Source organism: Rhizobium giardinii bv. giardinii H152 (genome assembly GCF_000379605.1).
Lineage (GTDB): Bacteria > Pseudomonadota > Alphaproteobacteria > Rhizobiales > Rhizobiaceae > Pararhizobium > Pararhizobium giardinii.
This window is the reverse complement of sequence record NZ_KB902688.1, coordinates 1-43,201: the sequence shown is the minus strand read 5'-3', so window position 1 is coordinate 43,201 and position 43,201 is coordinate 1. Positions and strand designations below refer to the sequence as shown.

Here is a 43,201-nt window from a genome sequence, read left to right as displayed (position 1 = left end):
TGAGATTTTACAGGCTGAACGTGATGTCGTTGTCGCCGAGCGCGATACCGTCGTCGCCGAGCGGGACATTGCGGTGGCGCAAGCCGCCAATGCGCAGGCCATGCTGTCGGACAGCGAGGCCTTGATTGCCCGTCTGGAGCTGGCGATCGAAAAGCTGAAGCGCGAACTGCGCGGCCGGCGATCCGAGCGCACGGCGCGCCTGATCGACCAGATGGAATTGCAGCTCGAAGAACTGGTGATGGCGGCGACGGAGGATGAAGCCGCAGCGCAGGCGGCTGCCGCCAAGACCTCGAGCGTGCGTTCGTTCACGCGCAAACGGCCGGTCCGAAAGCCGTGGCCGGAGGATATCGAGCGCGAGCGCGTGGTGATCGACCCGCCAGTCACCTGTGCATGCTGCGGCGGGTCGCGCCTGTCGAAACTGGGCGAGGACGTCACCGAGACGCTGGAGGAAATCCCGCGCCGGTTCAAAGTGATCGAGACGGTGCGGGAGAAATTTACCTGCCGAGACTGCGAGGCGATCAGCCAGCCGCCGGCGCCGTTCCATGCCACGCCGCGCGGCTTCATCGGTCCTCATCTGCTGGCGACGATCCTGTTTGACAAGTTCGGCATGCATAGCCCTCTCAACCGCCAGAGCACCCGGTTCAAATGTGAGGGTATCGAGCTTTCGACCTCGACGCTGGCCGACCAAGTCGGGTATGGAACAGCCGCTCTCCTGCCGATCTTTGATCTGATCGAGGCGCATGTCTTCGCGGCCGAGCGTCTTTTTGGCGACGACACCACCATTCCCATCCAGGCCAAAGACAAATGCACGACCGGGCGAATATGGACCTACGTGCGCGATGACCGGTCCTACGGCGGAGCGGCAGCGCCGGCGGCCATATACTATGCTTCGAGCGACCGGCGCGGCGAGCACCCGCAGAAGCACCTGGCCGGGTATGGCGGCATTCTGCAGAGTGATTGTTACAACGGCTTCGAGCCGCTCAGTGTCGCCGAAAAGAAAGCGGTACCGATCACCTTTGCCTTTTGTCATGCGCACGCGCGGCGCAAATTCTTTGAACTGGCCGACATCCAGAAAAGTGCCCGGAACCACAAACGCAAAGGCAAGCCGATCTCGCCGATCGCCCTGGAGGCCGTCCAACGGTACGATGCGCTGTTCGAGATCGAACGCGAGATCAATGGATTGAGCGCCGCAGAACGGTTGGCCGCGCGGCAGGAAAAGAGCAGGCCGCTGTTCGATGACATGCACGAGTGGCTAAAACGGGAGCGCGCCACGCTCAGCAAATCGTCCGAGGTGATCGAGCCAATCGATTACATGCTGAAGCGATGGGATGGTTTTGCCCGTTTCCTCGAAGATGGCCGGATTTGCCTCACGAACAATACGGCCGAGCGCGCGCTGAGAGGAATTGCACTCGGGCGTCGAAACTGGACCTTCGCCGGTTCCCAGCGTGGGGCCGATCGTGCCGCCATCATGCTCTCCGTCATCACGACTTGCCGTCTCAACGACGTCGACCCAAAGGCCTGGCTCGCCGATGTGTTCGCCCGCATCGCCGATCTTCCCGTCTCCCGCCTGCACGAACTGCTGCCTTGGCAATGGAAGTCACACAAAGGGACGGCTATTGCGGCGGTCGCGTAAACAGCTTCCGGAACAATGCTTCCGAACGCTCCAGGCCTTCATCTGTCAGGATCAATGACTTCGACTTGTTGACTGGGTCGCCGATCATGCCCTTCTTGTGAAGCCGATCCGTCGTTGCCCAGTCGAAGCCCTTCCAGGCACAGCGCTCGTTATGCAGCGTCAGCCATAACAGCGCCAAAACGGCATCGTCGATCTTGTCCTCATCGATCTCCATCAACCGACGTTACCACGCGCGGCGCCCGAAATCCCGCGGCCCTGCTCGGATGGATACTCTTCACCGACCAGCCCTGCACATGGAAGGCCCGTCGAACACGCGCAATCGTATCCACTCGCTTCAACTCCCGCTCCATCCGCCGCTAAAAGCCGGATGGTCAGATGAAATCTGAGGGGGGTCAAAATTGGACGCCGATTACCCCGCCAAGGGGGTCAAATTTGCATGCCTAAACACAGGCAGGGCCATCGGCCGGATCAGCAAACGCATACTCGAGGCCGCATGCCTCGCACTTCGGTTTTAGAGTCAAGAAGCCTTCAAAAAGATGCCCTTGTCCGCAGCGGGGGCAAAGGCCGCGCATGCCGGTTCGGGCAGGGAGGAGTGGTGGATATTCAGCTGTCATGGCGGAGCTCTTCTTATCTATTGAATGCATACATAACACATACAATAGTGCATTCAATAGATCGAGGTGAGTTATTGTCGCATCCTTTTCGGGTAAAAGGCCACACGCCGGAAGTGCGTCATAGGTTGCCAATGGCGCGCCGTCATTTTGTCGACCCACAACAATCCCCGAACAAGCACGAAAGGGAGGGGTTGGTGTGTCTCCATGGTCAGGCCCCCAAGGTAGAACTGTGAGATTTGCGAGAACAATGGGCGCAAACACGCAAAGTTCATGAGCGGTTCTACATGACAAAAATAGCCTGGTTCGGGGAAGCCCAACTGCTCAGATGTAACCTGAACGTTCGATATGTTGAACAATAGCTTCTGCTTGGTTTCCTCGATCTGGCGGCCTTGCGATGAGGCAGCACAAAGCTCTTATCAAAGCTCTCGCCTCAGGTCTTCCAACCGAGCGCGTCCGCACGTAACATCGTGTCGTCGCCGCTTCCCTGGAGGATGACGGCGTCAGTTCGTGCAGCGACACACGCATGGTCTCCCTTCTACGATCGCCAGGGCCCGCGTTCCCACAGTGCTGCTGTCGGAACAGGCTGAGTTCGAACCCGACCGCTCACTTCCGAATAACAGAGGAGAGCGCGAATGCGGTGAGCGTATCCCTCACGCCGGGCAGTTCCGATATTGATTGCCAAATCTGGCGAATGCGATCGGCTTGAGGAGCTTCAACCCGCACCAGCAGATCAAAATCGCCGGTCATCACGTCACAGGCAACGACCTCCGGGATTGTCCGCAAAGCCTGAATGACTTCGCCACCCCTCATGCGATCATGGCGGTAGACGAACATCAATGCGGTGGTAAGCTGACCCGGGTCGGCGCCGTCGCCGGTAACGATTGTGTAGCCCTTGATGAAGCCTTCGCGTTCAAGCCGTTCTATCCGAACCCGAACAGCATTCCGCGACAGATTGACCTTACCTGACAGCTCGGCGTGAGAAGCCCGCGCGTTAGCTTTAAGAGCGCAGAGGATTTGTTCATCGACGCGGTCGAGAAGGTATTTCATGCCGGACGGCACTCCGCCTGCCGCGCCGCTGCTGCAAATGTCGTTGATTCAAAGGCGCGAACTTTAGCCTGAAGCAGGCGAGTCTTGTCCTTCTCACCGGCATAGCACTGTTCGTGCAATTCACCCTTCGGAAGGTCTGCCCAGCTGACGAGAACACCGGCGATTTCGGAAAACAGGACGTCATCGTGCCGAAGCCGGAAGTTGGCGACGCCACTCCTGTCGCCGTCGGCGATACCAGTCATCGATGATAACGAAGTCATCCCGTAGGCAGCGGCAACCGAGTTTCGGTCCTCGTCGGATATTTCGGTGAAAATGGCCATCTTCCCCTCCGCTCAACCGCACGCATTGTTTGAGACATCCGCAAACTCGGCGGCGTCTTCAAAAATCTGCTTATTTTGAGCTTCAGTCAGAACATTTTTCCTCTTCGACGACGTCTCGGAAGTTGCTCTTCTCCACCAGCGCCTTTTTGGAAAGATTGGATGCTTTGCTGTATCCGACGAGCGACGCCAACGGCATGGCGAGAACAACGGATTGGTCGAGCAAAGTCCGATCCACGCCGACTTCGATACCATCGATGCAGCGTTTCTTCAAGGTCACCATGCCCCTTGTCAGCGTGCGCATTCGACTGCAGGATACTCAAAACGATGACCGGTTCCATCGCATTCAGCCGCAACTGACCGGCACTTGCGGCGTGCGCCACTGTGAGATCATTCCCGATTGGACTTTCCCCCGTCGTTCCGCAGGGAACCAGACCGAAGGAACCTTCCTCGATCTGCCATTCGATGAGATCGCGCAGCGCGAGCTCATCGATTCGACCATCAGCAAAAGGCGTGACAGGCGCAGCAATGGAACCCTTGAACATTGTTTTACTCCGGAGTTGCTGATGGCATATCGTGTCGAACAGGTCGTCAAGGCTTCAGGCGGTTGATGCAAACCACCTTCGGCTGGGTCATGTCCTCATAGGCAAACCGGACCCCCTCGCGGCCCATGCTTCCATACTTGAAGCCGCCAAACGGCATTGCATCGAACCGGTAGTCGGAGGAGTCGTTGATCATGACGCCACCCGCCTCGATCTTGCTTGCAGCTTCGAGCGCCCCTTCCAGGTCATTGGTAAAAATGCCGGCGTGAAGGCTGTATTCAGGGCTGTTTGCCAGATCGATGGCATCCGCAAGTCCATCGAAGGGCTGAAGAATGACGATCGGCGCGAACACCTCCTCGCCCCAGACGTCACACGATGTTGGGACATTCTCCAGGACCGTCGGCGGATAGAGATTGCCGGTCGGCTTGTGGCCGCAAAGCAATGTCGCGCCGGCGGCGAGCGCCCGATCGACCATGACGACCGCCCGGACGACCGCCTTTTCGCAGATCATCGGGCCGACATCGGTGTCTCCATCCAAGGGGTTGCCGGTCTTGAGCGTCCTGGTTTCTGCGACGAACTTAGTCTTGAATTGCTCATAGATCGGCCGCTGGATCAGAATTCGCTGCGTACCAATGCAGTTTTGGCCGGCTGCCCAGTAGGCCCCGGATACACAAGCCTCGACAGCTACATCGAAGTTGCAGTTTTCCATGACGATGACCGGCGCATTGCCGCCAAGGTCCATGGCAAGTTTCTTGAGGCCCGCGGTTTTGGCAATCGCCTCACCAGTGGCAAATCCACCAGTAAAGGAGATCATGCGAACGTCTTTCGCCGCAACGAGAGCCTTTCCAAGCTCAGCGCCGCCGATCGCAACCGTTATGATTTCCTCGGGCAGACCGCTTTCGACCAGGACCTCGACGAGCTTGATGGCAGAGAGAGGGGTGAGCTCGGACGGCTTCAAAAGCACTGCATTGCCCCCGGCGATTGCCGGGCCAAGTTTGTGGGCAACAAGGTTGAGCGGATCGTTGTAGGGCGTGATGGCGGCAATGATGCCGAGCGGTTCTCTTGTGTACCACCCCTGGCGAGACTCCGAGCCTGCGTAAGCATCGAACGGGATGACTTCGCCGGCATTGCGTTTGGCCTCTTCGGCGGAGAGCTTCAGCGTATTGACGCACCGGGTTGTCTCTTTGCGGGCCTGCGTAATCGTCTTGCCCGCCTCTTTGACGATGAGGAGCGCGAAGTCCTCGCGGCCGGCTTCTATGGCTGCGGCGGCCTTTTCAAGGGTCGCCGCCCGCTTGTGACGCGGCAGCGCCCTGGCAATCTGCGCCCCGCGTCTTGCCCGCTCCAGCAGCACGTTCACGCCGGTGGCACAGGTTTCCACGACCGTTCCAACCAGCGTACCGTCGAACGGGCTTCTAACGGCAATTCCGTCAGGGGCCTCCGTTTGGGTGAGTGCAAGATTGTACATCATGCAGCCTCCTTAGCGATGGCCGAGGCACCGGCCGAATGAATGGCAACAATATCGGAAAGAAGAGCATAGGCGGTTTCGATGCGGCCGGCGCCAGGTCCGGTGATTGTCACGGCGCCCAGAAGTTCGGTGTCGAGCGACACTGCATTGGTGGCGCCGTTGACGCCTGCGAGGGGATGATCGAGGCCAAGCCGCCTCGGTGCAACACTGCCGGTCACGCTGCCATCGTCATTGCGGACAGACGATCCAACGAGCTTCCAGCGGCTACCTGCCTTGGCGGCTTGCTCGATGTCAGAGGCTGATAGACCGGAAATGCCCTTGCAGGTAACGTCCTCAGGCTTAAGATTTGCGCCAAGCAGTTCGTTTGCAAGGATAACGACCTTCAAACGAACGTCGAAACCTTCCACATCCGCAGTCGGGTCGGCCTCGGCGTAGCCGAGCTCTTGGGCTTCCTTCACGGCGGAGGCGAAGTCCAGACCGCTTTCCATGCGACCGAGGACGAAGTTGGATGTGCCGTTGAGGATCCCTTCGAAACCCTTCAACTCGGCGCCGGCAAGCGTATTCTCGGCCATGCGAATAACAGGAGTGCCGCTCATCACTGCGCCCTCGTACTCGAAGCGCACGCCGTTGGCTGTCGCGAGTGCCTTAAGTGCTTGTGCAGCGATGGCGACGGGGCCTTTGTTGGTGGTGACAACGTGCTTGCCTGTCTCAAGCGCCCAGCGGCAATGCGAGACGGCGGGTTCGCCGTCCTTGGGATTGGTGAAGGTTGCTTCGACGATAATGTCCGCAGGTGCCATCTTGATGATGGTTTCGTTGTCGGTTTCAGCATTTCCGCCGGAAAGCTGTCCAAAGCCACCTTTTTCGAACTTCGCCTCTATAAGGGTCATGGCATCAAGCCCGTTCGGCGAAATCACCGAGCCAAGATAGAGGTCGCTCACTGCGACGATATTCAGGCGGAAGCCGAGATCGCGCTCCCAGAGCTGGTTCTTGGCGGCAATGAGTTCTGCCAGGGCACGATTGACGCCGCCAAATCCGATGAGAGCGATATTGTAAACGGTCATAACGATCCTCCAGTGAAGTCCATGAGGCTAAGCATGGGATGCGGATTGCTCTGCAGGAACCATGCAGATAGACCAAAGAGCAGTGCAGTTTGCTCAATCTCCTGCCCGAGGCAGATCAGGTACTGGCGAGCTTCATCATGAGGATCCCCGACAAGATCAAGGCACCTGCCGCCTGACGCATGGGTGACGCCGGCTCTCCAAGGATCGCCATTCCGAGCAAGAACGAGCCGACGGCACGAATCCCGGTCCAGACCGTAGAGGCGGTCCCGTGCGGCAGAACTTTCATCGAGATTGACAGCAGCACGCCGTCGGCAATCATCGCAATTACGGTGATTGCCGACGGCATGAGCAATGTGAATCCCGCTGAGCGCTTCATGTATAATGCCCAGACGTCTCGAGCAGACCGGCGACAAACAGGATAAACCAGTACATAGTGTCCTTCCCGGCGGACCTTCGGTCAGCCGAGCATCAGGCGCGAAGGCGAAGTGATTTGCTCGTGAAGGCGCAATCCACTTCGGCCTCATTCATGTTCCTTTCAGTTCGCTCCGAAGGTCTCGTCCAGCGCATTGGTGATGTCGGCGATGAGATCCTCGGCATCTTCCAGACCGATCGAAAGCCGCAGATGTCCGAATATCTGGAAGTTCGGCGGGTAACGATCGGAGCCGCCGCGGTCACTGCCCCCCACATGGACGACCAGGCTTTCGTCATGACCAAGCGAAGCCGCTGAGGTGATAATCTTGAGATTGCGACAAACCTGTTCTGCGTGTCGGGATCGCCGTCGACGGCAAAAGCCATGACCGCGCCATAGCCCTGCCAGCAAACTGGTCCTTGCAATGGTCTCGGCGGGGATCAGCTTGGTGTTCGGGCGGACTGCCGCTCTGACGGCATCCATGTCGCCCATATCGACGAAGGTGGCTATGTTGTAGCGCTGTGGCAGAGCTCCGAAAACAGCAGACCGCCTTGTAGGTCACGTCGCCGACAATCACATGGTCGCCGCTCTTTAAGAAGGTGAAGAATACCGCGTAAAGCGCCGCAACGCCGGTTGCGAAAACAGCCGCATCCTCGCCGCCCTAGCGGATGCTCTGTCAGGATTGAGGGTGCCCTGCGGCCGCGAACTCGATTTGCTGAGCTTTGCCCGCTATCAAGAACCGTGGTGTTAAGAGCGCGCCGGATCATCAGGGCGCCACACGCCCCGTTAGCAACTCGCCCTGGCAGCAGTCAAGAAACGGTCATGATCGCGTAAAGCATTAGGACCGAGTAAATTACAAAGGCCGCTACCGCGATGACGCTGACAATCATCATCACCTTGTCCGGGCCAACGACGATTTTTCGCGTTTTGTCGGGCAGCTCTGCTAGAAGCCCAAAGCGCGAGGGAGCTTTGTCGGTGTCCATTGGTGTCACCTCCCATTTGGCTGTGCGCTAACTGGCGACCCGCAGAAATGTTCCTCTTCCTTCGTCGGGACGCTGTGAAACAGTTGCGATGTCCATTCCGCTCGTTCAGGTGCAACCGCAAAAATTCTCTTGCGGCAGCATTCCCCATTCATCAGATGACCAACAGCCAAGCCTAGGGTTCGTAATGGTTGCGAGGGGCGTGGCGTGAGAAGGGCCCTGTCCACAGGCAGATCACAGCCACAAGCAAAGGCAAATTTCGCCTCACATGTCGACGCTATGTGGACCCATGTGGTCCTGGGCCTGCTGGTCGCAGCAATATCGGCGTGGGCTCTTTGGGATGAACGGCAGAATCCTCACGCCCGGCTTGATCGCCAGGGATGCCCGCCGCGACGCGTACGGGCATCCCAAGTTTATGAACTTATCGAAAAGCTTTCCTTCGATATCTCGCTTGCGCTGTTCGTACGAGCACACGTTTCTGGTTGATGAATTCTCGGGCGCCAGGCCTGCTGCCTCGTAAAAGCCACCCGATCGTCAGTGCTTGCCACTAATGGCATGTGACCCTTACGTTTTTCCGGAACAATAAGCCGAAAAGTCGGTTGGTTTGAAACAATCGGATCGAAGGAGAGTCGACGTTTGGAAACGGCGAGTGCCCGGCCGCCCCTTAACAAGGAAGAGCATGCAACGGCCGAACCAGCGTTAAAATTTCTGACGCTGTTGGAATTGAAACCCAATTCATGCCGGTGGCCAGTCAACAGCCCCGCGCCGCGCAAGTTCTATTTGTTTTGTGGTTCGCGGGCCGATGGACCAAAGCCGTACTGCAAGCTGCATTGCGAAATCGCTTACAGGCCAAATGTCAGAAGAGACAGATCGCCACGAGGGTAGAAAGATGTTGGAATGGCGAAATGGCGGCTGTCAACCGCGGCGTCGATGATCAGCCAAATAGCGGTCATCTCAACGCCGAGCTGTGGCGTTGCGCGGGGTCAGCCGTTGCGCTGGCCGGCCGCACCTTTGGTGTCAGCATGACGTGCTGTCGTTACAGTCAAGTTGAACGAAGACAACAGAAGACGCTCCGTTGACGCCACGTCGTGAGGCGACGTTCACTATTCTGCCTGGCCTTTCACGGGTCATAAGGGCGGCCGTGGCGTCGCGGAACAATAAACGGCGCGGAGTTTCAGGTCGACGGGTCCGCCCGTCAGCTTCGCGCCATTGACGTGGTCAGCGAGCTCGAAGCGCCGGAAAAAGGGTTCCCAGTGCCAGCACAATGAAGATACTGGCCGCTGCCTTCTCTCCGGCGCTCATCGAGGCGGATCACGCGAAAAATGCGCACAGGCGTGCCCAGATTCCTGCCGTCCGATCAATATGTTTTGCCCTGATATAGCGCGCCGTCCTTGCCGCGCTTACCGTCGTGCCGAAATGGCAGAAGCAGACGATGTCGTGCAACTGGCCGTCGGAAAGTTGGAAAAACCGCTTCGCTTCCCCGTAAGTGTCGTTCTCCAAACCGGTCGCCCGAAGCAGAGGATCGTCGAAGGCGACCGAAAGGGCCGAATTGTCGCAACGTAGTGCCGATCGTGCCCTGGCCGGCTGATATTCTGTCTCATGCAACGTCGAGAGGACCCGGTGTGGATCAACTTCAAGAAGGTCTACCCAACGTTGGAGACGCTTATCGCGCGACAGGAGCTGAGGGAAATCCTGGCCAATCTTGGCAAGGGTCAGCAGTTGGTCAAGTTCATGGTGCTTCATATCGTCCTCCCGACGAGTGACGCTGGCTATCATTGGGACCAAACCCGGAGACGGGTTGATCTACGGCTATAATTTTAGAGGTATGGCATATAGCGCCAATATCAAGAAGCACGTCGTCGGTATCGCACACTTGACCTGCCGTAATTGCTGTTCAAGTAGGCCACGCGTTCGGGATCCCGCACGAAGCCACGCGGGAGAAGCTGGGGAACGGGTGTGCAGCCAATGGACCCAGGAATGCAATTGCGAGACAAAAATATGCCGCTTCTCTGCCTGGCGCGCTTCGCGCCCGGCACGAACCCGCTTCGCGGGAGGGTACTCGCCGCGAGGCTGGTGTGATCATCTGAGGTCCCCGAAGGATCAGCATCGCCGCGCCCGCGAATCCTGAACGCTGCCCGCAGCCTGCTAACAACGCAGCGACCAGATCGACATACGCCCGCCATGCCCATGCTGCGGCGGAGTCCTGACATCGATCAGCGGTATGTTTTGGGTGCTCGATGAAACGTTCCACGGGCCTCTGTTGCATCTGCCGAATGACGAGGCGGTTCTCACACGGCCGGTGCAAGGATAGCGCCGGGGCGCTGGTGCCAATTTGCTGCCGAGCAAACAATCGTCGGAAATGCGGACAATTTCATTGACCTCGCTCAAAGACCGGCAGGCGGCCGTCTTTTAGATTTGTGGCACGATGAACAGCAAAGAGAGCCCGATGTCCCAGGCAATCATGGAAAAATACGGCGAGGCGCGTCTGCCTCGTTACACCAGCTATCCGACCGCGCCGCACTTTGCCGCGATGCCCGACAAGACGATCTATGCCGACTGGATCGCATCCATTCCCTCCGGCGAGCGCACGTCACTCTATCTTCATATTCCGTTTTGCCGCTCGATGTGCTGGTACTGCGGCTGCCACACGACAATCACTCAACGCGATCGGCCGATCATGGATTATCTCGAAGTTCTGCATCGTGAGATCGAGCTGGTTGCACAGCTACGCAACCAGAGCCTCTCGGTCGGAGAAATCCATTTTGGCGGCGGCACGCCGACGATTATTCAACCCGTCGAATTCATCGCGCTGATGGACGCCATCCGAAGCAGGCTCGGATGTGCGCCGGCACTCAATACGGCGGTTGAAATCGACCCGCGAACCTTGTCTGGCGAGATGGCCGCTGCTCTTGGCCAGGCAGGTGTCACGCGCGCAAGCCTTGGCGTGCAGAGCTTCGACCCGGTCGTCCAGAAAGCGATCAACCGCATCCAAAGCGTCGAGGTTACCGCGCTGGCAGTGGAGCATCTGAGAAAAGCAGGTGTTACGCGTCTGAATTTCGACCTGATTTACGGGCTGCCTCATCAAACGGTTGAATCCTGCGTCGCAACGGTCGAGGCGGCGGTTGCCATGCGTCCGGACCGGTTTGCCGTGTTCGGCTATGCCCATATCCCGGCTTTCAAGAAACATCAGCGGATGATCGACGAAGCCGCGTTGCCAGATGCGCATTTGCGGGCTGAGCAGGCGGAAGCAATCGCAAAGGCCCTCGTTACCGCCGGATACGCAAGGATAGGACTGGATCACTTCGCCTTGCCGGATGACGAACTTTCTGTGGCGCAGATGAGCGGCCGGCTCCATCGTAATTTCCAGGGTTACACCACGGATGATTGCAAGACGCTCATCGGCCTTGGTGCCTCGGCGATCGGAAAATTTGCTCAAGGCTGTGCCCAGAACGAAGTACCGCCGGGCCTCTACGCCGATCGCGTCGCCGCTGGTGAGCTTGCCATCGCCAAGGGATATCATCTGACACCTGAGGACCGGTTCCGGGCAGAACTGATCGAGCGGGTCATGTGTGATTTCACCGTCGATGTCGCGGCCATCGCCGGAAGGCATGGGTTCGATCCCGAGCTTGTCCTCGAAAACAACCCGAAGCTGGACGAACTGCTTGGCGACGGTCTTGTTCTTGTGGCCGGAGGTGCAGTTCTCGTGAACGAGCAATATCGCTTCATCGTCCGGTCCGTCGCTGCAGCTTTCGACGCCTATCTCGGCAAGGAAGGACGAACCTTCAGCAAGGTTGCCTGAAGCCGTTCCTGTAAGGGAAAAGGCCCATCCGCGGATGCCGAGCCTCTCGGCGGATGCATTTCCTTCTACGCTGTTAGACCGCCTCTGGGCATCCAGCACATCATGCTGGGGATCGACCATCTTCTATTCGTTCTCCCCATGCTGCTCCTGATCTGCAAGCCGAAGGCACTTGTGCTCACCGTGACCTCGTTCACGGTGGCGCATTCGATTACGCTCGTCTTCGCAGCCCTGGGCATCGCGTCCGCGCCGCAGCCGCCCGTCGAAGCGCTGGTCGCGCTCAGCATCATGTTCGTAGCGTCCGAGATCATCCGAACCGCCCGAGGGCACGTCGATCTTTCGAGCCGCTATCCCTGGCTTATCAGCTTTCCGTTCGGCTTGTTGCATGGGTTCGGATTTGGCGGTGCCCTGCGCGAAATCGGATTATCCCAGGGAGACGTTCCGCTCGCGTTCAACCTCGGTATCGAAGCAGGACAGCTTGTGTTCGTCGCTGTCGCGCTTGCGGCGATTGCCAGCTTTAGACTGCTGCTCGTTCTCGACTTCTCACGTTTGCGGTTCTGGTTCGCATATCTGATCGGAACGCTTTCGGCTTTCTGGTTCGTGCAGCGAGTCGCGGGATTTGGCTGAGCATGCAGCGTGCATTACTTATGACCGCTGTTGGGATGAAGGGCGACTGCGGCCGCGGTTACATTCGTCGGTCTTGCGAGAGATCTCTCAAACGCCTCGGTGTATAACGCATAGAACTGTATTGCGTCCGCTTCGCTGCAACAATCGTCGCCTTGCTCGACGGCCTGCGCGGCGAGCGTTGGTCGTTCTGCATGGTTGGACACAGAGCACACAGCCCGGGACCGTCAGATCTGAACGGGCTTGACGGTGTCGACGCTGATGTTCCCCTTAAGCACCCCACGTCTGAGATCTCGTCGGGAATGCTCCACCTCAATGACGGTGTAGAGCTTTTCCGACCTGAACGCGCTCGCATTTCTTGTAGTCACATCCTCGGCGGGAGCTGAATCAATTTCCATGAAATCGAGCTCACGTTCGGCGGCAACGATGCGCGCATCGCCTGGTGTTCGCGCGGCAACCACCACTTCACCCTGACACGGCGAGTTGTCCCACCGGGGATCGTCGGCTTGCGCTATGGGAACGAGGCGATAGATATTCAGAAGTTCAGGCCCACTGCCCGCGGCGGTCGTCGAGTCGAGGATTTGGGCGCGGCTCTCGACAGACCGGCCGAATTCTGTCGGGCTAGTTCCAGCGGAAGGGCCAACATGCTTCTCTTCGTTTGTGGCGTTCGACATCGGAGGGCTCCTCATGAGGTAAGATTGTCGCAAGGGGATCAATTAGCGTGATGCCCGGCAGGAACTTAGACTCCGTCGCGCTCGGCGCCCTGCAAGCCTTTGATCTCGTGACGCCAGAAGTCCTCCGCCCCTACAGGCGCGATCGTCGTTGAGGACTGCGCGGCGCTTACCACTAAGCCCGATTCCGCGGCCACATCTTTCGGTCGATTGCCTGTGGCGCTCATCGTGTAACCCCGTACAAAAAGCCCAGAAAGCCCGCAGCTACCGCGGCCATGATCGGCTTCGCCTGTGCCTTGCGGCGGAACTCTTTTATCGCCAGACGCCCAGCTCCCGAGGCCGCTTCGCGGAGCGAATCCTGCAGCCGCGCGACTTCTGATCGCAACGCGCTGAGCTCCTCCTGATTGTGCGCTTTCCGGTCTGTCGCTGCTAGCGCTTCATCAACGAGCGGTGTTGCCTCTTCGAGCCGGTTGTCCGTTGCAATCTCGTCATCTGTCATGTCCAACTCCTGTACGAGGGCGTCTACTATGTCTACTCAGTCCCGCCGGGGCCGTGCCGGCGTAGCCTCCACCACCTTCTGCGCCTCCGCGCTCGAAACCGTATCGCCGCGTCCGTAACCACTGGCGCGCATGAATGTTCCGCCCATCGTCAATATCCAGCGGAATGCGACACGATCTCCGATGTCGTCGAGAAGATAGTCGGCAGAAACGCCTCTGCAGATGGTGCGAAGACAGCGAGGCAAGTGCGTGTTCGATGCGGGAAATGGCGCCGAGCGGCGTTGCCGTCACAGATAAATCTCGTAGCGTGCAAGTACGCTGAAGCAGGATGGCGTAGCGACAGCAGTCACTCTTATCGGAGCGCTTGCCGTGATGGACGACGTTTGACTGCCGTAAAGAGCAAATACGGAGCTACAGGCAGAGGTAACTACTTTGGGAGTATGGTGAACGGTTTAAGATATGCAGTTTCGCCCTCTTTTGCCGATCTTAACAGGGCATCGATCAGCAAGTGAGCAGCTAATGCATCAATACCTTGGACGCGCGGTTCTCTATCCTTTTCCAGTGCCATGAGGAAGTCTTCGTGCAAGGCGCGGTGATTGTGATGCGAGAACGCCATCGGGTCGGCGCCGCTGCCGCGATCGGCGGTATCGTCTGTCAATAAGAAGGTTCGGCCGTCCATCAGGGCGATGACGCCACCATCGCCCTCCAGTCTGGCGGAACCTTTGGTTCCAAGGATTTCAATGCTGTCAGGAAAGCCGGGATAGGCCGCAGTCGTCGCACTCAAGACGCCGATGGCACCATTGCCGAAACGCAAGGTGGCATGAACCAGATCTTCGGTTTCCATGCGATGAATCGGGCTGGTCAGGGCAAGGCAACTGACCTCTACCGGGAGGCCGGTGAGCGCGATCAATTGGTCGATCGTGTGAATTGCCTGCGTCAGCAGTACGCCGCCGCCATCGCGGGCAAGCGTTCCGCGACCCGGCTCGTCATAATAGCTTTGCGGACGCCAGTTNGCGAGCCGTATCGAAGCGGAGACGATCCCTCCCAGTTCTCCTTCGGCAATCCGCCGCGCCGCCTCGACGAATGTCGTGCGGAAACGGCGCTGGAAAGTGATGCCTAGCCTGATCGATGCCTGTCTGGCGGTTTCGACAACCTGCCGTGAGCGCTCCAGAGTGACATCCAGCGGCTTTTCGAGGAGAACATGCTTGCCCGCCTGCGCGGCCCGCTGCACCAGTTCCAGATGTGTGTTTGGCGGCGTCAGGATGACAACATAATCGATGGAGCGATCCTCGAAGATCGCATCGACATTTTCTACCGTCGGGAGGCCGAAGCGCGCATGGAAGTCGCTTCTGCGCGCCGCGCTTGGGCTGAAGGCGCCGACGACATCCAAGCGGTCCGTCAGGTCGAGAAGGCTCAACACGTGCGGCGGCGAAGCCATGCCGAGACCGATGATGCCGACGCGGAATTTGCCGGAGGCAGCCATTGGCTCCGTCTCCTACAGCCAGTCCGGAATGCCGGTTAGCGACAAGGTGGTCTGGATGCCGCGCAGTTCTGCGAGCCCCTTCAGCCGCCCGATGCAGGAGTAGCCGGGATTCACCTTCTTGCCGATATCGTCGATGATCGCATGGCCGTGGTCGGGGCGCATGGGGATCTGCCAGTTTTCCCGGCCCTCGCTTTTCCGGCGGGCTTCTTCCCGCATCAGCGCGGCGACGACGCGCACCATGTCGGTATCGCCGGCCAGATGCTCGGCCTCATGGAAGGAGCCGTCCGGCTCCCTGGTGACGTTGCGCAGATGCGCGAAGTAGATTTTCGGACCGAAGGCCTTGGCCATCTGAGGCAGATCGTTGACGGCGTTCGATCCGTAGGAGCCTGTGCATAGCGTAATCCCGTTTGCGGGGGAATCCACGGCATCGAGCAGCGCCTTCGCATCCTCGGCCGTGGAGACGACCCTCGGCAAACCGAAGATCGGAAAGGCGGGATCGTCCGGATGGATCGCCATGCGCACGCCGACTTCCTCGGCCACGGGTACGATCTCGCGCAGGAAGGAAAAAAGATTTTCACGCAGGCCATCAACCGTCAAGTCGTCATAAACGGCGAGCGCCCTGCGGAAACTGTCGCGATCGAAAACGAATTCACGCGCCGGAACCCAGCCGATCAGGTTGCTTTCCAGCCGGGCAAGGTCACTCTCGCTCATGGCGGCAAGGCGGGTTTTCGCCTCGGTGATGCGCTCTGCCGGGTGGTCGGCATCTGCGCCTTTCCGCTTCAGCACAAGCAAGTCGTAGGCGCAGAAATCGACGATGTCGAACCGAAGCGCGTCGCCGCCATGCGGCATAGGGGCGTGCAGATCGGTGCGCGTCCAGTCGGTAATCGCCATGAAGTTGTAGCAGAGCGTCTTGACGCCCGCGGCGGCAATCGCCCGGACCGATTGCTTGTAGTTGTCGATATAGTCCGTGTAGCGGCCGGTGCGCGTCTTGATATCCTCGTGCACGATGATGCTTTCGACCACATCCCAGGTCAGGCCGGCGCCCTCGATTTCGGCCTTGCGCCTTGCGATCTCGTCGGCCGGCCAGGCGCGGCCGTCGTTCAGGTGATGCAGTGCGCTGACGATGCCCGACGCGCCCGCCTGATGGACATGGGCGAGCTTTACCGTGTCGTCAGGACCGAACCAGCGCCACGTCTCCTTCATGCCAGCAACTCCTTCAATGTAGCCTCGGCCCCGTTTCGCCGGAGGGCATTCAGATGGCTGGCCGTCAGATCAACGAGTTCTTCCCTGTATGGCGAGCCGGCGGCAAATCCCGCAGCTTCAAAGGCCGCGCGCGCGGTTTGCCCAGCGTTGGCATTTTTCGCGAAGATTTCGGCAAGTACAGGGTCCAGCGGGTCGGTGAAATGGCTGGCCGGCAGAGTCCGGCCGCGTGCCTGCGCGGCGGCAAGCCATGCTGCTGGAGCCAGCATGAGGTGTCTGGCCGAACCGCCGGCTGCAAGCCGCGCCAGCGCGACGGCGATGATCCGCTGGGGCAGTTTCTGGCTGCCGTCATTGGCGATCTGCGCGGTACGGTGCTTGAGGGCGGGATTGTCGTAACGTCTTTCAAGTTCGGCCGTGTAGGCCTGCGGATTGAGGCCGGCATCAGCCGGCAGGGACGGGATGGCTTCCGCCCAAAGCCGCGAGACAAACCGGCGGATCAACGGATCGGAAAAGGCGTCCGAAACGGTCGGCTTGCCCATCAGCAGGCCGAGATAGGCGATCGAGGAATGCGAGCCGTTGAGCAGCCTCAGCTTCATTTCCTCGAATGGCGCCACATCCCTGACCATTTCAACGCCGAACCGTTCCCATTGCGGGCGGCCTGCGGGAAAATTGTCCTCCACCACCCATTGCAGGAACGGCTCCGTCGTTACCGGCCAGGCATCACTCACGCCAAGCCTTGCGGCGATGCGGGCGCGATCCTCGTCGGTAGTGGCCGGCACGATGCGGTCGACCATGCTGGAAGGGAAGGCGATGTCGCTGTCGACGAAAGCGCCAAGCGCTTCGTCGCGCGCCGTTGCAAAGGCGACGAGCAGACGTTTCAGCGTCGCGCCATTGGCGGGGAGGTTGTCGCAGGAGAGAATAGTGAAGGGGACGGTTCCCGCCGCGCGCCGCCGTGAAATCGCTTCCGCCAGAAAGCCGTGGATGGTCGTTGGTTGCCTGGGGTTGGCAAGGTCCCAGACGATGTCAGGATGAGCGAGATCGAGATCGCCCGCGGCTGACCGCATATAGGCCTTTTCGGTGACCGTCAGGGTAATGATCCTGACACCGGGATCGGTCATCGCCTGCAAGAGGGCGTCCGGGTCTTCCGGCGCGACAAGAGACCGAAGAAGGCAACCGATAACCCGCAGGCGCTCGCCGCCGCCATCAACGACGGAAAGGGTGTAAAGCCCGTCCTGGGGGGCCAGCGCGTCGCGGGTGTCGGAGCTGCGCAGCGACGCCCCGATGATGCCCCATCCTGTCTCTGCGTCATTCAGGCAGTCATCGACGAAAACCGCCTGATGGGCTCGGTGGAAGGCGCCGAGCCCCAGATGGACGATACCGGGCATCGTCTGCGAGCGCGCATAAGCTGGCCGAGCGATATCGGCGGGCAGGGTTTCCAGGGTGCTGCTGTCAAGGCGCGCAGCGGGCGCCTCAAGATGATCCGTCATGGCTCCTCCCACTGGACGTAGCGGCATCAGTGCCCGAGCGCTCAAAAGTCGTCAAGCCGAAAGTGATTATACAACTGATGTTTTTTGGTATGTTGACATGATCTCTGTTTCGCCATACCACATCGAGCAGCCGAAGGAGGAGCGGTTCAAGCGATGGCTCTGGTTGCACAAGATTTGCTGTTTCCCGCTGACCCCGCTTCGCGGAGCGTGGCCCGTGATCTCTACGCTGGGATCAAGGACCTGCCGATCGTCAGTCCGCACGGGCATACCGATCCGAGCTGGTATGCCGAAAACAAGCCGTTTCCCGACCCCGCGCAACTGCTGATCGTGCCGGACCATTACATTTTCCGCATGCTGTTCAGCCAGGGCGTAACGCTCGAGGAACTCGGCGTGCCGACGCTCGACGGAGCGCCGGTCGAGACCGATGGCCGGCGGATCTGGCGCCGCTTTGCAGAGAATTATCACCTATTTCGCGGGACGCCGACGCGGCTGTGGCTGGATTATACCTTCGCCAATCTGTTTGACCTCAGCGATCCTTTGACCGTCGACAATGCGGACAATTATTACGACGCGATCGCAGCCCAGCTGGCGACGGAAGCCTTCCGCCCCCGTGCGCTGTTCGAGCGGTTCAACATCGAGGTCATCTCGACAACGGACAGCGCGCTCGACGAACTGAAGTGGCACGCAATGATCAGGGACAGCGGCTGGAGCGGACGCGTCTTACCCGCCTATCGTCCGGATGCCGTCATCGACCCGGATTTTGAGGGCTTTAGGGAAAACGTCGACAGGCTCGGCGCTGTCAGCGGCTGCGACACCGGGCGCTGGCAGGGTTATCTGGATGCGCACAGGAACCGCCGAGACTACTTCAAGTCGTTTGGCGCGACGGCGACCGACCACGGCGTCCTCTCGGCGCAGACCGCTAATCTGGCGGCGGGGGAGGCGGAGGTGCTCTTCGACAGGGTTCGGCACGGCACGGCCGATGCGTCCGAGCGGGCCTTGTTTCGTGCGCAGATGCTCACCGAAATGGCAAAAATGAGTGCCGATGACGGCCTTGTCATGCAGATCCATCCGGGCTCATGGCGCAATCATTCGCCGGCGGTTTTCCGCAAGTTCGGCCGCGACAAGGGTTTCGATATCCCCACGCAAACCGATTATGTTGGTTCGCTCAAGCCCTTGCTCGATGCGGTTGGTACGGACCCGCGCGTTTCGATCATTCTTTTCACGCTCGATGAAACCAGCTATGCGCGCGAGCTTGCCCCGCTGGCCGGCGTCTATCCGGCTCTGAAGCTGGGGCCGGCCTGGTGGTTCCACGACAGCCCGGAAGGCATGCGCCGTTTCCGCGAGATGACGACGGAAACAGCCGGCTTCTACAACACCGTCGGGTTTAACGACGACACCCGGGCTTTTCCATCCATTCCGGCGCGGCACGATGTTGCCCGCCGGGTCGACTGCGCTTTCCTGGGGCGGCTCGTTGCCGAGCATCGTCTCCGGGAGGAAGAGGCGCACGAGCTGGCGCACGAGCTCACGTATGGTCTCGTCAAGAGGGCATACAACCTTTGACTTTATGGCTGCAACAGCGGGCAGGGCCCGCCAACTGGGAGGAGAAAATGTTGCATATTACCAAACTCTGGACGAGCGTTGCGCTCGCCTCGATGCTCATGCTGGGCGTAGCGTCGGCAGAGACGGTGCTGAAATCGTCCGACACCCATCCGGACGGCTATCCGACCGTCGAGGGCGTCAAATATTTCGGCGAACTCGTCAAGGAAAGGACTGGCGGACGCTATGCAGTGGAGGTCTATCACTCCGCCCAACTCGGCGAGGAAAAGGACACGATCGAGCAGGTTCGCTCCGGCGTCATCGAGCTCAACCGCGTTTCCATGGCTCCCTTCAACGGCACCGTGAAGGAAACCATCGTTCCGGCGCTACCCTACATCTTCCGCTCCGAAGACCATATGCACAAGGTCATGGACGGACCGATCGGCGACCAGATCAAGGCAGCGTTCGAGCCGGCCGGGCTGGTGGCGCTTGCCTTTTATGATGCCGGTTCGCGTTCCTTCTACAACTCCAAGAAGCCGATCAAGACCGTTGAAGACATGAAGGGGCTGAAGTTCCGCGTCATCCAGTCCGATATCTTCGTCGACATGGTTGCCGCCCTCGGCGCCAATGCGACCCCGATGCCCTACGGCGAGGTCTATTCCTCGATCGAGACCGGCGTCATCGACGGCGCGGAGAACAACTTCCCCAGCTACGACACCGCCAAGCACTTCGAAGTCGCCAAGTATTACTCGCTGGATGAACATACGATTCTTCCGGAAGCGTTCGTGATGAACAAGGCCGCCTTCGACAAGCTGACGCCCGAAGATCAGGCGATCTTCAAGCAGGCGGCGAAGGACAGCGTTGCCAAGCAGCGCGAGCTGTGGGCGGCCAAGACGCAGGAATCGCGCGGGACTGTCGAAAAGGCCGGCGCCCAGATCAACGAGGTCGAGAAGCAAGGCTTCATCGATGCGATGAAGCCCGTCTACGACAAGCACATCACGGATGAAGTCCTGAAGAAGCTCGTCGCCGACGTCCAGGCTGTGCAGTAAAGCTCGTTCGGCCGCCCCTCCCGTTGGAAGGGCGGCCGGTTTCGAAGACCTGTCCGGGCCGGGCGGGTCCGCTCCTTTCCGCAGGCCGGAAAGGTCAGGAGACAATAGAAGCCATGTCCATCGATATCAGATCAGGCGTGCCCTTGCTGGCGAAGCTGAACACCGCGGCGCTCTATGTCGCCGGCGCAGGGCTGGTCGTCATGACGGCCATCGTCGCATGGCAGGTTTTCTGCCGCTATGTCCTCAACGATTCACCGAGTTGGACCGAGCCCGGCGCGGTGATCCTCATGAGCTGGTTCATTTTTCTCGGCGCTGCCGTGGGCGTGCGTGAAAACAACCATATGGGCTTTGATGTGCTGCTCTACGTCCTGCCGCCCGCCGGCAAGAAGTGGCTGCGCATGATTTCCGATATCGTCATCTTCGCCTTCGGGCTCGGGATGATCTGGTATGGCGGCAATCTCGTCGCACTGACCTGGGGCACCACGCTCCCGGCACTCGGCATATCGGGTGCATGGGACTATGCGCCGCTGATCGGTGGCGGCGCACTCATCACGCTGTTTTCGCTTGAGCGCATCGTCATGCGCGTTACCGGCGCCCCGATCGACGAAGCCCTCGATGAAATGGCCCCGACCGAAATCGCCGTCGAGCTCGAGAATATCAGTGACGTCCGCAGGGACGCCGCCGAGGCCGCATCCAAGGACACGCCCGTCGTGGCGCAGAGGAATTGAGAAGATGGAACTCTGGATACTGTTCGGCACGTTCACGCTACTGATGCTGATCGGCACGCCCATTGCCTTTTGCCTCGGCGTGTCCAGCCTGGCGACGGTGATCTACATGGGCTTGCCGCCGCTGGTCGTCTTCCAGCGCATGAATTCGGGCATGAGCGTCTTTTCGATGCTCGCCATTCCCTTCTTCATCTATTCCGGCGACCTGATGGTGCGCGGCGGCATTGCCGGCCGCATTGTTGCCTTCGCCGCGTCAATTGTCGGGCATTTGCGCGGCGGGTTGGGCCAGGTCAACATCCTGACCTCGACGCTCTTCGGCGGCATTTCCGGTTCGGCCGTGGCCGAGGCGGCAGCCGTCGGCGGCCTGATGATCCCGCAGATGAAGGCACGCGGTTACGGTGCTGACTATGCAGTCAACGTCACATCGATGGCGGCGCTCATAGCACTGCTCCTGCCGCCCTCGCACAACATGATCATCTATTCCATTTCGGCAGGAGGCAAGATTTCCATTGCCGACCTCTTCACGGCAGGTGTTGTTCCCGGTCTGCTCTTTGCCGCCGTGTTGATGGTGACGGCGTATATTGTCGCGCGCAGGCGCGGCTATCCGACGGAGCGGTTCCCCGGCGTAGTGGCCGCCTTGCACCTGCTGGCCGTGGCTCTGCCCGGCCTTCTGCTGATCGCCATCATATTCGGCGGCGTACGGTCCGGCATCTTCACGGCGACGGAGAGTTCCTGCATTGCGGTTATCTATGCCCTGCTCGTCACGCTGCTCATCTATCGGCAGTTGAGCTGGGGGGACTTCGTTCATGCGACGATGGGCGCGGTGCGCACCACTGCCATGGTTCTGCTGATCATCGGTTGCGCGGCGGCGTTCTCCTGGCTTATGGCATTCCTGAGGGTTCCGTCCACGCTCGTCGCCTGGATGCAGACCCTTTCGGACAACCCGATCATGATCCTGCTGCTGCTCAATGTACTGATGCTGGTGCTCGGCACTTTCATGGACATGGGCCCGACGATCATCATCACCACGCCAATTTTCCTGCCGATCGCGACTGCCTATGGTATCGACCCCGTGCATTTCGGGGTGATCATGATCTTGAACTACGGCATCGGACTCAATACGCCACCGGTCGGCGGCGTGCAGTTCGTTGCCTGTGCCGTCGGCAAGATATCGGTGTGGGAAGCCATGCGTTCGATCTGGCCTTTTTATGGCGCGGGTATCGTTGTGCTGCTGCTGGTCACATATATTCCGGCACTCTCGCTTTGGCTGCCGAGCGTTTTTAAGTAGGAAATCCAGATGAGCGGAAATCCATCTGATATGAGGGTCGAGCGCAAGCCGAAGCTCTTCGAGAATGTCGCGCAAGCCTTGCGGGCGCAAATTCTCGCCGGCGATTTCGAAGTTGGCGAACGGTTGCCGACAGAGCTCCGTATGACGGAAATATTTGGCGTCAGCCGGACGGTTGTTCGCGAGGCCGTTGCGGCTCTCGCGGCCGACAATCTCGTGGAAGCCAGACACGGCGCAGGGGTCTTCGTGCTGGATCATCCAACGCGCAAGATCAGCGCCATCACCGCGGATATGGGTAACCGCATCAGCCAGGCGGTCAATGTGCTTGAGGTCCGCATGGGCATCGAGATCGAGAGCGCGGGCCTGGCTGCCCAGCGGCGCAGCCCCTCGCAAGAGGCCCGTATCCAGGAGGCATTCTTCGAGTTCGAACATCTGCTGAAGCTGGGCGAGCCGACAGGCAAAGCTGATTTCGCCTTTCATCGGGAGATCGCTTCAGCAACCAACAACCCGTTTTACGTCGAGATTCTGGACGCCCTGGGTGACCGCACCATTCCATGCGATCGGAATTCCCCCTGGTATTCCGTCGAGGTTCTTTCCCAAGAGTATCTCGGCGGCCTGCAACGCGAACATCTGCGGATTCTGCAGGCAATATCTGCTGGTGATCCGGATGGCGCGCGTGATGCCATGCGCGCGCACCTGGCTGCCGCGCAGGAACGCTACCGCAAGCGCCTTTCGGGCCAGCAGGCAGACTATACCCTACAGGTTTCGCCACCCGCCCGCATCCGAACATTTTGAACGATGGAAGAAGAGTGACATGACAGTTGAATATACCACCCGTTTCGCGATCGACCCCTTCGCCACCGGTGCAATGGGTACGGATGAACTACGCCACAATTTCCACATCGGCAATCTCTTCGAACCGGGACGGATAAATCTCACCTACACGCACTACGATCGCATGATCCTCGGCGGTGCTGTTCCCACCGACGGCCCGCTGAAGCTGGAGGCTATCAAGCCGGTCGGCACGAAATCCTTCCTTGAGCGCCGGGAGCTTGTGGTCGTCAATATCGGCGGCCCGGGTGAGGTCGTCGTAGGCGATGGCGCCCATGCGCTCGACACGCGCGATATGCTCTACGTCGGCCTGGGCGAGGAGGTGGCGTTCACCTCCAAGAGCGCGGCAACGCCCGCGAAATTCTACATCCTGTCGGCGCCCGCCCATTGCAAGTACCCGACTCGGCTGATCACGCTCGGCAACGCCAAGCGTCTCGATCTGGGAAGCCAGGAGACGTCGAACGAGCGCTCCATATTCCAGTTCACCTCCACGATCGAAACCTGCCAGATCGTCGTCGGCATGACGCAGCTTGCAAAGGGGTCGGTGTGGAACACCATGCCCGCGCATGTGCATGACCGCCGCATGGAGGCCTATCTCTACTTCGACGTCGCAGACAACGCCCGCGTCTTCCACTTCATGGGCGAACCGTCGGAGACGCGGCATATCGTGATGGCGAACGAGGAGGCGGTCCTGTCGCCGGTCTGGTCGATCCATTCGGGTTGCGGCACTTCCAACTATGCCTTCATCTGGGCCATGGCAGGCGATAATGTCGACTATACCGACGTCGATGCCGTTGCGATCGGAGACATGCGATGAGCGATCTTTCCGCCTTCAGCCTTGACGGGAAGCGCATCGCCGTGACCGGGGCCAATACGGGCATCGGGCAAGGTATCGCCGCTGCCATCGCTCGCGCCGGCGGCACCGTGATCGGCATTGGCCGTTCGGCCATGGACGAGACGGCACGGCTTGTCGAGGCGGAGGGCGCGAGCTTCCTGTCGGCAAAGGCGGACATCGCCGATTCGGGGGCTGCGGTTTCTCTGCTGAATGAACTGATGGCGTTCGCTCCGCTCGATGGACTGGTCAATAATGCCGGGATCATCCGCCGCGCCGATGCGATCGATTTTACCGAAGATGACTGGGATGACGTCATGGACGTCAATCTGCGGTCCATGTTCTTTCTCTGCCAAGCCTATGGCCGCAAGTGCATCGAGATGAAACGCCCCGGCCGCATCGTCAATATTGCCTCACTTCTGTCTTTCCAGGGCGGTATCCGGGTAGCGTCCTACACCGCGTCGAAGCACGGCGTGCTCGGAATTACGCGCCTGCTTGCCAACGAGTGGGCAGCCAGTGGCATCAACGTGAATGCCATTGCCCCGGGCTATATCGAAACCAACAACACCGAAGCGCTCCGCAACGATCCGGGCAGGAGCAAGGCCATCCTCGAGCGTATTCCTGCCGGGCGCTGGGGCGTGTCTGACGACATCGGCGACGCGGCAGTCTTTCTGCTCGCCCGGGCATCGAACTACATGCATGGTGTTATCCTTCCGGTAGACGGCGGATGGCTGGCGAGGTGATCATGGTTCAAAGTGCCGATATTTTCGTGCGGGCCTCCGAGGGCGTCTGGGACAAGACGCCTGACGGAAATCTGCGCCGCATTCTATGCTACACGGATGAACTGATGATGGTCGAGTTCGCCTTTGAAAAGGGCGGAGAAGGCTGGATGCATTCCCACCCACATGTGCAATCGAGCTATGTCGCCGAAGGCCTCTTCGAGGTGACGATCGACGGGCGCACGGAAATACTGAAGGCCGGTGACAGCTTCATCGTTCAGTCCGGTCTCAGGCACGGCGTCAAGGCGCTGGAGAAGGGAAGGCTGGTTGACTGTTTCACTCCGCATCGGGCTGATTTTTTATCGACTTAGGCTATCCTTGCCCGGCCGCACTGACGCGCTGTCAATCGGAAACCGAGGGGATTGTCCCGGTAGACCTCTGTTAGGCCACGCGGTCGTCTCAGGATCGATGTGCGAGGCCGGATCGGGAGATAGGTTATTGTGCGGCGCTGCCGGAGTTCCTCACCCGTCACCCCGACTCGACATCGAACTGCGCGTCACCGATCGGGCGGTTTAACGTCGAGGAGAGCGTCGACTGCGTGCTTCGGGTCGGACCGCTACGCGATTCCGGTCTGATCGCCCGCAAAGGACGCTGCCGCGCATCTTGCCCGGCGATATCGGCGTCGGGTCGCGGAGCCTCAAGCGCGTTTGGCGACAGGGAATAAACCGGGATGCCCGCGCGTCCAACGACAAACGGTCAGGCAACTTTCTATTCGAGGATGCCTATCATGAAATCTCGTAGAGTTCCGCTCCTAATGGGTGTCTTTTTCGCAGCTGTCACAGCCGGTTGTGTCAGTACCTCAACACAGAGAACTGCAACGACGGCGACAAGCGGGGGCTATGGCTCCGATCCGGTGCTGCCGAAACCGAAACCTACGCTGTTCCCGACCATCAACATCGCTGAAGCAACGGGATGGCCCGGCGGGGCGACCCCGAAACCAGCAAAGGGCCTGAAAGTGAACGCTTTTGCCCGCGACCTCGACCACCCGCGCTGGATGCATCTTCTGCCGAATGGCGACATACTCGTCGCCGAGACGAATGCGCCCGCCAAGAAGGACAGCGGCTTCAGCCTGCGCAAGGTCTTCATGGCTCAAGCCATGAAGCGAGCGGGCGCGGCGACCAAGAGTGCCAACCGTATCACGCTGCTCCGGGATACGGACGGCGATGGGGTCGCCGATCTGCGCACCCCCTTCATCGAGGGCCTCAATTCGCCGTTCGGCATGGCGCTCTTCCATGGAAAGCTCTATGTCGCGAACACCGATGCCATCGTCGCCTATCCCTATTCCACCGGTCAAACAAGGATAACGGCGCGGCCGCAAAGGATCGTCGGTCTGCCGGCGGGCTCCATCAACCACCACTGGACCAAGGACCTGATCGCCGGCCGTGGAAATGGCAAACTCTATGCCACCGTCGGCTCCAACAGCAATGTGGGCGAGAATGGCATGGCGGCAGAGAAGGACCGTGCCGCGGTACTAGAGATCGACCTTGCCAGCCGCAGGACACGGGTTTTTGCTTCCGGCTTACGAAACCCCAATGGGCTTGCCTGGAATCCCCAAAGCGGCAAGCTCTGGGTGACCGTCAACGAGCGCGACGAGATCGGCGACGATCTGGTGCCGGACTATATGACTTCCCTGCGCGAGGGGGGCTTCTACGGCTGGCCTTACAGCTATTTCGGCCAGAATGTCGACGTTCGGGCCAAGCCGCGCAGGCCGGACCTTGTCGCCAGTGCCATCAAGCCCGACTATGCTCTGGGCGCCCACACCGCGTCACTGGGGCTCACCTTCGATCAGGGCTCTTCGCTTCGGCAGCCATACCGCGGCGGCGCCTTCGTTGGCCAGCACGGCTCGTGGAACCGAAGGGTACACAGCGGCTATAAAGTGATCTTCGTGCCGTTCCGCGACGGGAAGCCGGCTGGCGGGCCGAAAGACATCCTCACCGGCTTCATCGGCGCCGGCGACAAGGCGATGGGCCGCCCGGTCGGCGTCACGTTCGACAAAACGGGTGCGCTGCTGGTCGCCGACGACGTTGGCAACGTCATTTGGCGGGTGACGCCGGTCAAGCGCGGCAAATGACCTGACCTTCTCGCTTGGTAGAGAGGCGGCCGGATCCTTCGTCAGGGTTTGGAGCCGTGTTGCTCGGGCAACTCCCCCGGCCGAATGACAGGTGTCTTACCTACGTCCGGTGTCGGCTCGACAAGTTCACTATCGCCGACCCGAGGCGGCTTTAGGACTCCGTTGCATGCATCGAGCTTGTCGCCGAACGATTTCGGATTGCCCTCGACACCTGGATCGACGCCGCAGCGATCATTGTCAACGGCGGGGGCGGTCCCTTCAGCCTTTACTGGCGAGGCATGGAAAACTGAGAATGCCAGCACCAACGCCGCAACAGATTTTCCCGCTAGTGTGTGTTTCATCCTCCTCGTCCTTCGATCTAAACTCCGGCCGGAGGGGACGGAGCCAACCACAAGGCAAACGCGACCTCGCCGGGTTGGTTCCGTCAACATCGACGGGGGAGTAGGCAAACTCGCGAGAGCTTGGGAGTCGGACGGGATGCGAATTTCGTGCGCCCCTGGACAGGCTGTTTTAGGATCTGACATTGATGCGCTGTCCAGTAGCGAAATCGGTTAACGGAGTTATTGGCGGGGTGTCTTGCGGTCGACTGCCTCTCTGGCCGGAGCGCTCCAATTGCAAAGCGCCGACAACGACAGCGCCGGGCCGGAAATTCGCACACCGCCATGCGGGAACAATACGCGACCACCGTTGGTTCTCTCTCTCGGGCGCTCTGGAGTTCTTCCCCTGCGAGCATGTAGCCACAGGGGTCAAAACAGGGAGGCTTAGATGTCGCTGACACTTGTAAGTTCCGCTTTCCCCGATGGCGGCAAGATTCCAAGGAAATTTTCAAGGCTGGGCGAGAATCTTTTTCCGCCGCTGACTTGGACTGGTGCCCCAGACGGGGTGCAGAGTTATGCGTTGATCGTCGAAGACCCTGACGCGCCCAGCGGCACATTCAGACACTGCGGCATTTTCAATATTCCGGCCGAAGTAAACGAGTTGCCGGAGAGCGCGGATACGGCACCCGGTGGCGGCCCTCGGTTTTCGGAAAATGATTTCGGCAACGCTCGCTACGACGGGCCGCAGCCGCCAAAGGGTCATGGCGTGCATCACTACCACTTCCGGCTCGCGGCGCTCGACGTTCCAAACCTCTCCGTGCCGTCGTCGGCCGGGATTGCGGCGATGTGGCGCGAGGCCAGGAAGCATATCCTCGCCCAAGCGGACTTAACCGGAACGTTCGAGGTTCCATGAGCCGACCCGGTCATGGACGTTGAAACGCTCGGACCGGGCGCTGCAAAGGCTTCGCCATGCCCAAAGAGACAAATCATCCAACCGTTCTTATCGCGGGCTCGACAGGCTTTCTTGGCTCTTGTGGCCCCACCTTAAGACTGCTTCAGGGTGCCTATGCGTCGAATGTTCAGGTAGTTGAGGCAATCGACCATGTCGTCGACTTCATCGAAGTCCAGACAGTCGAGCTGGATGTTCTTATAAAAGGTCGGCTGTCCGGTGAAGATATCGATCACGGACCAATACTCGTCTCTGTCATTTTTCCTTGCGCTATACCGGAGGTTACGCATCGGTCATCCTAACATGAGCCTGAAGGTGATGCGGTTCGGGCGCCGATTCTGGCGCCGTCCCGGTGCCCCTGCTGTCGCTCAGAAACGTGAGAATGGCCTAATTTGTTCCTTTGAGCCGGATCGTTCAGTTTCACGGGTCGGATAGCCCATCCCAGTAGTCTGCAGCCGCAACTGCAGGGGGCCCGTTGATCGTGAGCTCCGCGCGGGCGAGGCAATGCTTGACGAAGGTATCGGCGTCGCGTTGGCCCTCGGTCGTCTGTTCATCGCCAACCCGGACCTGTCCAACGCATCACCCCACTCGCTCCGGACGACCCGCCAACATGGAGAGCCGAAGCGCACGAACGCAATGTGCCGCGCAGCCCTCAGAAGCTGCGCGACTTTGGTTTCAGTTCTTCTTAGAGGTTGCGATCGAGAAAGTCGTGAATGAGCGGCGCCATCACGTCAAGCTTGTCCTCCAGCGCGAAATGGCCGGTATCGAGAAGATGCAGTTCGGCATCGGGGAGATCACGAAGATAGGGATGCGCGCCCTCGGCAGGGAAGATCTTGTCGTTTTTGCCCCACACGATCAGCGTCGGCGGCTTGCGATCACGGAAAAAGGCCTGGAATTGCGGATACAGCGGCACATTGGTGCGGTAGTCATAGAAGAGATCCAGCTGAATGTCCTTGTTGCCGGGACGGTCGAGCAGCGCCTGATCATGAATCCAGTTATCGGGACTGATGCGGCTCAGGTCGCTCATGCCGTCAGTGTACTGGAATTTCGTGGTCTCCAGGGTCACCAGGCCAGAGAGCCCGTCGCGGCTTTCCTTCGAGGCGTCGGTCCAGTATTTTTTGATCGGGTCCCAGAATTCGCGAAGACCCTCATCATAGGCATTGCCGTTCTGTACGATAAGAGCCGTGACGCGATCCGGATGCTTCAAGGCGAGACGATAACCGACGGGCGCACCATAATCCATGACGTACATGGCGTATTTTTTTGCACCAAGGTGACCCAGCAAACTGTCGACGAGGTCGGCATAGTGACCAAAGGTATAGGCGAATTTGGTATGGTCCGGAGCGTCACTCTGACCAAAGCCCGGATAGTCCGGCGCGATGACTCGATAGCGGTCGGCGAGAAGCGGCATCAGATTGCGGAACATATGCGAAGACGTCGGGAACCCATGCAGCAGAACGACTACGGGGCCGTCTTTTGGACCGGCTTCGCGGTAGAAGATGTTCACACCATCGATCGGTGCGACCCGGTAGTGGACGGTAACGGGAGCCTGCTGGGTGATGGCTTCTTGGTCGAGCGTGGACGACGCTGCAAAGGACATGGGGGTAAAGCTGACGGTAGCCAGCATCAGGCTCATGATCAGGCGGTTCATGGCGGTCTCCTTAGGGTTTGAGGCGCCGACTGCGGCTGCCTTGGAAACCAACATATCTTTCCACTGAAAAACGATAATCTGTTCAATGTGGAAGTGATAATTACAACACATGAAATAATGACCAAACGTCACGACTTGAGCGGTAATCCGCCCCTCAACGACGGGATCTAGTTCAACAACCGGTTTTCCCGCAGGCGCGCTGCTGCCATGTCAACGAATGCCCGAACCTTGGCAGGCGCGTGTCGCCCTTCCGGATGAAGGATGTGTATCGGCATTGGCGGCTCTTCATAGTCGCTAAGTACGATCTGCAGCTCCCCCGCTAGAAGAGCCGGGCCGATCTGGTAGTGCAGGACGCGGGTGAGCCCCCAGCCTGACCGGGCGGCTGTGATCACGGCGTCGTTGGTGTTGCATTGCAGAAGGGGGTCGATCGTCACCCGCTGATCATTCGCGAAACGCCATTCCGGCGATGCCCAGGCGCTTGTGGACGCGGCGATGCGATGGTTCTTGAGGTCGGCCGGCGTGGTTGGAAGGCCGTGACTCTCGAAGTAGCTCGGGGACCCGCAGATGACATGGCGAACAGTTCCGACCTTTATGGCGGAGAAACCTGAGTCCCGGAGATGGCCGATTCGGATGGCCACGTCCACCCCTTCTTCGATGATGTTGACGGGACGATCGATGAACAGGGTCCTTGCATGCATGGTTGGGAAGGTGTTCAGGAACTCGGTCACGATAGGCAGCACATACATCTGCCCGAACAATACTGAAGCCGTGATGGCTAGCGTACCGGTTGGAGTCGCGTAGGAACCACCCGCGGCAGCCTCCGCTTCGGTGATATCCGCCAATATGCGGCGGCAATCTTCGAAATACCGTGTGCCTGCCTCCGTCATCTTGACGGAGCGCGTCGTGCGCACGAAAAGGCGGGCGCCAATCAGATCTTCAAGCGCTGCGACAGCGCGGGTGACAGCCGGCGCACTCATATGCATGTGGCGCGCGGCATCCGCGAAACTTCCGGTCTCCGCAACTTTCGCGAAAATCCGCATTGACTGCCATCGGTCCATTCGCCCCTCAAAGATTGCTCGTGTCGATCAACGTGACCGTCGCCCAGAAATGTATCAATCCCGAAACAGATCGAGCAAGACAGTTTCGAGATTGATACCAATGACATGGCTGGAGATGTCATGAAAGGTCGTCGATTGCCTGTGCTGATCGCAACAGGGATCGGCTGGTGCAGGAAGCCGCCAATCTTTCCATGTCGGCGCGGGCTTGTGCGTCGATACCGGCTTTCATGACGCACTCGCGGTGCTCGGCGTCGGGTTTGCAGGCCAGGCCTATCGGCATGGAAAGCTGGAAATCGAAGCTCGAGCCCTTGCGGGCCATATCGACTTCAGCCCCCGTAACGCCGAGCGCCTTCGCATCCATTTCTGCTGTCGGGCAAAATGGGATCACCGCGTCCAGCGGCAAGCGCCAGCTCGATCGACAGCCGTGCCCGCGCAACGAGCTTGAAACCTGCCGTGGTGGCGACCTCCCGCTCCGGACCTGGCGTTAAAAGCCGAAGTCGCTCAAGCCCGGGTGATCGTCAGGCCGGCGACCGAGCGGCCAGCGGAACTTGCGCTCCGCCTCCGTGATCGGGTGCTCGTTGATGCTGGCATGCCGCGCCAGCATCAGCCCGTCCTCGGCGAATTCCCAGTTCTCGTTGCCATAGGCACGAAACCACTGACCGCTGTCGTCGTGATATTCGTAGGCATAGCGAACGGCGATGCGGTTGCCCTGGAAAGCCCAAAGCTCCTTGATCAGCCGGTAGTCGAGCTCGCGGTTCCATTTGCGCCTGAGGAAAGCTTCAGCCTCGGCACGATTGGTCGCGAATTCGACGCGGTTGCGCCAACGTGTATCGAGTGTATAGGCGAGCGCCACCTTGGCTGCATCGCGGCTGTTCCAGCCATCTTCTGCAAGGCGGACCTTTTCGATGGCGCTCTGTTCATTGAAAGGGGGAAGTGGCGGACGAGACATGGTTCGATTCCTTATAGGTTGGAAATGGATAGTGTGGGGTGGCCGCTGCCCAGGCGACTACCGACGGTTAGTCTTGCTGCAAGCCGATGCGGGGGCATCGATTTCGGGAACGGCCGTCAGGCCGTTGAGAGCGGTGCGCCGAATGCATCAGAGGGAAGCGTCAGATTTCGAGCTGGATCCGGTTTTCCTCACCACCCTCCTGTGCGGCGGGAACCGAGCAGCACAGCAGCACTTCACCTTCGGCAATCGCCGCCGTCGGTTCCTTGATGTAGGTCACCGCGCCCTTGGTGAGCTTGGTGCGGCATGTGCCGCAACTACCTTCCCGGCAACTGAATTCGGGGCTGAGGCCGCGCGCCTCCGCCAGCTCCAGCAATGTGCCGGCCTCGGGTGTCCAGCGGGCTTCCTTCAGCGATCCCATGAAGGCGACCGATACAGGTTTTGTGGATGGTGGTCGACGAGGGGGCGGCCTCACCCAGGCATCGGGCGTTCGCTTCAGGGATGACGGGCCGAAAGCCTCCGCGTGAATGCGGCCATCAGCAATATTATAGCCGCGCAACCCATCGTATAGTGACTGGGTGAACTGCGGCGGCCCGCAGAGGTAGAAGTCATAATCGTTGAACGGCAGGTGGCGGGACAGGAGCGACATGTCGATGCGCCCGATGGCGTCATAGTCAGCGCCTTCTTCAGCGCCACTGGCGTCGCTCAAGACCCGGATCAGCCTCACCGCGCCTCGCGCTGCGTTGACGAGCTCGGCGATTTCCCGGTCGAACGGACGCTCCTGCCTGGATCGCGCCGCTTGAAAAAGAAAGATCGGCCGGATGCGCTGCTTGCGCAGCCCCTCGTAGACAACGTGGCGCAATATGGCAAGCAGGGGCGTGATCCCCACTCCGCCGGCAAGCAGTACCGCCGGACGGGTAGCGCGGGCGTCGATGGCAAAACTGCCGGCCGGCGCGCGCGCCTCGATCGTGTCGCCGACGCGGATATGATCGTGGAGGTGCTGCGATGCCGCGCCGTCGCGCTTGACACTGATGCGGTAAAGGCCGTCCGAGGGTGCCACCGACAGCGTATAGGTTCGGACGACAGGTCTGTCGACGCCTGGCACGCTGATGCGGATCGGCAGATGCTGGCCGGCAACATGCGGTAGCAAACCCGCCCCATCGCTCGGCTGGAGGTGAAATGAACGGATGGAAGCGCTTTCTTCCACAGTCCTGGTCACGGTCAGGACGCGCCACCGTGTGGCGAGCTCCGCAGCGCGCAGCCGGTCGGCCGCCTGCGCCCAATCGCCGGTCATCAGCGAATTGGCGGACCAGCCGTCGTCCCGCAAGGACCAGCGCAGTGCCAATGCGTTCCGCCCACGGATGATCCGACGTGCCTTGAACGTCCACAGTCGTTCGGCGCCCTGAAACGCCGCGATCTCCGGTGAATCGAGGATAAGCTTGGCGTCACCGGTCATCTGCAGCATGTCGCCGCTGGTATAGTCGACGAAGACAAGCCCGGCCTTGCCGTTCAACAGCATGTTGCCGAGCGTCGCAAAGAAGAGGTTGCCGTCGAAGTCCGGAATGGTGAGCGTGCCGTCGTCTGCAACGCGAACGAAGCCGGCCTTGCCGCCGCGATGCGACACGTCGACCTGGCGTCGATCTTCGCGGTCGGCATAAGAGGCGACAAAAAACGCATCCGCGGCCGTGATCATGGCGCGTGCAGCACCATCGAGCTCGGGCAGGTCTTCGACGACGCCGGAAAAATCTCCGCCGGGGTCACGGACGAATTCGAAATCCCGCAGCTGGATGTAACGCGGGCAGTTTCCGAAGCTCTGGTCGACATCCACGCGGAACCCGTTGGGTGAATTGGAGACGAAGCCGTTCATGCGGTTGCGCCGCCTTGTGTGCATCTCCATGCCAAGCAGGCCGATTGGCCGGCCCTCGACCAAACCCTTGCTTGCGGGGTCGCTGGGATCTCTTCTGGCCGCGATATTCAAGGTGGTCGACGATGGAGAGGAGATGAAGCCCGGGCGCCCTTCAAGCAAGGTTGCCCAGGCGTCACCGCGGTCGTCGACGCTGCCCAGCACGATAAACGGCAGTTGCGCGTAGAAGTCGCGATGCTGGTCTGGCATGAAATCCCGGATGACACGCTGGCCGACGGCCGCCATGCGTTCGGCGACGCCGACCGTCTGTTGCAGATAGGTCTCGCCTTCGTGCCAGCCCGGCAGGGACTTCAAGGTCTCGTTCATGTCCTGTCTCCCCGACAATGAAGATCGGGCGCACGCAAGCCGCCCGCCCGTGCATCAAGCGGCAAGGCCGACGGGCGTTTGAACGAAGGGGACGAAGCCCGGCAACGCTTCGACACGACGAAGGAACGCGTCGACGGCAGGGTAGGTCGAGAGGTCGACGTTGCCTTCCGGCGCACGGGCCACATAGCTGTAGATCGCAACGTCCGCGATCGTCGGCCCGTCGCCGACGAGCCAGTGGTGATCGGTAAGTCGGCCTTCGAGCTTGCTGAGCAGCGCATGGGCGCGGCCGATGACCTCTTCGGGATTATACTTGGCGCCGAAGACGGTGATCAGCCGCGCCGCGGCCGGACCATAAGCCACTTCACCGGCGGCAACCGACAGCCAGCGCTGGACGGCGGCGGCGCCCTTGGCGTCTTCGGGCAGCCAATCCGTACGGGCGGCTTTCTTTGCCAGATAGACCAGGATGGCGTTCGAATCGGCGATCACGACGTCATTATCCTCGAGCACCGGCACCTGGCCGAACGGGTTCAGCTTCAGAAATTCCGTCTTCTTGTGAGCGCCGGTCTTCAGGTCGACCTCGACCAGTTCGTGGGGCAGGCCAAGCAGCGAGAGGAACAGACCTGCCCGGTGCGAATGACCCGACAGCGGATGGTGATAGAGTTTCATCGTGCGCTCCTGCGAACATTTCTGGCCGGGTCCATTCCCGATCTGCATGCCGAAGGTGCGACAAGTGGCCGCCAATGAAAATGGCCGCGTTGCACAGTTCACAATTACAGTTGACGCAATAATTCCAAGGGTGATGACCAAGATCAACGCGACCGGGCGAAGAGGCGCGGCCCGAGATGTGCCATTTCGATCACGAATGGAAGGATTTCTTGCCGAGACAATGGCTTCAACATTAAGACGCTTCTCGGATTCTGCCGCCTAGACATGAAAGAAATGCACAACAACATCATGATAGCTGAATGGATTGGGGCTGCTCACGGCGCAGGGCAGGCGCTCGTCCGGTAATGATCTGGCGGAGCACCGCCTGGGACCGGACTGGACCTCTAGGGAGCGGTTTCTGACCGAAAGCGATCATTTTGACCGCTTGCGAAGCACGTATGAGCAACTGCTCGCGCACTAAAGCATCCAGCCGGAGCTCGGTCACAACAGCCCGGTGAGGGCAACCCATTGAAAATATACGTAGTTGGAAAGCCATGGGCCCCGTCGCGGCGCGGGCGGCCAGGGCCGAATCCACCATCGGCGGGAAAATGCCCCTCGGTTCCAAATACTACCTGCGGCCGAGATCCACCTGCGCCACCAGGCCTTGGGCGGAAACCACGATTCGCCCGCGCTGCGCCGTCTCAGCATTCAACAGTATTTATTAGTGCACAGGCCTGCATGACAATGAATATCAACACTGTTATGAGAACAGCTGTGAGAAAAGGAGAATAGAATTATACCCTAATAAAGTAGAAGGCGATGGAATGGAGCCCAGCAAAATGTCAGATATCGATCGGCCACCGCATGATGCGCCCTCCGACATCGACAGAAATCTCATCGATGAACTGGTTTCGTTTTACAACGGCGCGCTTCAGCTCATCAATTGTTCCGCCCTCTTCGAGGAAAAGTATAAAGCCGTCTTTGAGACACACCCGACTATATGGCGCGCATATCCGGAACTTTTGGTCCCCGAGGGCAAATCAACTGTGGAGTCCGTGCTTGCCGTTGGCTTTCCCCGAAGCGTGGACATCATATCTGCCCCATCCGGGTCGGTTCGCACACTGCTAATCTTTCGCACGGAAAGTGGGCTGGGCGTGATCGAGACAAGAGGGGGCACAGCTCTTTCGGAAACGCACGTTTCTGCTGATTCTGAGCGCGCCCTTCTATTCCACCAGGCAAGGCACGACGCGTTGACTGGCTTGCCAAATCGGCGACACTTCAGTGACCAGTTGCAGACGAGTCTACAGTTGCTTGGCAGCGGGCGACTTGCGCTGATCCAAATCGATCTCGATGAATTCAAGCCGGTCAACGACACACTCGGTCACGCGGCCGGCGATATCGTGCTCAAGATGACGGCCGATCGAATTCAGTCTGCGCTGCGCCAAGGGGAAGTCGCCTATAGGCTCGCCGGAGATGAATTTGTGGTCCTTCAATGCTGCGACGACCAGCCGGCCAAGGCGGAGCGTCTCGCCGCATCCCTCGTGAGCGCACTACGAGAACCTTTCATGATAGATGGGATCAACGTGTTTGTCGGCGCCAGCATCGGAATCGCCATTGCACCGGACGACGGGCACGACGGCGAGCAGTTGATGAAGGCCGCCGACATTGCGCTCTATGCTGCGAAGAACGATGGACGTGGCCGGGCCAGAACGTTCAACCGGTCGATGCTCGTTATGCTTGAGCAGCGCGAGATGCTGAGGCGAAGCTTACGCGTAGCGCTCCAGGAAAAGCAGTTTTTCATTGAATACCAACCGCTCGTCGGGTTGTCGCGGGGGATCGTCGGTTTTGAGGCTCTGCTGCGGTGGCACCACCCGTACGCCGGAGTAATACCGCCGGCCCTGTTCATTCCCATGGCGGAGGCTGACGGTCTAATGGGGAAGATCGGGGAGTGGGTGCTTGAACAGGCATGCCGCGAAGCAACAACCTGGCCTCCGCATTTGATCGTTGCTGTCAATCTCAGCCCAGTCGAGTTTCTGCGGAATGGCCTCACCGATCGTATCGCCGGCATTCTAGATGCTGTCGGACTTCCAGCCGATCGACTCGAACTGGAGATAACCGAATCGGTCTTGCTTGAGCGCACGACCGACAACCTCGATGTGCTCAACACCCTCGAGGTCTTGGGCATTCGGATCGCGCTGGATGACTTTGGCACCCACTACTCCTCACTGACCTATTTGAAGAATTTTCCATTCGACACGATCAAGATCGACAAGTATTTCATCAAGGACATCCAGACCAATCGCAAGTGCCAGATCATCGTGCAATTTATTATCGAGCTTGCTCACGGATTGGGGATGTTTGTGACGGCAGAAGGTGTTGAGAATGCTGGCGAGGCCTCATGGCTCGAAAGGAAGAAGTGCGATCGATTGCAGGGATATCTGTTGGGGGCGCCGATGCCTGCTGAGGCGATAAGAGATTTCCTTCGGCAGTCATCGTTTGTGCTGCAGGCCTGAATGCACTATGGGCGGTCTTCAGCCATCTAGAAATGCCACATGTCCACTTGCACTGAGGCACGCCCCCGACCGGATCGGTTGGGAAGAATGACGATATCGCCGTCAGCAACTGCGGGCTGGGGCCTTTGCATTTCGGACGAGCTATGGAGGTGTGGAATTCGTTGTAAAGGCTGTTTCCAGCGCCTAAGATATATCGGCGTCAAAGAGCAAAGATAGCGCATTGGCGTTCTTTGATCCAAAGGATTTGCTGGTGGCCGCTTCTCTGAAATTTCCCATCGTCGGTATCGGCGCTTCCGCCGGCGGCATTTCCGCGATGGAAGGCTTCTTCAGGGGACTCCCGGACAACTGCGGCATGGCATTCGCTGTCGTCACGCACCTCAGCCCCGAACGCGAAAGCCTGCTGCACGAGGTGATCGGACGATATACCCACATGCCTGTCAAGGTCGCGGAAGACGACATGCGCATCGAGCCTGACGCCGTTTATGTCATGCCGCAAAATGCCATTCTGACAATCGACGATACCCGGCTGCGTCTCCACACGTCCAACGTCCAAAATCGGGAACGAAAGCCAATTGACGTCTTCTTCAGCACCCTCGCGAAGGACCAGGGTGAACGTTCGGTGGGCATCATTCTCTCTGGCGCCGACTCCGATGGTACGTTGGGCTTAAAAGCCATCAAGGAAAATGGCGGCCTCACGATGGCGCAGCTCCCGAATGGATCAGGCCCCCACAATCCCGATATGCCACAGAGCGCGATCGCCAGCGGCGTTGTGGACATCGCCATCTCCGCTGAAGAAATGGGCCAGAAGCTGGTTTCGTTGGCAGGCGGCCTAAATTTGAAGGGCAGTCTGGACGGCAGCGAGTGGAAGGAAGAAGACAAGAAACTCGTCGGCGCGCGCGACGCGATCTGTGCCGAGCTGCGCGGTCAATCGGGCCATGATTTTTCCGGCTATAAGACGAAGACGTTCTTCCGCCGGGTGAGGCGGCGCATGCAGCTTGCCCAAGTCACGTCTATCGAGGCCTACGTCGAACGGCTGGGGACGGATCCTGGCGAGGCGCAAAGCCTTTTTCGCGACCTCCTGATTAATGTCACGAATTTCTTCCGCGACGCCGACGCGTTCAAGGCGCTTGGCGAGGTCGTCGTGCCTCGTCTGTTCGAAGGACGCACCGCCTCAGACACGGTGCGAATCTGGATACCAGGCTGCGCGACCGGCGAGGAGGTCTATTCAGTTGGGATTCTTTTACGCGAGCACATGGAAACTCTTACCAAAATTCCGCGCGTTCAGATATTCGCGACCGACATTGACGAACCTGCCATCGCGGTGGCACGTGCGGGACGCTATCCCGAACCGTTGCTTGAGGCGGTTTCAAATGAGCGTCGACGGCGCTTCTTTGATAGGGACGGCGCGAGCTATGTGCTGAGGAAGGATGTCAGGGAACTTTGTATCTTCTCCCCGCACAGCGTGATCCGCGATCCTCCCTTCTCGCGGATGGACCTGATATCATGCCGCAACCTGCTCATCTATTTCGGCCGGGATGTTCAGGCGCGCGTCATACCGACCTTCCACTATGCGTTGAAACCCGGTGGCTATCTCTTTCTGGGATCGTCGGAAAGCATCAGCGAGCACGGCAACCTATTCGCCACAATAGATAAGAAACATCGCCTGTTCCGGGCACGACCGCATGCTCAAACCGCACCGCGTGTGCCGCTGACAATTGCCAACAGCCTATCGAGCGGCGCGCATTTTCACACAGGCGAACGGTTCGCGACGGTACGTTTTCCGTTGCGCCAAGCGGTGGAGGCTCAGGTGCTTGAGCGGTTTTCACCGGCACATGTCGTGGTGAACGCCGAAGGCGACGTGGTGTATTACTCGGCGAAAACTGGTAGATACCTCGAGGCTGTTCAAGGGGCGCCGACGCGACAGCTGCTGACGCTCGCGCGCCGTGGCCTGCGCCTCGACTTGCGATCGGCCCTGCGCGAGGCGATTGATACACGCTGCACGATTGTACGCGACAACGTCGCCGTCGACGAGGACGAAGACCGTGTTCAATTCGTGACGCTCACCATCGAACCCCTTTCTGATCGTGGTCACGGCGAAGCGCTGTTCCTCGTGCTGTTCGAGCCGGTCGGCGCGGCTCGCAATCGGACCGAACTGGTGCAGCAGGAGCAAAGCGCCGACGGCACGGCCGACCTGGAGCACGAACTGCGCGAGACGCGCGAGCGCCTGCAATCGACCATCGAAGAATACGAGACAGTGCTGGAGGAGCTGAAATCCTCCAACGAGGAGCTGGTCTCGGTCAATGAGGAATCGCAGTCGGCCAATGAAGAACTCGAAGCCTCTCGGGAAGAGATGCAATCGCTCAACGAAGAGCTCAATACGATCAATGCTGAGCTCAGCGGCAAACTGGAGGAACTCGACCGGGCCAACAGTGACCTGAAAAACCTTTTCGAGGCCACGCAGATCGCCACGGTTTTCCTTGATCGCAATCTAGTTATCCGCAACTTCACGCCGGCTGCCTCGACATTCTTCAATCTGCGCCCCGCTGATGTTGGTCGCCCGTTGACCGATCTTGCCTCGCAGCTCGAATATCCCGAATTGAAGACGAACATCGCCGAGGTATTCGGGACGGGGAACATGATCGAGCATCAGCTTGCTCGTAACGAGGAGGGTGCGCACTATCTTGCGAAATTGATCCCATATCGTGACGGCGACGGTCGGATCGAAGGCGTAGTTGCGACGTTCATCGACGTCACGCGGCTGGCGGAGTCCGAGGAGCACCAACGTCTGCTGATCTCGGAATTGAACCACCGCGTAAAGAATATGTTGTCGGTGGTGATCAGCATTGCCAACCATACGCTGAAAAACGCCTCGTCACCGCAGGAGTTCAACGAGGCGCTGGTCGGGCGACTGCACTCGATGGCGCGCGCCCATGCCCTGTTATCACGCGAGAACTGGGCGGAGGCGTCGGTCGATGAGCTCGTTCGACAGGAGATAGAGCCTTATGGTCTCGGCCGGTTTGAGACGTCCGGACCGGCGTTGCGACTGAAGCCGCAGCATGGGCTTTCCCTCGGTATGGTTATCCACGAACTGGCGACCAACGCCGCCAAATATGGGGCGCTGTCGGTTCCCGAAGGCAGCGTCGCTCTGCAGTGGACGAGCGACGGCATGACGATGGCTCTCACGTGGCAAGAGCGCGATGGGCCGCAGATCGGTGAGCCAGAGCGGACGGGTTTTGGCTTCGCCCTGCTAAAGGGTGAAATCGCTTATCGGCTCGGCGGCACAGTGGGAACTTTCTTCAAGTCAGGGGGTTTGGAGGTGCAACTCTCGTTTCCGCTGCAATAAGGCAAACTTCCATGGCTGGGCAGCCGCGCGTGCTGATTGTCGAGGACGAGTGGCTGGTCGCCGAGGACTATTCGTCGACGCTCCGAGCGGCAGGATATGGAATAGTCGGTCCGACCCCATCGGTCGAAAAAGCACTCGCCTTGATCGCCGACACTGAGATACGGGTGGCACTGCTCGACATAAATTTGAACAGGGAAACGTCCTATCCGGTCGCTGAACGACTCGCTGAATGCAACATACCTTTTGCATTTATGACCGGATACGCGACATATGACTTGCCGACATCACTGTCCGGTCGGGTGGTCGTTAGCAAGCCGATATCCGAAGCTGCTTTACTTGCGACCGTGAGGCAGCTTCTAGTCGAGGCAAAATGACCGCTCTCTTGACATTTAAGCGGACCGCCATGCGTTGACTTGGAATGAGAATGGACGGCCGTCGCGGATCGCCTCAATTGTCGCGAACTTTCACACTTCAGCGTGCACTCGTCTCATCAAGGCGATCGTCAGTTGCCGTTTTTATCTTCGGCCCTTGCGAGCCTCTGTGCCTTCAGTGCTTCACTCTTCTTGCGCGTCGCCGCTCGCTCTTCCTCTGCGATCGTTTTGGCTGTCGCTTTTGAAGATTCGAAGTCGCCGTAGGGCGAAGGGCCTCTCGTGCGGCGTTTTCTTTTTTTGACCTCCCACATATCGCCTCCGCGCAATGATGCTCGAAGTATGTCAAAACAACAGCGTATAACGCACAAGACGGATTTTGGTTGCGAGACCCAATGGGATTTTATTGCCGTTGAGAAAGTGCCCGACTTTTTCGGAGGGTCAGCAGCCAGCTTGGCGGCACAGTGGGAACTTTCTTCAAGTCAAGGCTTTGGAGGTGCAACTCTCGTTTCCGCTGCAAGAAGGCAGACTTCGATGGCCGGGTAGCCGCGCGTGCGATTGTCTTGGATCAGTGGCTGATCGCCCGGACTATTCGTGGACGCTGCGAGCGGCGCTGTATGCAATCGTCTGAGCCGTTCGAGGGAGCACTGGCATTGAGCGGCGACACTGAGGTATGGGTGGCACTCGAAAACCCGCACGGTGGTCGGGCCCGGTTCCCTGGCCCGCAGTCCTCGCTACGAATCTAACATCGTCCAGGCCAGCGACCATTCGTCCTTGCCGCCAGCATTGTGGGTATAACGTCCGTGGCCGGCGGCATCGCCAGACCCCGTATTCGTCAAAATCCACGCGGGTGGAACTCCACCCGGTAGTTTCAGTTTCGTGAGCGCATCCTGCATCTCGTCAAGCGTCGTGACCCGTTGAAGATAGTGCACGCCCGGCGCTCGTAACGTCCACACGTACTGCGTCATCGGATACCGTGACCTTGGCTTCGCGACGAAGTTACTTGTGCCGGCGGTGGCTTGTCCGAGCCAGGTGGTTTTCGCTTTGGAGACGTGCGGGATTGATCGCGATCCTCTTGATGGGCCAGGGCATGGTCACAGACGACCTTGGTCAGCGCCTTGAGCGTTTCCCACNTGTCCCATCCAGCGGCGGTGAATTCATCGATCAGGTCGACGATCGAGTAGTTCAGGGCCTTTTGCAGCTCNGAGCGGTAGCCAGGATCGCCGATCGGAAGGCGTTTCGAATGGGGGGTTTCCATGGCGATCTCCTTTAATAAGGAAAACATAAAATAGACGCGTTTGTTCCAAGGGTCGGTAAGGAAACAAACGCGTCTTAGCCCCGCCAACGTCNTAGTNTGGCGGGGATCTCGTCCGCCTTCGAACTCCGTCCTATCCGATCACTTGCCCGGCGCGAGCGGCGATCCGTCCAGAGATGTCTCGAACCGGCTCGCGCATCTGAAAGGCACGGCGGACCCCGCGGGGCAGAAGCGCCTTCAGGTGCTCGCGGCCCGAATCGACACTGACGATGGGTGCGCAAGGCGTCATCGAACGATGGTGATCGCCGGGATAGAGGCGCGTGAATTCAGCGAAGTTCGCAAAGCCTTCGATGTTGCTGGCCGTGAGAAGGAACGTCTCGGCCGGGACACCNTCGGCCAGGATCACNTCATGGCTGTCGAGCATGATCTGGTAATACTCGATCGTCTCTCGGTGCGGAGCNGGTGCAATCGANGTGCCGTTGACCAGGTCCTTCACCCTGATCAGTACGCCATCGATCAACAGCGCGTGGCCGGGAGAAAGATAGAGATCCCGATGAGGCGTGCTGTGGCCAAGCGCGTGCCGCCAAATACGGATCGGCACGACGGCATCGTTCCAGGATGAACCGTTCCGCCTGTAGGCGTGGCGACCGATCCATTTGACCGCCCGGGCTTTGCCGTCCGCCGTTTCGACGCGATCGCCGATGTGAAGATCCTCGATGAAGACCTCGCCTGTCGGGGTCATGATGGAGGTGCCCCGCAGAAAGCACATCGGGCTGCCGCCGGACTGGCCGTGCCCGCCCGACTGGCCGTGGCCCCCCGACTGGCCATGCCCCCCGGACGGCCCATGGCCCTGGCCAGGGGAACCGCCGCCTGTTTTCCACCACGCCTTTCCCTTGGCGTGGGCAGTCGAAGGAGACAAAGCTGCGGCTAAGAGCGCGATTTTTGCTGTCGCCGCAGTCGCCAGTCCGAGGAAGTGGCGCCGCGCGCGATTG

General features: G+C 59.6%; 42 protein-coding genes and 4 pseudogenes. 18 read left to right on the top strand and 28 right to left on the bottom strand.

The window, feature by feature from the left end:
• Positions 1-4 precede the first annotated feature (4 nt).
• Positions 5-1,633 carry an IS66 family transposase gene (tnpC, locus tag A3AY_RS35755; protein ID WP_083926012.1) on the top strand — a complete coding sequence of 543 codons (1,629 nt, stop codon included), beginning with the start codon at positions 5-7 and terminating at the stop codon, positions 1,631-1,633.
• Here tnpC and A3AY_RS0121100 read toward each other — a convergent pair.
• The 11 genes and pseudogenes from A3AY_RS0121100 to A3AY_RS39315 form a co-directional block, all read right to left on the bottom strand.
• Complete coding sequence (locus A3AY_RS0121100; RefSeq protein ID WP_018327668.1) at positions 1,614-1,847, bottom strand: DUF6429 family protein; 234 nt, start codon at positions 1,845-1,847, stop codon at positions 1,614-1,616. The genes tnpC and A3AY_RS0121100 overlap by 20 nt on opposite strands.
• Positions 1,848-2,082: 235 nt before the next feature.
• Positions 2,083-2,247 (bottom strand): annotated as a pseudogene (locus A3AY_RS38055) (DUF983 domain-containing protein); the annotation flags it as partial.
• A 603-nt stretch (positions 2,248-2,850) separates the two neighbouring features.
• Entirely contained in the window at positions 2,851-3,294 is a 444-nt protein-coding gene (locus A3AY_RS0121090; RefSeq protein ID WP_018327666.1) for an Lrp/AsnC family transcriptional regulator, read from the bottom strand.
• Entirely contained in the window at positions 3,291-3,614 is a 324-nt protein-coding gene (locus A3AY_RS0121085; protein WP_018327665.1) for a hypothetical protein, read from the bottom strand. The genes A3AY_RS0121090 and A3AY_RS0121085 overlap by 4 nt, the downstream gene beginning before the upstream one ends.
• Positions 3,615-3,644: 30 nt before the next feature.
• Positions 3,645-4,012, bottom strand: a pseudogene (aspA, locus tag A3AY_RS35750) (aspartate ammonia-lyase); the annotation flags it as partial.
• Positions 4,013-4,156 (bottom strand): annotated as a pseudogene (locus tag A3AY_RS40655) (dihydrodipicolinate synthase family protein); the annotation flags it as partial.
• A gap of 46 nt (positions 4,157-4,202) precedes the next feature.
• On the bottom strand, positions 4,203-5,621 hold the full coding sequence (locus A3AY_RS0121070; protein ID WP_040669073.1) for an aldehyde dehydrogenase family protein: 1,419 nt from the start codon (positions 5,619-5,621) through the stop codon (positions 4,203-4,205).
• Positions 5,618-6,679, bottom strand: coding sequence for a homoserine dehydrogenase (locus A3AY_RS0121065; RefSeq protein ID WP_018327661.1), 1,062 nt, complete (start codon positions 6,677-6,679; stop codon positions 5,618-5,620). Before A3AY_RS0121065 ends, A3AY_RS0121070 begins: the two co-directional genes overlap by 4 nt.
• A 115-nt stretch (positions 6,680-6,794) precedes the next feature.
• Positions 6,795-7,055 carry an SMR family transporter gene (locus A3AY_RS35745; protein WP_018327660.1) on the bottom strand — a complete coding sequence of 87 codons (261 nt, stop codon included), beginning with the start codon at positions 7,053-7,055 and terminating at the stop codon, positions 6,795-6,797.
• 159 nt (positions 7,056-7,214) lie between these two features.
• Positions 7,215-7,571 (bottom strand): PLP-dependent transferase, encoded by a 357-nt coding sequence (locus A3AY_RS38050; RefSeq protein ID WP_234913082.1) that lies wholly within the window; start codon positions 7,569-7,571, stop codon positions 7,215-7,217.
• Positions 7,572-7,897: 326 nt separating this feature from the next.
• Entirely contained in the window at positions 7,898-8,071 is a 174-nt protein-coding gene (locus tag A3AY_RS39315) for a hypothetical protein (RefSeq protein WP_018327658.1), read from the bottom strand.
• Between the two features lie 633 nt (positions 8,072-8,704).
• On the opposite strand from A3AY_RS39315, the gene A3AY_RS41535 reads away from it, so the two are divergent.
• Positions 8,705-8,953: a GcrA family cell cycle regulator gene (locus tag A3AY_RS41535; protein WP_162709214.1), complete on the top strand. Its 249-nt coding sequence runs from the start codon at positions 8,705-8,707 to the stop codon at positions 8,951-8,953.
• A gap of 426 nt (positions 8,954-9,379) precedes the next feature.
• On the opposite strand, the gene A3AY_RS0121045 is transcribed toward A3AY_RS41535, so the two are convergent.
• Complete coding sequence (locus A3AY_RS0121045; RefSeq protein WP_018327656.1) at positions 9,380-9,811, bottom strand: hypothetical protein; 432 nt, start codon at positions 9,809-9,811, stop codon at positions 9,380-9,382.
• Between the two features lie 703 nt (positions 9,812-10,514).
• Here A3AY_RS0121045 and hemN point away from each other — a divergent pair.
• The gene (gene hemN / locus A3AY_RS0121040) at positions 10,515-11,867 is read left to right on the top strand and encodes an oxygen-independent coproporphyrinogen III oxidase (protein ID WP_026203675.1); all 1,353 of its coding nucleotides are present in this window, start codon (positions 10,515-10,517) and stop codon (positions 11,865-11,867) included.
• A gap of 57 nt (positions 11,868-11,924) precedes the next feature.
• On the top strand, positions 11,925-12,491 hold the full coding sequence (locus A3AY_RS35740) for a HupE/UreJ family protein (RefSeq protein WP_338053476.1): 567 nt from the start codon (positions 11,925-11,927) through the stop codon (positions 12,489-12,491).
• Between the two features lie 224 nt (positions 12,492-12,715).
• Here the strand turns inward: A3AY_RS35740 and A3AY_RS0121030 are convergent, their stop codons facing one another.
• The 5 genes from A3AY_RS0121030 to A3AY_RS0121010 all read right to left on the bottom strand — a co-directional run bounded on the left by A3AY_RS0121030 (position 12,716) and on the right by A3AY_RS0121010 (position 17,826).
• The gene (locus tag A3AY_RS0121030; RefSeq protein WP_018327653.1) at positions 12,716-13,162 is read right to left on the bottom strand and encodes a hypothetical protein; all 447 of its coding nucleotides are present in this window, start codon (positions 13,160-13,162) and stop codon (positions 12,716-12,718) included.
• A 220-nt stretch (positions 13,163-13,382) separates the two neighbouring features.
• Entirely contained in the window at positions 13,383-13,658 is a 276-nt protein-coding gene (locus tag A3AY_RS0121025; RefSeq protein WP_018327652.1) for a hypothetical protein, read from the bottom strand.
• A 425-nt stretch (positions 13,659-14,083) separates the two neighbouring features.
• Complete coding sequence (locus A3AY_RS35735; RefSeq protein WP_018327651.1) at positions 14,084-15,139, bottom strand: Gfo/Idh/MocA family protein; 1,056 nt, start codon at positions 15,137-15,139, stop codon at positions 14,084-14,086.
• A 12-nt stretch (positions 15,140-15,151) separates the two neighbouring features.
• Positions 15,152-16,342 carry a mannonate dehydratase gene (uxuA, locus tag A3AY_RS0121015; protein WP_018327650.1) on the bottom strand — a complete coding sequence of 397 codons (1,191 nt, stop codon included), beginning with the start codon at positions 16,340-16,342 and terminating at the stop codon, positions 15,152-15,154.
• A complete protein-coding gene (locus A3AY_RS0121010) occupies positions 16,339-17,826 on the bottom strand; it encodes a mannitol dehydrogenase family protein (RefSeq protein ID WP_018327649.1) in 1,488 nt (495 codons plus the stop codon). The genes uxuA and A3AY_RS0121010 overlap by 4 nt, the downstream gene beginning before the upstream one ends.
• 153 nt (positions 17,827-17,979) lie before the next feature.
• On the opposite strand from A3AY_RS0121010, the gene uxaC reads away from it, so the two are divergent.
• The 10 genes and pseudogenes from uxaC to A3AY_RS0120965 all read left to right on the top strand — a co-directional run bounded on the left by uxaC (position 17,980) and on the right by A3AY_RS0120965 (position 26,934).
• Positions 17,980-19,386, top strand: coding sequence for a glucuronate isomerase (gene uxaC / locus A3AY_RS0121005; RefSeq protein WP_018327648.1), 1,407 nt, complete (start codon positions 17,980-17,982; stop codon positions 19,384-19,386).
• A gap of 92 nt (positions 19,387-19,478) precedes the next feature.
• Positions 19,479-20,411 (top strand): TRAP transporter substrate-binding protein, encoded by a 933-nt coding sequence (locus A3AY_RS0121000; RefSeq protein ID WP_234913091.1) that lies wholly within the window; start codon positions 19,479-19,481, stop codon positions 20,409-20,411.
• 113 nt (positions 20,412-20,524) lie between these two features.
• Entirely contained in the window at positions 20,525-21,139 is a 615-nt protein-coding gene (locus A3AY_RS35730; RefSeq protein WP_018327646.1) for a TRAP transporter small permease, read from the top strand.
• 4 nt (positions 21,140-21,143) lie between these two features.
• Positions 21,144-22,424: a TRAP transporter large permease gene (locus tag A3AY_RS0120990; RefSeq protein WP_018327645.1), complete on the top strand. Its 1,281-nt coding sequence runs from the start codon at positions 21,144-21,146 to the stop codon at positions 22,422-22,424.
• Between the two features lie 9 nt (positions 22,425-22,433).
• On the top strand, positions 22,434-23,216 hold the full coding sequence (locus A3AY_RS0120985) for a FadR/GntR family transcriptional regulator (protein WP_040669070.1): 783 nt from the start codon (positions 22,434-22,436) through the stop codon (positions 23,214-23,216).
• A 19-nt stretch (positions 23,217-23,235) separates the two neighbouring features.
• The gene (kduI, locus tag A3AY_RS0120980) at positions 23,236-24,069 is read left to right on the top strand and encodes a 5-dehydro-4-deoxy-D-glucuronate isomerase (RefSeq protein WP_018327643.1); all 834 of its coding nucleotides are present in this window, start codon (positions 23,236-23,238) and stop codon (positions 24,067-24,069) included.
• Complete coding sequence (gene kduD, locus A3AY_RS0120975) at positions 24,066-24,827, top strand: 2-dehydro-3-deoxy-D-gluconate 5-dehydrogenase KduD (protein WP_018327642.1); 762 nt, start codon at positions 24,066-24,068, stop codon at positions 24,825-24,827. Before kduI ends, kduD begins: the two co-directional genes overlap by 4 nt.
• 2 nt (positions 24,828-24,829) lie before the next feature.
• Entirely contained in the window at positions 24,830-25,174 is a 345-nt protein-coding gene (locus A3AY_RS0120970; RefSeq protein ID WP_040669076.1) for a cupin domain-containing protein, read from the top strand.
• Between the two features lie 63 nt (positions 25,175-25,237).
• A pseudogene (locus tag A3AY_RS41530) lies at positions 25,238-25,446 on the top strand (LysR substrate-binding domain-containing protein); the annotation flags it as partial.
• Between the two features lie 144 nt (positions 25,447-25,590).
• Entirely contained in the window at positions 25,591-26,934 is a 1,344-nt protein-coding gene (locus A3AY_RS0120965) for a PQQ-dependent sugar dehydrogenase (RefSeq protein ID WP_026203673.1), read from the top strand.
• 41 nt (positions 26,935-26,975) lie between these two features.
• Here A3AY_RS0120965 and A3AY_RS39310 read toward each other — a convergent pair whose 3' ends face one another.
• Positions 26,976-27,275 carry a hypothetical protein gene (locus A3AY_RS39310; protein WP_154663318.1) on the bottom strand — a complete coding sequence of 100 codons (300 nt, stop codon included), beginning with the start codon at positions 27,273-27,275 and terminating at the stop codon, positions 26,976-26,978.
• A 424-nt stretch (positions 27,276-27,699) separates the two neighbouring features.
• Here A3AY_RS39310 and A3AY_RS0120960 point away from each other — a divergent pair, with 424 nt between their 5' ends.
• Positions 27,700-28,164, top strand: coding sequence for a YbhB/YbcL family Raf kinase inhibitor-like protein (locus tag A3AY_RS0120960; RefSeq protein WP_018327639.1), 465 nt, complete (start codon positions 27,700-27,702; stop codon positions 28,162-28,164).
• A 131-nt stretch (positions 28,165-28,295) separates the two neighbouring features.
• Here A3AY_RS0120960 and A3AY_RS0120955 read toward each other — a convergent pair whose 3' ends face one another.
• From A3AY_RS0120955 to A3AY_RS0120925, 7 genes are all read right to left on the bottom strand, one after another.
• The gene (locus tag A3AY_RS0120955) at positions 28,296-28,490 is read right to left on the bottom strand and encodes a hypothetical protein (RefSeq protein ID WP_018327638.1); all 195 of its coding nucleotides are present in this window, start codon (positions 28,488-28,490) and stop codon (positions 28,296-28,298) included.
• 395 nt (positions 28,491-28,885) lie between these two features.
• Positions 28,886-29,851, bottom strand: coding sequence for an alpha/beta fold hydrolase (locus A3AY_RS0120950; protein WP_026203672.1), 966 nt, complete (start codon positions 29,849-29,851; stop codon positions 28,886-28,888).
• Positions 29,852-30,018: 167 nt separating this feature from the next.
• Positions 30,019-30,909 (bottom strand): LysR family transcriptional regulator, encoded by an 891-nt coding sequence (locus A3AY_RS0120945; protein WP_026203671.1) that lies wholly within the window; start codon positions 30,907-30,909, stop codon positions 30,019-30,021.
• Positions 30,910-31,027: 118 nt separating this feature from the next.
• Positions 31,028-31,270, bottom strand: coding sequence for a hypothetical protein (locus A3AY_RS0120940; protein WP_018327635.1), 243 nt, complete (start codon positions 31,268-31,270; stop codon positions 31,028-31,030).
• Positions 31,271-31,393: 123 nt separating this feature from the next.
• Positions 31,394-31,858, bottom strand: coding sequence for a nuclear transport factor 2 family protein (locus A3AY_RS0120935; protein ID WP_018327634.1), 465 nt, complete (start codon positions 31,856-31,858; stop codon positions 31,394-31,396).
• Between the two features lie 160 nt (positions 31,859-32,018).
• Positions 32,019-34,085, bottom strand: coding sequence for a 2Fe-2S iron-sulfur cluster-binding protein (locus A3AY_RS0120930; protein ID WP_018327633.1), 2,067 nt, complete (start codon positions 34,083-34,085; stop codon positions 32,019-32,021).
• A gap of 54 nt (positions 34,086-34,139) precedes the next feature.
• Complete coding sequence (locus A3AY_RS0120925) at positions 34,140-34,751, bottom strand: glutathione S-transferase family protein (protein ID WP_026203670.1); 612 nt, start codon at positions 34,749-34,751, stop codon at positions 34,140-34,142.
• A gap of 818 nt (positions 34,752-35,569) precedes the next feature.
• Here A3AY_RS0120925 and A3AY_RS0120915 point away from each other — a divergent pair.
• The 3 genes from A3AY_RS0120915 to A3AY_RS0120905 all read left to right on the top strand — a co-directional run bounded on the left by A3AY_RS0120915 (position 35,570) and on the right by A3AY_RS0120905 (position 40,960).
• On the top strand, positions 35,570-37,243 hold the full coding sequence (locus A3AY_RS0120915; RefSeq protein ID WP_026203669.1) for a putative bifunctional diguanylate cyclase/phosphodiesterase: 1,674 nt from the start codon (positions 35,570-35,572) through the stop codon (positions 37,241-37,243).
• A 220-nt stretch (positions 37,244-37,463) separates the two neighbouring features.
• Complete coding sequence (locus tag A3AY_RS0120910) at positions 37,464-40,586, top strand: CheR family methyltransferase (protein WP_018327629.1); 3,123 nt, start codon at positions 37,464-37,466, stop codon at positions 40,584-40,586.
• A gap of 11 nt (positions 40,587-40,597) precedes the next feature.
• Complete coding sequence (locus A3AY_RS0120905; protein WP_018327628.1) at positions 40,598-40,960, top strand: response regulator; 363 nt, start codon at positions 40,598-40,600, stop codon at positions 40,958-40,960.
• Between the two features lie 128 nt (positions 40,961-41,088).
• Here the strand turns inward: A3AY_RS0120905 and A3AY_RS0120900 are convergent, their stop codons facing one another.
• The 3 genes from A3AY_RS0120900 to A3AY_RS0120885 form a co-directional block, all read right to left on the bottom strand.
• A complete protein-coding gene (locus A3AY_RS0120900; protein WP_018327627.1) occupies positions 41,089-41,268 on the bottom strand; it encodes a hypothetical protein in 180 nt (59 codons plus the stop codon).
• A gap of 420 nt (positions 41,269-41,688) precedes the next feature.
• Positions 41,689-41,922, bottom strand: coding sequence for a hypothetical protein (locus A3AY_RS0120895; protein WP_018327626.1), 234 nt, complete (start codon positions 41,920-41,922; stop codon positions 41,689-41,691).
• A 420-nt stretch (positions 41,923-42,342) separates the two neighbouring features.
• On the bottom strand, positions 42,343-42,951 hold the full coding sequence (locus A3AY_RS0120885; RefSeq protein WP_478000763.1) for a Hint domain-containing protein: 609 nt from the start codon (positions 42,949-42,951) through the stop codon (positions 42,343-42,345).
• Between the last annotated feature and the right edge of the window lie 250 nt (positions 42,952-43,201).

Excerpts from the sequence above, each read along its gene's own strand:
- A3AY_RS35745 (WP_018327660.1), bottom strand. The coding sequence starts at position 7,055 with ATGAAGCGCTCAGCGGGATTCACATTGCTCATGCCGTCGGCAATCACC.
- uxaC (WP_018327648.1), top strand. The coding sequence starts at position 17,980 with ATGGCTCTGGTTGCACAAGATTTGCTGTTTCCCGCTGACCCCGCTTCG.
- A3AY_RS0121045 (WP_018327656.1), bottom strand. The coding sequence starts at position 9,811 with ATGAAGCACCATGAACTTGACCAACTGCTGACCCTTGCCAAGATTGGC.
- A3AY_RS0120970 (WP_040669076.1), top strand. The coding sequence starts at position 24,830 with ATGGTTCAAAGTGCCGATATTTTCGTGCGGGCCTCCGAGGGCGTCTGG.
- A3AY_RS0121090 (WP_018327666.1), bottom strand. The coding sequence starts at position 3,294 with ATGAAATACCTTCTCGACCGCGTCGATGAACAAATCCTCTGCGCTCTT.
- A3AY_RS0120945 (WP_026203671.1), bottom strand. The coding sequence starts at position 30,909 with ATGGACCGATGGCAGTCAATGCGGATTTTCGCGAAAGTTGCGGAGACC.
- A3AY_RS0121025 (WP_018327652.1), bottom strand. The coding sequence starts at position 13,658 with ATGACAGATGACGAGATTGCAACGGACAACCGGCTCGAAGAGGCAACA.
- A3AY_RS0121030 (WP_018327653.1), bottom strand. The coding sequence starts at position 13,162 with ATGTCGAACGCCACAAACGAAGAGAAGCATGTTGGCCCTTCCGCTGGA.
- kduD (WP_018327642.1), top strand. The coding sequence starts at position 24,066 with ATGAGCGATCTTTCCGCCTTCAGCCTTGACGGGAAGCGCATCGCCGTG.
- A3AY_RS0121100 (WP_018327668.1), bottom strand. The coding sequence starts at position 1,847 with ATGGAGATCGATGAGGACAAGATCGACGATGCCGTTTTGGCGCTGTTA.
- A3AY_RS39310 (WP_154663318.1), bottom strand. The coding sequence starts at position 27,275 with ATGAAACACACACTAGCGGGAAAATCTGTTGCGGCGTTGGTGCTGGCA.
- A3AY_RS0120940 (WP_018327635.1), bottom strand. The coding sequence starts at position 31,270 with ATGGATGCGAAGGCGCTCGGCGTTACGGGGGCTGAAGTCGATATGGCC.
- A3AY_RS0120955 (WP_018327638.1), bottom strand. The coding sequence starts at position 28,490 with ATGCGTAACCTCCGGTATAGCGCAAGGAAAAATGACAGAGACGAGTAT.
- A3AY_RS35730 (WP_018327646.1), top strand. The coding sequence starts at position 20,525 with ATGTCCATCGATATCAGATCAGGCGTGCCCTTGCTGGCGAAGCTGAAC.
- hemN (WP_026203675.1), top strand. The coding sequence starts at position 10,515 with ATGTCCCAGGCAATCATGGAAAAATACGGCGAGGCGCGTCTGCCTCGT.
- A3AY_RS0120915 (WP_026203669.1), top strand. The coding sequence starts at position 35,570 with ATGTCAGATATCGATCGGCCACCGCATGATGCGCCCTCCGACATCGAC.
- A3AY_RS0121065 (WP_018327661.1), bottom strand. The coding sequence starts at position 6,679 with ATGACCGTTTACAATATCGCTCTCATCGGATTTGGCGGCGTCAATCGT.
- A3AY_RS0121070 (WP_040669073.1), bottom strand. The coding sequence starts at position 5,621 with ATGATGTACAATCTTGCACTCACCCAAACGGAGGCCCCTGACGGAATT.
- uxuA (WP_018327650.1), bottom strand. The coding sequence starts at position 16,342 with ATGAAGGAGACGTGGCGCTGGTTCGGTCCTGACGACACGGTAAAGCTC.
- A3AY_RS0120950 (WP_026203672.1), bottom strand. The coding sequence starts at position 29,851 with ATGAACCGCCTGATCATGAGCCTGATGCTGGCTACCGTCAGCTTTACC.
- A3AY_RS0120965 (WP_026203673.1), top strand. The coding sequence starts at position 25,591 with ATGAAATCTCGTAGAGTTCCGCTCCTAATGGGTGTCTTTTTCGCAGCT.
- A3AY_RS0120905 (WP_018327628.1), top strand. The coding sequence starts at position 40,598 with ATGGCTGGGCAGCCGCGCGTGCTGATTGTCGAGGACGAGTGGCTGGTC.
- A3AY_RS0120925 (WP_026203670.1), bottom strand. The coding sequence starts at position 34,751 with ATGAAACTCTATCACCATCCGCTGTCGGGTCATTCGCACCGGGCAGGT.
- A3AY_RS38050 (WP_234913082.1), bottom strand. The coding sequence starts at position 7,571 with ATGGATGCCGTCAGAGCGGCAGTCCGCCCGAACACCAAGCTGATCCCC.
- A3AY_RS0121010 (WP_018327649.1), bottom strand. The coding sequence starts at position 17,826 with ATGACGGATCATCTTGAGGCGCCCGCTGCGCGCCTTGACAGCAGCACC.
- A3AY_RS0120960 (WP_018327639.1), top strand. The coding sequence starts at position 27,700 with ATGTCGCTGACACTTGTAAGTTCCGCTTTCCCCGATGGCGGCAAGATT.
- A3AY_RS0120990 (WP_018327645.1), top strand. The coding sequence starts at position 21,144 with ATGGAACTCTGGATACTGTTCGGCACGTTCACGCTACTGATGCTGATC.
- A3AY_RS0120900 (WP_018327627.1), bottom strand. The coding sequence starts at position 41,268 with ATGTGGGAGGTCAAAAAAAGAAAACGCCGCACGAGAGGCCCTTCGCCC.
- kduI (WP_018327643.1), top strand. The coding sequence starts at position 23,236 with ATGACAGTTGAATATACCACCCGTTTCGCGATCGACCCCTTCGCCACC.
- A3AY_RS0120895 (WP_018327626.1), bottom strand. The coding sequence starts at position 41,922 with ATGACGCAGTACGTGTGGACGTTACGAGCGCCGGGCGTGCACTATCTT.
- A3AY_RS0120930 (WP_018327633.1), bottom strand. The coding sequence starts at position 34,085 with ATGAACGAGACCTTGAAGTCCCTGCCGGGCTGGCACGAAGGCGAGACC.
- A3AY_RS39315 (WP_018327658.1), bottom strand. The coding sequence starts at position 8,071 with ATGGACACCGACAAAGCTCCCTCGCGCTTTGGGCTTCTAGCAGAGCTG.
- A3AY_RS0121000 (WP_234913091.1), top strand. The coding sequence starts at position 19,479 with ATGCTCATGCTGGGCGTAGCGTCGGCAGAGACGGTGCTGAAATCGTCC.
- A3AY_RS0120935 (WP_018327634.1), bottom strand. The coding sequence starts at position 31,858 with ATGTCTCGTCCGCCACTTCCCCCTTTCAATGAACAGAGCGCCATCGAA.
- A3AY_RS0121085 (WP_018327665.1), bottom strand. The coding sequence starts at position 3,614 with ATGGCCATTTTCACCGAAATATCCGACGAGGACCGAAACTCGGTTGCC.
- A3AY_RS0120985 (WP_040669070.1), top strand. The coding sequence starts at position 22,434 with ATGAGCGGAAATCCATCTGATATGAGGGTCGAGCGCAAGCCGAAGCTC.